Consider the following 57104-nt stretch of genomic DNA (forward strand, 5'->3'; position numbering starts at 1 on the left):
CGCACGGGCTTGGGCCTTTATCGAAGGCCGCGATTATGTAATCCCGGAAGATGTGCAAGCGGTGCTGCCAGCCGTGGCCGGCCATCGCCTGCGTGAACCCGCGGACCCGTTGGGCCTGCCTGGGCCATTGGTGCAAACCTTGCTGCGTGAGGTGCCGGCACTTTGAGGCAACTGCTTAAAGGCGCCTGGCAGCAGTGGTTGCGGCGGCGCATTCCTGCCGCCAGCCAAGTTGAGCTCAACCAGCGACGGATTTTTATCATCCCGAGCCAGGTCGGCCTGATGTTTATGTTGGCCCTGGTGCTGATGTTATTGGCGGCGATCAACTACCAAAACAGTCTGGCCTATGCCCTGACGTTTTTACTGGGCTCAGTGTTTGTGATCTGCATCTTGCATACCTACCGTAATCTGGCGGGCTTGCAGTTACAGGCAGGCCCAGTGGCGCCGGTGTTTGCCGGAGAGCTGGCCAGCTTTGCGCTGCACTTGCGCAGCCACGGGCGGGCTTATCCGGCGCTGAGTTTGGGTTGGCCTGGGCAGCCTTTGCTGAGCGTGGATGTGCCGGCTCAGGGCCGTGTCAGCACGCAGCTGCACCTGAGTGCGGTGCAGCGCGGCTGGTTGCGTCCGGGCCGACTGCGGGTGGAAACCCGTTATCCCTTGGGTTTGTTAGTGGCCTGGAGTTGGGTCGATTTAGCCCAGCGTGCGTTGGTCTATCCACGTCCGCTCGCCGGTGAATTGCCGCTTAACAGCGGCGCGCAACCTGAGTCTGAGCAAGTCGGGCAGCTTAGCCGCAGTCAGGGCGTGGATGACTTCGCAGGGCTTAACCCTTATCAGCCCGGCGCAGGCAATCGGCGTTTGCACTGGAAGGCCTATTCCAAGGGCCAGGGCCTGATGGTCAAGGCATTTTCGGCCAACCAAGGCAGTGAGCATTGTTTGGACTTTGCCGCCTTGGGAGGGGACAGCGAGACGCGTTTGTCGCTGCTGTGTCATTGGGTGTTGCAGTTATCCGCTGAGCAGCAGGCCTTTGCCTTGCGTCTGCCGGAGCTGGAGGTGGCGCTCGGCACTGGCGCGAGTCATCGCGATGCCTGCCTGCAGGCGCTAGCGCTATACGGTGAGCCGAATGCCTAGCAACCCGCTGATCAGTCGCAGCAGCTTGCAGTGGTTGCTGCTGGCACAAGTGTTGGTGGTGGCGCCGCATCTGCTGCATGCGCCGTGGTGGATTGTGCCGCTGTGGCTTGGCTGTGCGGTGTGGCGTTGGCAGGCCAGTCGCCAGCGGCTGGGTTATCCCAATGGTTGGGCGAAAGCCGCGCTGATGCTCGGTACCGCTTTTGGGGTATGGCTCAGCCGTGGCAGCTTGGTCGGTTTGGATGCCGGCGTGGTGCTGTTAATTGCCGCGTTCATCCTCAAAATCTTAGAGGTGCGCCAGCGCCGCGATGCCTTGGTGCTGGTGTTCCTCGGTCTGTTTAGCGTGGTCACGGTGTACCTGTTCGATGACAGCGTGCTGATGGCGCTCTACAGCCTGCTGCCGGTGACCGTACTGCTCGCTGCCTTGATCAGTTTGCAGCAAGCGCCCAGTTCGCCCTGGGCTAATGCGCGGCTGGCTGCCAGCTTGCTGCTGCAGGCACTGCCGCTGATGCTCTTGGTGTTTATCTTGTTTCCTCGGGTTGGCCCTTTGTGGTCGTTGCCGGTGGCCAGTCAAAAAGCCACCAGCGGCCTGGCCGAAAGCATGACCCCGGCGGATATCGCCGAGCTGAGTCGCAGCAGTGGCTTGGCCTTTCGCGTCAGCTTCAGCGGCGCCATGCCGGCGCGCAGCGAGCTGTATTGGCGGGCACTGAGCTTTGATCAGTTTGATGGTCGGCGCTGGTCACAAACGCCACAAGCGCGCTTTACCACCGGGGCACGTTGGCAGGCCAAAGGCGAGCCGCTGAATTACAGCGTGATCATGCAACCCAGTGGGCAACGCTGGTTGTTTGCCTTGGATGTGGCCAGCACCGATTTGCCCGCGACTCAGCAGATGCAGGACTTCCGTTTGCAGCGCCAGCGGCCGGTGCAACAGGCTTTGCTCTATCAAGCGCGCTCTTGGCCGCAGGCCGTGCGTGAGTTGAACCTAAGCGCAGAAACCCGCCGTCTGACCTTACAGCTGCCGGAGCAGGGTGACCCACGCAGCCGGGCCTGGGCTCTGCAACTTAGCCGCGCCCATGCGCAGCCGTCCGAGCTGGTGGCAGCCGTGCTTGAGCATTTTAATCAGCAGCCTTATCACTACACCTTGCGCCCGCAAGTGCTGGGTGAAAACAGCATCGACGAATTCCTCTTCGATACCCGTGCCGGCTTTTGCGCCCATTACGCCGGCGCCATGACCTTTGTCTTGCGCGCGGCGGGCATTCCCGCGCGGGTGGTCGCCGGCTATCAGGGGGGTGAATACAACCCCCAGGGTAACTACCTGCAAGTGCGCCAGTACGATGCCCACGCCTGGGTTGAATATTGGCAGGCCGGGCAGGGGTGGGTCAGCGTCGACCCGACCTTTGCCGTGGCGCCAGAGCGGATCAACCTAGGGTTGGAACAAGCTCTGGGGGATGAGCAAAACCTGCTTGAGCAGTCGCCGTTTTCACCGTTGAGCTATCGCAATTTGGGCTGGCTGAACCAACTGCGTTTGGGCTGGGACAACCTCAATTACGCTTGGCAACGCTGGGTGTTGGGTTATCAGGGCCAGCAGCAGTTGCAGTTTCTGCAGCGCTGGTTGGGGCAGGTGGACGGCCAATCCTTGCTGCTCAGTTTGGTGGGCGGCGCGGCGCTGTTGGTCGGTCTGCTCGCGCTGTGCTTGCTCAAGCCATGGCAGGCCAGAGGCAGCGCTCAGCAGCGCTTGTTGCGTGACTTTGAACGGCTATTGGCGCGTCACGGCGTCGTACGGCAAACGGGCGAGGGCATACGCAGCTATGCCGCGCGGGCAGTGCAGCAGTTGCCACAGCAGGCGCCGCTGATTAACCAATTCGCCCATGCCTATGAGGCCCAGCGCTATGCCGGCCAGCTGTTGGCAGCCGCCGAGCTGCGCCGGCAACTGCGGCAATTACGCCGGTCTCTGCCTTGGCGTTGGCGGGCCTAGGCAGTGTTAAGCTGGCCCAATGCCCGATGCTGCTCAGCCCTCAGCCTGCGCGCTAACTTGTGCCTGAGGTTTGAGCAGTGCCTCTGGCGCCGCTACAGAGGCACCAGTGAGCAGCCGCGGCGCGATAACTGACTGACTAAGGATGGCAATTGATGTCGGCTTTAACCCAACAGGTGCAGCGCCATGTGCTGCGCTTACACATACGTTTACTGGCTTGTCGCGAGCGCCTCGCTGCCGGCACCGATCAGCGGGCGCTGCATGATCTGCGGGTGGCGGTGCGCCAGTTGCGTAATTTGCTGCGTCCGCTGCCCGCTTACAGTGGCGCTGAGGCGCTGACGTCCGCTGCTGCACAACTAGGTCGCACCAGCGGGGGGCTGCGTGATCTGGAAGTGCTCGATGGGTTTCTGCGCCGCCATGGCGACAGTGCCAGCCGCGCCGCGCAAGCGCGCCAAACCCAGCTTGCCCAGGGTTATCAGCAACTGCTGCAGGGCATGGCGTTGGCCGAGTTGTTGCGTGCCCTGGATGCTTGGCCGCAGCAGTGGCGCGCGGCGAATGCCACGGGCGAACTGGCTGGCGTGGCTCGCCGAGTGCGGCGACGTCTGGCAAAGGATGAGCAGCGTTTGCTCCTCGCCTTACATGACCCTGAGCATGATTGGCACGACCTGCGTTTATTGGTCAAACGCTTGCGTTATGGCCTCGATGCATACCCTGAGCAGGGCCGCGTGCTGGTGGTGCAATATCCGCAGCTGAAGCAGGCGCAGACGGCCTTGGGTAAATGGCATGACTGCTGGCAATGGCTGCAGCGCGCCACCAGCGATGAGGATTTACAGCCTTGGGTTAACCAGTGGCAAGGCGCGCTAGGGCGTGGCGAACAGCGGGTCGCTAAGGTCCTGACGCAGTTACGTCAAGCCTGGCCTCATGTCGTCTAAAAAGCTCTAGGGCGTGGTATTTGGCCGAAGTGCCGTATAGGCCAGTTGCTGCAGTGGTTTACCATCCAGGCATTGTTCGCACAGAGGTGGTTATGGATTTATCTGAGTTGCTGCAGGCTGTACGCACGGACCCGCATAACGTGTCGATTCCTGCGCAGTGGGCCCAAGGCCGTGCCAGCTTTGGCGGGTTGGTGGCGGGGCTGCTGCATGAGGCGATGACGGCTAAGGTCGCCCGTGAACGCTTGGTGCGTTCTTTAGCCATTACCTTTGTTGGTCCGGCCGCGCCGGACCTCCCGATTAGCTTTGAGGTGGAAGTCCTGCGCGAAGGCAAAGCAGTCAGTCAGGTGCTGGGCCGCGCGGTGCAGGATGGCCAGGTGGTGACCCTGATGCAAGGCAGCTTCGGTGCGGGGCGCGAGTCGCTGATCGATGTGCCCGCCGAACCGGCGCCGCTGGCCAAGGCTGTTGAGGCCTGCCAAAGCCTGCCCTATATCGCCGGCATGGTGCCGGAATTTACCCGTTATCTGGAGATGCGTTGGGCCTTTGGCGGCTTGCCGTTCACCGGCAACACTTCGCGGGAAATGGGCGGCTGGGTGCGCTTGCGCGAGCAGGCGCAGGTCGAGCCGATTAGCGTCAGCCATTTGCTGGCCTTGGTCGATGCCTGGCCGCCGGCCGTGCTGCCGCACCTGCGCAAAGTCGCGCCGGGCAGCTCACTGACCTGGACCATTGAATTTGTACAGCCGCAGCCGGCATTAAGCACGGCCGACTGGTGCCTGTACCGGGCTTACGTGGAGCATGCCCGCGATGGTTACGGGCATGTCGCCGCCGCGATGTGGAGCGCCACTGGCGAGTTACTGGCCATTAGCCGGCAAACGGTGGCGGTGTTTGGTTGAGGGCCGCCGCCAGCGTAAAGCTGGCGGCTAGTGCTGCAGGGAGTGCTTACAGCTTGAGTTGGCGAATCGCGGTGTTGAGTTCGCCGGCTAAGCTGGCCAGCGCCACGCTGGTGTTGGCCGAGTCTCCGGTTTGCTGCACGGTTTGCTCGGTGACATCGCGGATGCGCATGATCGCCCGATTCATTTCTTCCGCCACTTGGCTTTGTTGCTCAGCTGCCACGGCGATCTGGGTGTTGCTTTCGCGCATCAGCGCCACGGACTCAGTGATCGCGCTAAGGGCCTGACCGGCTTCATCGGCCTGCTTCACGCACTCATCGGCCTTGAACGAGCTGTCCTGCATAAAGTCCACGGCGTCGCGGGTGCCGCTTTGCAGGGTGGTGATCATCTGGGTGATTTCGTTGGTCGAGTCCTGCACGCGCTTGGCCAGGTTGCGCACCTCATCGGCCACCACAGCAAAGCCGCGGCCCATTTCCCCGGCGCGGGCCGCTTCAATGGCGGCGTTCAAGGCGAGCAAGTTGGTTTGTTCGGCAATGCCGTGAATCTCATTGACCACGCCACCAATCTTTTGGCTGTCGGCGGCTAGCTGCTCAATCATCTGCGCAGTTTGCTGCACGCCGCTGGACAGCCCGGAAATGGATTCGCCGACGCGATTGACCACTTGTTGGCCGCTTTTCGCCAGTTGCTCGGCATTCCTCGATTGGTCGCGGGTGTCCGCCGTGTGTTCGGCGATGTGATGCACGGTGGCCGACATCTCATTGATGGCCGTGGCGGCTTGTTCGGTTTCACTTTGCTGCTCCAGCATGCCCTGACGCACGTCACGCATGCTGCTCGCCAAACGCTCGGCGCCGGTGTCCAGTTGCGCGGCAGAGTGGGCGACCACCCCGACCACACGCTGATAGCCAGCTTGCATGGCATTGAAGGCGCTGGCCATTTGGCCCACTTCATCCTGGCTGTTAAGCGGCACCCGGGCTTGCAGGTCACCGGTTTGCTCAACGCGCAGCATGACTTCTTTAAGGGTGTTGAGGTGCGCCAGCAAAAAGCGGATCAGCAACTGCGAGGCGCCCAGCAACAGCAGCATCAGCAGGGCTACCACCAGCGCGTAGCTGGGCGCGCGGTCGATAAACACTTCAGCCAGGCTCGGCGCGCTGGCCGTCACCGCAAGGCGCTGGCCATCGGCGCGCAGCAGCACTTGCGCGCCAATCAAGCCGTCGCTGCCGTTGAGTTCTACCCAGTCGCGACCATTGAGCAGCAATTGGCCTTGGTTATCGGCCAGGCGCGGAGCTTGCTCATGACTCAAGTGCAGCAGGTTTGGCGCGCTGGGCAGCGCCTGCTCCTGCGGCCACTGCTTGAGCACTTGTGCCAGTTGCTGGGCTTGATGTTTGGCGGCGCTGTGCAGCGCCTGCTGTTCGGTATGCAGTGCGTAGACCACCAGAAGCAGGGTGGTGACGAAGGAAACGGCATTCACCGCCCAAAATTTGTAGCGCAGAGAAAGATCGCTGATCCAACGGCCCATAGGGTTTCTTCTTATCTCTAGGTGGGAAATTGTCTGTACACGCGTTCACGCAGAACACCCGGCACCTGGGTGAGGCGCCGTAGTATCCATTGCTATCGGCAAGGCGCCGTTGATCTTTATCAATTATCGTAAGGCCAGTGGCCATCTTTGCGACGCAGCCGGGGCCTAGGCGGGCAGGGTGAAGAATTGCCGGGCCGTGGCGCTGGTGTGGGCCGCGACTTGCTCAGGCGTTTCTTGCCGATGCAGGGCAACCACACGCAGCACCTCAGGCAAGTAGGCCGGTTGGTTAAGACCGTTTTTGGGTTTGGGCTTAAGGCTGCGCGGCAGCAAGTAGGGCGCATCGGATTCGAGCATCAAGCGGCCCTGGGGGATTTCTTTAACCAGTGGGTGCAGGTGGCTGCCACGGCGTTCATCACAAATCCAGCCGGTGATGCCAATGTGCAGGTCGAGGTCGAGGTAGCTATACAGCGCACGTTTTTCCCCGGTAAAACAGTGTACAACTGCCGCAGGAAGCTGATCACGGTAGTGGCGCAGAATCGCTAGAAGCCGCTCGTTGGCGTCACGTTCGTGGATAAATACGGGTTTTTGTACAGCGATGGCCAGCTCCAGCTGCTGTTCAAAGGCAAACTCTTGCTGCGGGCGCGGCGAAAAGTCGCGATTAAAGTCCAGACCGCATTCGCCTACCGCGCGCACTCTGGGGTCGGCCAACAGACTGTGCAGATCAGCGGCGCTCGTGCTGTGCCAAGAACTGGCATCATGGGGGTGGATACCAGCAGTACTGAACAAATGCTCGGCTTTTTGATCCAAGCGTCGGCACAGCTCCAGGGCCTTGTGGCTCTCTTCGAGGTTGGTGCCGGTCAGTACCAGTTGCTCGACCCCTGCGGCATAAGCGCGCTCAAGCACGCTTTGCGGCTCTTGAGCGAAGCTGGGATGGGTCAGATTTACGCCTATATCGATTAGTTGCATGGGTCCCACCTGTACGCAATTGGGGCAGCATAACAGAGCTTTTTAGACGCTCGAAAAGTTAGACAATACAGTTACTTATCACCTAGGTGTGACGCTAGGTGCAGGCACTTTGCTGGTGCCCCCAGTAGCCTGTGCCACCTTTCAGGGTTTAGAGCCTTTGCAGGTGCTGCGAGCGCGCTGGGCTCAATCTATTTAACTCCCCACAGTTGGCCTTGGTTGCCGCCTGGAGCGTCGATGTTGCGAGTGCTGTTCACCTGTTGCCTATTGTTGCTGAGCAGTTCAGCAGCCATGGCGCGCGTGGCCGGTCCGCTGGAAGTCGAGCAGCCTAAGGCCGTACGCGACTTAGCCAACATTCGTAGCAGCGGTGAACTACGGGTGTTAGTCAATCAGAGTCGCAACAGCTCCGGCGAGGTTAAGGGGCAGAGCATCGGCGTTGAATATCATCGTCTGCGCGCATTTGAGCAGTACCTCAACCGTAATGCCCGGAATGGCAAGAACATCAAGCTTAAGGTCATCCCGCGGGCTAAAGACCAGCTGTTGTCCGCCTTGCAGCGTGGCGAGGGGGATCTGGTTGCTCCCGGTGAGCTGCTGCATATTCCCAGTGGCAGCCATATCGCCGCCACCTCACCGGTCAGGCGCGATGTGGCGCTGATCATCGTGGCCCGCCAGGGCAATCGCCGCTATCAAAACCTTGAGCAGCTCTCCGGTCGCAGTCTGGCCTTGCCGGCTGGCAGTGTGGCCGGAGAGGCGATCCAGGAGGTCAATCAGCGGTTGTTGCTCAGTAAGCGCGCGCCCATTCTGATCGAATGGGTTGACCCTAGTTTGGCCGTGGAAGATGTGTTGGAAATGGTCCAGGCCGGAATCTTTTTGCTGACAGCGGTAGAGCAGCCGATTGCCGAGCGTTGGGCCAAGGTGATGCCCAAGCTGCGTCTGGATCGCCATCTGAAGTTAGTCTCAAACGGTTCCATGCGTTGGTATGTGCGCCGCGATACGCCAATGCTGGGCGCCAGCATCGATAGTTTTCTCAAAGACTATCGGGTGCCAGCGGATCAGGATGCGGCGTTTCAGCGGATCTACCGCCGCCAATACAAGATGCACAACCCCATGGGCCGTACTGAGCGTAATCGCTTAGAGAAAGTGCGGCCGGTGCTGCAGCGTTATGCCGAGCAGCATAGTTTTGATTGGTTAGCCCTGGCCGCCTTGGCGTTTAAAGAGTCCACGCTTAATGCGAGCGCCCGGGGGAGTGGCGGCGCCACCGGCTTGATGCAGATCACGCCAGCGGCGGCTAAGAGTGTCGGTGTGGGTAACATCGGGGTGTTGGAAAACAATGTGCAGGCCAGCGCTAAATACCTGGCCATGATTCGCCGCAACTTCTTTAACAGTCCGCAGTTAAATGAGCGCGAGCGTATGGCGTTTATCCTCGCCGGTTACAACTTGGGCCCGCAACGGGTGCAAGGTTTGCGTGCTGAAGCACGACGCCGTGGCTTAAATCCCAATCAGTGGTTCTTTCAAGTGGAACGAGTGGCGTTAGAACAGGTCGGTATGGCTGTTGTGAGCTATGTTAATAGTGTCAATAAGTATTATCTGGCTTTCGACCGCGAGCGTTACCTGTTGGAACGTTAGAAGGAGAAGGGATACCTATCAATTTGATTGATACTCAAAAATGATGGCAATGGATTTTAATATCTAGAAATTGGTTTAATTTAGGCGCCCAACAACTACCCCCCTCGTAAAGGACTGCTAAAAATGACTTCACTGATCAAATCTATTACCGCCACCCATGCGGGTTTGGGCATCACGGTGCTGCGTATTGTCACCGGCATCATCTTTGTGGCTCACGGTTCACAAAAATTGTTTGGCTGGTTTGGTGGTTATGGTTTGCAAGGTGTGGCGCAATGGATGGAAAGCATCGGTTTGACACCCGGCTATGTGATGGCCGTGTTGGCAGGCGGTGCTGAGTTCTTCGGTGGTTTGGCCTTGATTCTCGGTTTGCTGGTACGCCCAGCGTCGGTGGTACTGGGCTTCTCGATGTTGGTAGCGATTTTCTCGGTGCACTTGGCTAACGGTCTGTTTATCACTAACAACGGTTATGAATATGCTCTGACCTTGCTGGTGGTGAGCATCGCCCTGTTGATCGATGGCGCTGGTAAGTTCTCGCTGGATCAACGCATCAGCCGTTGATTGTGAGTTGCTGACAAAGCCCACCTTTGGTGGGCTTTGTGCGTTCTAGGGGCGGCCTAAAGCGGCTGTGTGCAGGGGCAGGTTGCCTTGACAGCATCTAGGGCGCTCACTAGGATGCCCACCTAAGCGCCGATTTAAACAGCTACTTGCGGGGCGCCGAGTGTAGGCCTAAGGCTCACTCTAAGAAGCACTGATGAGCGTTCTCAGGCTTCGAAATACCGCTAAAGCGCTGGTTCGGTGTCGCCTCTCACCGCTGCCCAGCGGATATAACGAGGCGGAGACCTATCGATGTTGGTTGCACAACCCCTAATTCGTTTAGCCCCCATCACTTCGGGCCTGACTCTGCGCAATCCTAAAATTCTTCTCGCCGGCAGCCATCAGCCAACACTGCTGCGCTACTTGGATGGCTGGCCTAAACGCTGGGCCGGGCCGCGTAACTTCCTGATCAACTTCGTTCGCGAGGGTGAGTCGTTGCAGCGCTTTGCCAATAATCAATTTGATATGGCGGTGATTCCTGCGCCTAGCGCCGAGCAACTGAATGAGACGATTAAGCAATTGGTGCGCGTGGCCAAACAGGGTTTAATCACCCGCCGCTAAATCGGCAAAGGCTTAGCCAAAGCCCTGACTGATCCGCTAGTCTCTGCGGATATTGTTCGGGAGTTGGCTATGTTTGAATCCGCCGAAATCGGCCGCAGCATCGATAAAGACACCTTCGAAAAACAATTGCCAGAACTGCGCGAGGCGTTACTTGCCGCGCAATACCAGCTCAAAGAGCAGGGCAAGCTGGCAGTGTTAATCCTGATTAATGGTATTGAGGGCGCCGGCAAAGGCGAAACCATCAAGCTGTTAAATGAATGGATGGATGCGCGGCTGATTCAGGTCGACACGTTCGATCAGCAAACCGATGAAGAGTTATCCCGGCCACCGGCGTGGCGTTATTGGCGGCAACTGCCAGCTAAAGGACGCACAGCGATCTTCTTTGGGAACTGGTATAGCCAGATGTTTCAGGGCCGCGTGCATGGCCTGTTTAAAGATGCCCAGTTAGATCAATACATCGACGACACTTTGTCCTTAGAGCGCATGCTGAGTGATGAAGGGGTGTTGATCTTCAAGTTCTGGTTTCATTTGTCCAAACCGCAAATGAAGGCGCGCCTCAAGTCGCTGCGCGATGACCCGTTGCACAGTTGGCGTCTGAGCCCGCTGGATTGGCAGCAATCAAAAACCTACGACAAGTTCATCAAAGTCGGTGAGCGGGTACTGCGCCGTACCAGTCGCGACTATGCGCCCTGGTATGTGGTGGAGGGCGTAGACCCCAACTACCGCAGCCTGACCGTGGCGCGCACCTTGCTCGATGGCCTGCAGGCGGCCTTGCAACTCAATACCAAACCACAACCCCAGCCCCATGCCGCGCCTTTGATTGCCAACCTTGACCAGCGCAGCTTGCTCGACAGTCTGGATATGAGCCAAGCATTGTCCAAGGATTACTACCAGCAGCAGCTGACGCAGGAACAGGCGCGGTTATCCAGCCTGATGCGCGATAAGCGCATGCGTAAGCATGCTCTGGTCGCGGTATTTGAGGGCAACGATGCGGCGGGTAAGGGCGGGGCGATTCGCCGCGTGATCGGGGCGTTGGACCCACGCCAGTACCGCATCGTGCCAGTGGCCGCACCGACTGATGAAGAGCGCGTGCAGCCCTATTTGTGGCGCTTCTGGCGGCATATTCCGGCGCGCGGCAAATTCACTCTGTTTGACCGCTCTTGGTATGGCCGGGTGTTGGTGGAGCGGGTGGAAGGCTTTTGCAGCCCGGCCGATTGGCTGCGCGCCTATGGCGAGATCAATGACTTCGAAGAGCAGCTGAGCGAATCAGGCATTGTCCTGGTCAAGTTCTGGTTGTCGATTGATCAGAAAACCCAGCTTAAGCGCTTTAAAGAACGGGAGAAGATCCCCTTTAAGCGCTTCAAAATCACCGAAGAAGATTGGCGAAACCGCGAGAAGTGGCCGCAATACCGCGAAGCAGTGGGGGATATGGTCGATCGCACCAGCACGGAAATCGCGCCCTGGACCTTGGTTGAGGCCAATGACAAGCGCTTTGCCCGGATCAAGGTGCTGCGCACCATCAATGATGCCTTGGAGGCCGCATTCGCTAAGGACTAGCGCTCACAGCAAGTGTCCGTCACGTCATGGTGACGCATACAGCTGCTGAATGATCATCGCCTGCTGCAATTGCCATGACTTATTCTCGCCCGCCTAACAACCCATAAGAATGAGGTGTGGCATGCGCGATGTGGTGATCGTTGACAGTGTAAGGACCGGCTTGGCCAAGTCATTTCGTGGCAAGTTCAATCTAACCCGCCCTGACGATATGGCGGCGCACTGCGTCAATGCGCTGCTGGATCGCACGGGCATTGATCCCCTGCTGGTGGATGATTGTGTGGTGGGTGCCGGCTCCAACGAAGGCGCCCAGGGCATGAACATTGGCCGCAACGTGGCGGTGCTGTCGCGCTTGGGCACCCATGTCTCGGGCATGACCCTCAACCGTTATTGCTCCTCGGGCCTGCAGGCTATCGCCATTGCCGCCAACCAGATTGCCAGCGGTTGCAGCGACGTGATCGTCGCCGGTGGTGTCGAGTCGATCACCATGACCCTGAAAAGCGTCAACAGCGATCACCTGTTCAACCCCGTGCTGCAAAGCAATGTGCCGGGTATTTACTACCCCATGGGCCAGACTGCCGAGGTGGTCGCCCGACGTTATCAGGTCAGCCGCGAAGCCCAGGACGCCTACGCTCTGCAGAGCCAACAGCGTACCGCCCGTGCCCAGGCAGAAGGGCTGTTTGCTGATGAAATCGTGCCGATGGCCGTGCGCTATGAAGTGGAAGATAAAGCCAGTGGCGCCAAGAGCATCCATGACGGCATCGTTGATCGGGATGATTGCAACCGTGCCGACACCACCTTGGCCAGTCTGGCTGCGCTGAAACCCGTCTTTGCCCAAGACGGCTCGGTGACTGCCGGTAACGCCTCGCAACTGTCCGATGGCGCTTCGATGACCCTGCTGATGAGCTTGGATAAAGCCATCGAGCTGGGCCTGACTCCGCTGGCGGTGTTCCGTGGCTTTACTGTGGCCGGTTGTGAGCCGGATGAAATGGGCATTGGTCCGGTGTTCTCGGTGCCGAAATTGCTCAAAGCCAAGGGCCTGAAGATCGACGACATTGACCTCTGGGAGCTTAACGAAGCCTTTGCTTCGCAGTGCCTGTACAGCCGTGATCGCTTAGGCATCGACAACGCCAAGTACAACGTCAACGGCGGCTCGATCTCCATCGGCCACCCCTTTGGCATGACTGGCTCGCGTCAGGTTGGCCATTTGCTGCGTGAACTCAAGCGCCAGCAGCTGCGGTACGGCATCGTCACCATGTGCGTGGGTGGCGGCATGGGCGCTACCGGTTTGTTTGAGCGCTACTAAGAGGGCGCGTCTCAGGCTCGTTTGCCCAACGCTTCAGCTCGTTGCAACCAACTTTGCCGCTGGCTTTCGGTGGCACTGCGCAGCGGGCTGAAGTGTTCGAGTTTGCGGGTTTTGATCCCGCAAAAAGCCAAGATGGTATGGCGCATTTGCCGATGCGCAGGAGCGCCATACACCCAGCGAAAGTACCACGCTGGGGTGTCCAGAGTGACCAGTAAATCAGCGCTGCGTCCGCTGAGCAGCTTGTCCCACTGGCGCTGATCGTTGCGGTATTTAAAGGCAAAGCCGGGCTGCAGAATGCGCTCAAAAAAGCCTTTGAAGAGCGCCGGAAGGCCACCCCACCAAACCGGGTAGACCAGCACTAAATGCTCGGCCCAATGGATCAGCCGTTGCGCCTCTAACAGGTCTGGCTCCAAGGCCTGATTGCTTTGGTAGCCCTCGTGCAGCACCGGATCAAAACTTAACGCGTGCAGCTTGATCTCGCGGACCACATGGCCCTGGCTGCGCGCGCCTTGGGCATAGGCGCTGGCTAAGGCATGGCAAAAGCCGCTGGATTTGGGCGTGCCGATAATCAGCAGGATGCGTTTGCCATCGCCTTCCAGCGGCGTGGCGCCGCTCTTGCCCGTGGCCGTCACTGACCGGCCTCAAGCATCAGTTCGGGACGCACCCAGGCATCGAACTGCTCATTGCTCAGATAACCCAGACTCAACGCCGCTTCGCGCAAAGTGCTGCCGTTTTGATAAGCCTGCTTGGCGATCTGTGCGGCTTTGTCGTAGCCAATATGCGGGTTCAGGGCTGTGACCAGCATCAGGCCGCGTTCTAAATGCTCAGCCATGCGTGCGCCGTCGGCTTGCAACCCGGCCACGCAGTGCACCTGGAAGTTATGGCAGCCATCGGCAAGCAAGCGAATCGATTGCAGCAGGTTGTGAATCAGCACCGGCTTAAACACGTTGAGCTGCAAATGGCCTTGGCTGGCGGCGAGGGTGATGGTGCTGTCGTTACCTATCACTTGGCAGGCGAGCATGGACAGCGCCTCGCACTGGGTCGGATTGACCTTGCCGGGCATGATCGAGCTGCCCGGCTCGTTGGCCGGCAGGCGTACCTCGGCAAAACCCGCCCGGGGGCCGGAGCCGAGCAGGCGCAGGTCGTTGGCGATTTTCATCAGGGCGACGGCCAGGGTTTTCAGGGCACCGGACAGCGATACCAGCGGTTCATGACCTGCTAAGGCGGCAAATTTATTTGGCGCACTGACTAGGGGTAAGCCGCTCAACGCGGCCAGCTCAGCGGCAATCGCCTCGGCAAAACCCTGCGGTGAATTAAGCCCGGTGCCTACGGCGGTGCCGCCTTGGGCCAGCTCATAGACGGCGGGCAGGGCCGCGTGGATGGCACGCTCGGCATACCCCAGCTGAGCCACATAGGCGGACAGCTCTTGGCCGAAGGTCATGGGCGTGGCGTCCATCAGGTGGGTGCGCCCGGTTTTTAGCTGTTTGGCATAACGCTCAGACTGCTCTTGCAGACCACTGCGCAGCTCGCGCAGGGCCGGCAGCAGTTGTTGCTGGATGGCCTGGGCCGCAGCGATATGCATGGCGGTGGGGAAGCTGTCGTTGGAGCTTTGCGCGCGGTTGACGTGATCATTGGGGTGCACCGGGGCCTTGCCGCCAATGCCTTTGCCGGCCAGTTCATTGGCGCGGCCGGCGATCACTTCATTGACGTTCATGTTGCTTTGCGTACCGCTACCGGTTTGCCACACCACTAGGGGGAATTGCTCATCATGCTGGCCGCTGAGCACTTCATTGGCGGCTTGTTCGATCAAGCGGGCGATGTCGGCGGGCAGATCACCGATGCGCTGGTTAACCCGTGCGGCGGCTTTTTTGATCAGGGCCAGGGCATGAATCAGCGGCAAGGGCATGCGCTCTTGGCCGATTTCAAAGTTGATCAGGGAACGCTGCGTTTGCGCGCCCCAATAGGCTGTTGCCGGGACTTCGATGGGGCCTAAGCTGTCGCTTTCAATGCGGCTCATGCAACTCTCCTGCTAGCGGGACTTAGATGCCTAGCCGGCGGCGTGAAACGCCGACCACTACAAGGTAAGTCGTCAGGCTAGGGCAGAGGTTCCCTCAGGGGCCCGATCTACCAGCGGGTTTGCGTTTCGGCCAGCCAGCCGCTGGCTTTGCGCACGGGCACGCGCTCGCCTTCAGCGTTGCGCAGCAAGCCGTCGTAGTGACCGAACCACTGCTGCGAGTCGACGTAAAAAATCCCGAAGCGGCGCTTAAGGACATGGTGTTGTAGCGGGGTAAAGTTCAGTTGCACTTGCCCATCGGCGCTGGCGATCTGCCGCGGCAGAAACAGGTTGTGCTGTACCTCAGCGATTTCGATGGGGCTGTCGACGCTGTGCAGGCTGCCGCCAAACCACAGGTTGTTCTCCGAGTGACCGCTTTGTTCCGCCCAGCCGTTGCCAAAGTGTCCGGCGATACCGCCGGGAGCGGCGAATACGGCGCGAGTCCAGCGGCTGTTAAATGGCCACACGCCACGCCCGAAGTCTTGCGAGGCAAAGCTTTTCCCGGGGGTGCAGGGATAAATCTTGTCGCCCAGCTGCACACTGCCAGTGCAGGGCAGGCCTAACTGACGGCTGGCGGCATGGAAATTATGCTGGTCGATTGGCACCACCAGGTTGGCGCCATCCAGATGGGCTGGGCGCTGGAAGTCGAGCACGGCTTGCAGGGGCAGGCCAGTGGCATCGGCAGCATTAATGCTTAAACCGGTGCGGCCAGCTTGTTCGGTAACGCGCAGTTGCAGGTTGGCATGGTTGAACTCATGGCCTTGCTGCGGCTCATCCGGAAGATGGCATTCGCGGGCAAACAGGCGGTATTCGTCGAACATGGCCGTCTGACCGCCAATTAAATCGACGAAATGCACGGAGGCGTAACCGATGTAGTCAAAGTCGGCTTGGCTGGCCGCCATCGACCAATTGGGCGTGGTAATACACCAATGATTCCAGCGCTTGCGGCGTCCGAAATGTCCGGGAATGGCGCAGTTGATCATGGCGCCAGCGGATGATCCGACTGCCTCGGGATTCAACTGGCCGCGGCTGTCGCAGAGGGTTGTAGGGCTAGTAGTGTGGACAGGGCAGGTCATTCATCACGTCCATGTGGCGGCCGCAGGGCTGACGATCAGCGGTGTAAGTAAAAACCGAACAATTTGTTCGATTGTCCTGTCATTTATAATACTCGCCCAGTGGTATTTTGCCATTAGCATTAGGCGAATCCGGGTACTAATACGCAATTGTCATGGCAGTCTGGCTTGAGTCTGGCACTGGCTGGGCACAAAATGCCGGCGTTGCTGTCAGCCTTAACTGAATCTTTCCATTGGAGTTGTCCATGCCACGGTTACCTGCTTTTTGCGCTGCACTACTACTGGCCTGCGCCAGTGCTCAAGTTTTGGCAGATGCCAAGAGCCACGCCGCCGACGCGGAGAAATTCCTCTTAGTGGTGCGCGCCGACAAGCTCACTGTGCCGGTTTACGCCCAAGTGCAGCAGATGTTTGCCCAGCGTTTTGCTGAAACCAAAGCCACTGACAAGGCCGTGCTGGAAACCTATCAGGCCAAGGCGAATACGGCGCTCGACCAGGCGGTGGCCTGGGACAAGCTCAAGCCGGATCTGGTCAAGCTTTACACCACCAGCTTCACCGAGCAGGAAATGCAAGACCTGATCAGTTTCTACGAATCGCCTTTGGGCAAAAAAGTCTTGGAAAAAATGCCCGAACTGACGGGTCGTTCCGCCCAGTTGACCCAGGCGCGTCTGGAAAGCGCAGTGCCTAAGGTCAACCAGCTGCTCAGCGAAATGACCAGCAAGCTGAGCCCGAAAAAGCCTTAAGTGAGTCCAGCATGAGCAAGCTCGATGTACTGCAGGCGGCCTTGGCCGACCTGCAAGCGCAACACCTCGAAGTATTGGATGAAAGCCACCTGCACAGCCGTGGCCTGGAAACCCATTACAAGGCGGTGATCGTCAGTGAGCAGTTTGCCGGTCTCAATCCGGTTAAACGGCACCAGAAAGTCTATGCCGTCTTGGCTGACTTCATGCCCCAGGTGCATGCCCTGGCGCTGCATACCTACACCCCGCAAGAGTGGCAGGAGCAGGGCGTCGCGCCTGCTTCGCCGACCTGTCGTGGTGGCCACTAAGCTGCGGCGCCTAGCGCACGGATCAATGGCCCCTACACCAAAACGCTGAACCCCCGTAAAATGCGCCGCCGGCCTGAGGTGAAACCACCTCGGGCCGCTGCGTTTTATTGCCCAGTCCGCCCTTTACGAGGGTGACTACTGAAGGACATGTCCATGAGTGAAAAAATCGTCGTCGCCGCGCTGTATAAATTCGTCTCCCTGCCGGATTACGAAGCGCTGCGCGAGCCTCTGCTGCAATGCATGCAGGACAATGGCATCAAAGGCACCTTGCTGCTGGCGGAAGAAGGCATCAACGGTACTGTCTCCGGCAGCCGCGCCGGGATTGACGGCTTGTTGGCCTGGTTCGGCGCGGATCTGCGCTTGGCTGATATCGATCACAAAGAATCCTATTGTGACGAGCAGCCGTTCTACCGCACCAAGGTCAAGCTGAAGAAAGAGATCGTGACCTTAGGCGTGCCCACTGTGGACCCTAACCGAGTGGTCGGCACCTATGTCGAGCCCAAGGACTGGAACACCCTGATCAGCGACCCGGAAGTGCTGCTGATCGACACCCGCAACGACTATGAAGTGTCGATTGGCACCTTTGAAGGCGCCATCGATCCTAAAACCAAGTCGTTTCGCGAGTTCCCCGATTACATCAAGGCCCACTTCGACCCAGCCAAGCACAAGAAAGTGGCGATGTTCTGCACCGGTGGCATCCGCTGCGAGAAAGCCTCCAGCTACATGCTTGGCGAAGGCTTTAGCGAGGTGTTCCACCTCAAAGGCGGCATCCTCAAGTACTTGGAAGAAGTGCCGCAAGAGCAGAGCAAGTGGCAGGGCGACTGTTTCGTCTTCGATAACCGTGTGACCGTGCGCCACGACTTGAGCGAAGGTGACTATGATCAATGCCACGCCTGTCGCACCCCGGTGTCGGTAGAGGATCGCCAGTCCGAGTTCTACAGCCCTGGCGTCAGTTGCCCGCACTGCTGGGACTCGCTACCGGAGAAAACCCGCGCGGGTGCCCGTGAGCGGCAGCGTCAAATCGAGCTGGCCAAGGCCCGTCAACAACCCCATCCGCTGGGCTATAACCACCGCCAATCGCGCGAGGCTTAATCATGCAGGCACGCTTGCTGTACGTGATGGACCCGTTGTGTTCGTGGTGCTGGGGCTTTGCCCCGGTGCTTGAGTCCCTCGCCCAGCAAGCAGCGGCTGCCGGCGTAGGCCTGCATGTGGTGGCCGGCGGTTTGCGCCGCGACACCCAGGCAGTTGATGCCGCCGCGCGCGAGCGTTATCTCGGCTACTGGCGTGCGGTGCAGCAGGCCACCGGGCAAAGCTTCAACTACGAGTTGGGTTTGCCTGCGGGCTTTGCCTATGACACTGAGCCGGCGTGTCGCGCGCTGGTCACGGCGCGCAGCCTGGACCTCGAGCTGGTCTGGCCGTTGATCAAGCAGATTCAGCAGGGCTTCTATCAGCAAGGCCTGGATGTCAGCCGCGCCAATGTGCTGGCCGATTTGGCTGAGCAGGCCGGGATTGCCCGTAGTGAATTTGCCGAGGCCTTCGACAGCGCCGCCTTGCGCAGTGCCACTGCGGCGGACTTTAGCTGGGTGCAGGATCTCGGTATCGCCGGTTTCCCCACCTTGCTCGCCGAGCGCGATGGCCAGCTGGCCCTGTTAACCAACGGCTATCAGCCGCTGCAAGCTTTACAGCCACTGCTGGCACGGTGGTTGGAGCGGGTGGCGAATGCCTGATCGGCTGACGTGGGCGGAAATTCGCAGGCTGGCCCTGCGGCATAAAAAGGCCCTGTTCTGGGCCAACTGGGTGGCGGTACTGGCGACCCTGTGCAGTGTGCCGATCCCGTTGCTGCTGCCATTACTGGTCGATGAGGTGTTGCTCAAAGACGGCGACGCAGCGCTGCACGTGATGGATAACTTTTTGCCCAGCCAGTGGCAATCGGCGGTGGGTTACATCGGCCTGATTCTGTTGCTAACCCTGCTGTTACGCGGCGCGGCGTTGATCTTCAACGTGTTGCAAGCACGTCTGTTTGCGCGGCTGTCGAAGGACATCGTGTACCGCATCCGGGTGCGTTTGATTGCCCGGCTTAAGCGCATCTCCCTCAGTGAGTATGAAAGCCTTGGCAGCGGCACGGTGACCACCCATTTGGTCACGGATCTGGACACCATCGACAAATTCGTCGGTGAAACCTTAAGCCGCTTCCTGGTCGCGATGCTGACTCTGGCTGGCACCTCGGCCATTTTGATCTGGATGCATTGGCAACTGGCCATGCTGATTCTGCTGTTCAACCCCTTGGTGATCTACGCCACGGTGCAGTTGGGCAAGCGCGTCAAACACCTGAAAAAACTCGAGAACGACAGCACCTCGCGCTTTACTCAAGCACTGACCGAAACCCTGGAGGCAATCCAGGAAATCCGCGCCGGCAACCGCCAGGGATATTTCCTCGGGCGTTTGGCTGATAGCGCCAAAGAGGTGCGCAACTACGCGGTGGCCTCGCAGTGGAAGAGCGATGCGTCGGGGCGCGCCAGTGGCTTGTTGTTCCAGTTCGGCATTGATGTGTTTCGCGCCGCCGCCATGCTCACTGTGCTGTTCTCCGATCTGTCGATCGGGCAGATGCTCGCGGTGTTCAGTTACCTGTGGTTTATGATCGGCCCGGTCGAGCAACTGCTCAGCCTGCAATATTCCTACTACGCCGCTGGCGGCGCATTGACCCGGATTAACGAGCTGTTGGCGCGCCATGACGAACCGCAGTATATGGGCCAGGTTGATCCGTTTGCCGGCAAAACCACCGTGGGCATTGAGATCAGCGGCCTGACCTTCGCTTATGCAGAAGAGCCGGTGTTGAACGGCCTGAACCTAAGCATTGCCCCAGGTGAGAAGGTGGCGATTGTCGGGGCCAGCGGCGGCGGCAAAAGTACCCTGGTGCAGTTGCTGCTCGGCCTGTACACCGCGCAAGGCGGCACCATTCGCTTTGCCGGGGTAAAACAGAAGCAGATCGGCTTGGACACTATCCGCGAGCACGTGGCCGTGGTGTTGCAGCATCCGGCGTTGTTCAACGACAGCGTGCGCGCCAACCTGTGCCTGGGGCGTGAGCGCACGGATGAAGCCTGCTGGCAGGCGCTGCAGATTGCCCAGTTGGCCGACACCATCAAGGCCTTGCCGCAGGGTTTGGACAGCATTGTCGGCCGTTCGGGCGTGCGTTTATCCGGCGGGCAGCGGCAACGCTTGGCCATCGCCCGGATGATTCTGGCCGAACCTAAGGTGGTGATCCTCGATGAAGCCACTTCGGCTTTGGACGCCGCCACCGAGTACGCCCTGCATAAGGCCCTGAATAAGTTTCTCCAGGGCCGCACCACGCTGATCATCGCCCATCGCCTGTCTGCGGTGAAGCAGGCCGACCGGGTGCTGGTGTTCGATGGCGGGACGGTGGCCGAAGACGGTGATCACCAGCAGCTGATTGCCGAGGGCGGCCTGTACGCCAAGCTGTACGGGCATTTGCAGCAATAAATCGCGCCGCCGGCAGCGCTTTGGGCGGCCGGCAATGGGTTATTGCGCGAGGGCTTGAGTGCGGTCCGTGGTTGAGCATCTGGCAACTAAACAGACCGCGCTGTAACGAATTATTTACGAAATTCACGCCAGTTGTATGGGCTAGCCTGAGTTGTCAGCTAAAGCTGCCAACTACAGGGGCTGAGGGTGGATTTAGCCAGGGCAGGGCTGGTTGTGGTGGCGGCGACGCTGGGCTGAGATGGCCTTAGCCACAACAATAAGCAGGAGGCCCGATGAACGCCGTGCAGCAGTTAAACAACCCGAATCCTATTGGTACCGACGGCTTTGAGTTCGTCGAATACACCGCGCCCACCCCGCAAGGCATCGAGCAGTTGCGTCAGCTGTTTGTCGCCATGGGCTTTACCGAAACGGCCAAGCATCGTTCCAAGCAGGTGTGGCTGTTCCAGCAAAACGATATCAATTTTGTCCTGAACGGCAGCCCCAGCGGCCATGTACGCGAATTTGCCCTCAAGCACGGACCCAGCGCTTGTGCCATGGCTTTTCGGGTGGACAATGCAGCGCAAGCGGCGGCCTATGTACAGCAGCAGGGCGCCACGTTGGTGGGCAGCCACGCTAACTTTGGGGAGTTGAATATTCCCTGCGTGGAAGGTATCGGCGGCTCGCTGCTGTATCTGGTCGACCGCTACGGCGAGCAGAGCATCTATGACGTCGACTTTGAGTTTATCCCCGGGCGCAGCGCCAAGGATCACAGCGTCGGCCTGCTCAGCCTGGATCATCTGACCCACAACGTGCGCCGCGGGCAGATGGATCTGTGGTCGGGCTTTTACGAGCGCATCGCCAACTTCCGCGAGATTCGCTACTTCGACATCGAGGGTAAGCTCACCGGGTTGGTGTCGCGGGCGATGACCGCGCCGTGCGGCAAGATCCGAATCCCGATCAACGAGTCGGCCGACGATCAGTCGCAAATCGAAGAATTTATCCGCGACTATCACGGCGAAGGCATCCAGCACATTGCCTTGAGCACCGAGGATATCTACGCCACCGTGCGCCAGCTGCGGGCCAATGGCGTGGACTTTCTGCCGACCCCAGGCACTTACTACGACAAGCTCGATAGCCGCGTGCCCGGCCATGGCGAGCCCACCGAAGTGCTGCGTGAGCTGAGCATCCTGCTCGACGGCGCGCCAAGTGATGACGGCATCCTGTTGCAGATCTTTACCCAAACCGTGATCGGGCCAATTTTCTTCGAGATTATCCAGCGCAAGGGTAATCAGGGCTTCGGCGAGGGTAATTTCAAGGCCCTGTTCGAGTCCATTGAGGAAGATCAGATCCTCCGTGGCGTGCTCGCGGATAAGCCTTAAGCCGTTGCCCAGGCCTGATCGCCAGCGCGGTGGTGCTCAGGCTATACGGCTCTCTCAGTGGCATCGATAAGCCTGCGTTAGAGCTTCTGCCGGGGCGGTCAGGATTATCCTGGCCATGCTCTGTAGCGCGTGGGTCGGGCGCGAATCGGCAAGGCTGTATATACTGCCCGGCGTTTGCGTGACCTGATGCCGATTGCATCGCTTATTCCCTGGCCTAGCGCCGCTGTTCATTCCGCTGCACCTTGGTGGGGCGGGTTTGTTTTTGTCACGCCAAGTTAAACAGGTGTCCCCATGTCACTTTCCCTCCATCGCCCAGCTCGTTTCGGAGCCTTAGCTGATGTCTGAACCGCTGCATACTGGCGCGCTGAAGCGCGGCTTAAAAAATCGCCATATTCAATTGATTGCCCTCGGTGGGGCGATTGGTACCGGTTTGTTCCTGGGCTCGGCTGGAGTTTTGGAAAGCGCCGGGCCGTCGATGATTTTGGGTTATGCCATCGGCGGCTTCATTGCCTTTTTGATCATGCGCCAGCTCGGCGAGATGATTGTTGAGGAGCCCGTGGCCGGCTCCTTCAGCCACTTTGCCCACCGCTACTGGGGGCCGTTTGCCGGCTTTATGTCGGGCTGGAACTACTGGGTGCTGTACGTTTTGGTCGGCATGGCGGAACTGACGGCAGTCGGTAAATACATCCAGTACTGGGACCCGGAGATCCCGACGTGGGTGACGGCGGTGGTGTTCTTCGTGCTGATCAATGCGATCAACCTGGTTAACGTCAAAGCCTTTGGTGAGGCCGAGTTCTGGTTCGCCATTATCAAGGTGGTGGCGATTATCGGCATGATCGGTCTGGGCTGCTATCTGTTGTTTAGCGGCCATGGCGGCGAGCAGGCTAAGTTCAGCAACCTGTGGGACCACGGTGGCTTCTTCCCCCATGGCATCCAGGGCTTGGTGATGGTCATGGCGATCATCATGTTCAGCTTTGGCGGCCTGGAGTTGGTCGGTATTACTGCTGCCGAAGCGGATCAGCCCAAGGTGGTGATCCCTAAGGCGATCAACCAAGTGGTCTACCGCATCCTGATCTTCTATATCGGCGCCTTGACCGTGCTGCTCTCGCTGTACCCTTGGGACAGCCTGGTACAGACCCTCACCGCCGGTGGTGACTCCTACGGCAGCAGCCCGTTCGTGCAGATCTTCTCGCTGCTCGGTAGCGACACGGCAGCCAATATCCTCAACTTTGTGGTGCTGACTGCCGCGCTGTCGGTTTACAACAGCTGCGTGTACTGCAACAGCCGCATGCTCTTTGGTCTGGCCGAGCAGGGCGATGCGCCCAAAACGCTGCTTAAGGTCAACAAGCGTGGCGTGCCGGTGGTGGCGATTGCGATGTCGGCGTTGGTCACCTTGCTCTGTGTGGTGGTCAACTACCTGGCGCCAGCCTCAGCTCTGGAGCTGTTGATGTCGCTGGTGGTGGCCGCGTTGGTGATCAACTGGGCGATGATCAGCCTGGCCCACATCAAGTTCCGCAAGGCCATGCAGGCCAAGGGTCATGAGAGCCAGTTCAAGGCGCTGTGGTATCCGTTCAGCAACTACCTGACTCTGGCCTTTGTCGCCTTTATCTTGGTGGTGATGCTGATGATCCCGGGCATTCAGCTGTCGGTGTACGCCATCCCGGTATGGCTCGTGCTGCTCTGGGTTTGCCACTACTTCAAGCAAGCGGCCAGCCAGCGCAAAGCGCTGCAGGGCCAAGCTGAGTAGACCTCCAGCAGCCACCCACAACGCCGCGCTATTAAGCGCGGCGTTGTGGTTTCTGGGCGGGTTAAAACGAGCTAAGAATGCGCCCCAGCACGGCCATGGCCTGTTCGCTCTGCGCCGTCCATGGGTGACCGGAGTTGAGCCGCGCGCAGTTGTTAAAACGCCGGGTGGCCGAGAAGATCGGCCCTGGCGCCAGGCTGATCCCTTGCGCTAAGGCGAGCTGGAACAGCTGCAGCGAATCGACCTGCGCGGGGAATTCAAACCACAGAAAGTAACCGCCATGGGGCCGCGTCACCTTGGTGTTGGCCGGGAAGTGGCGGGCGGCCGAGGCGAGCATGGAGGCTTGTTGTGCCTCCAGTTCATGGCGCAGCTTGCGCAGGTGCCGGTCATAGCCACCGTGTTGCAGGTAATCGGCCAGTGCCGCTTGGGCTGGCACCGAGGGCGAGATGGTGGTCATCAGCTTGAGGCGGGTGATCTTCTCGCTGTAGCGTCCGGCCGCCACCCAGCCCACCCGATAGCCCGGTGCCAAGCACTTGGAGAACGAGCCGCAGTGCATCACTAAGCCGTCTGCATCAAAGCTTTTCACTGGTTTGGGTGGTTGGTTGCCGTAATACAGCTCGGCGTACACGTCGTCTTCAATCAATGGCAGTTGATGCTGTTTGAGCAACTGGTACAGCGCCTGTTTTTTCGCCTCGCTCATGCTGGCGCCAATAGGGTTTTGCAGGCTGCTCATAAACCAGCAGGCCTTGATCGGCAGACGTTTGAGGCTGTCGGCCAGGCTGTCCAGGTCGATGCCTTCGCGCGGGTGGACGGGGATCTCCACGGCCTTGAGCTTGAGCCGCTCGAGCACCTGCAAGCAGGCGTAAAACGCCGGCGCCTCGATGGCGACCAGGTCGCCCGGCTCGGTCACGCATTGCAGGCACAGATTGAGCGCTTCCATCGCGCCATTGGTAATCACCAACTCTTCCATGGGCAGCATCACGCCGCTGACCATATAGCGCAGGGCAATTTGCCGGCGCAGGGTCGGGTTGCCCTCGGTCATGTCGGCGATCACCGCCTGTGGCGCCATGTCGCGCACGCTTTGCGCCATGGAGCGGGCCAGGCGCGGCAGGGGGAACAGCTCCGGGCTGGGGAAGGCCGAACCAAAGGGCACGGTGTTGGGATCTTTCAACGAGCTTAGGACGGAGAACACCAGCTCGCTGACGTCGACATCGCTGGTGCGCGCCTGCTGGCCACTGATGCTGGGTTCCGGCAGCGGCTGTTGCGCATGCTCGCGGACAAAATAGCCGGAGCGCGCCCGGGCCACGATCAGGCCACGGCTTTCCAGCAGGTAATAAGCCTGGAACACCGTCGACGGGCTGACCCCGTAAGTACGGCTGGCATGGCGTACCGAAGGCACGCGCTCACCGGCGGCCAGTACGCCGGTGCGGATCAGTTCGGCGATTTCATCGGCAAACTTTTCATAGCGTTTCATCTTGTCCTGGTTGACCACCGTGCTTGCAGAAGCCGGGTACTGTACTGACTGTTGCGTCGGCATGCGACCGTACTCAGCGGTTAACCGGGGCGACAAAGGTGCTCGCGGCGCTAACCTGGATGCTTGGATCGCTTTGCTCGACCAACTCAAAGCTCAGCGGCTGTGAAGTGCGGTTGCTGTGGCCGCTGAGCAGGGCGACGCTGACCGGCACTTCGAGCATCTCGCCCGGGGCCAAGTGCAGCTGCTGTTGGCCTTGCAGACGCAGGTCGGCTTCGCTGCGCAGCGACAGGTGATAGCTGTGGGGCTGCATGGTCTTGTTGATCACCTTGAGCACGTAGATGTTTTCCACCTGACCTTGGTTGTTTTCGCGGAACAGGCTGCGGTCTTTGTGCACATCCAGCGACACCAGCGAGCGTTCCTCTAAGGCCCACACCAGCGCACCGATCATCACCAGCAGCATGGCGGCATAGCCCACCAGTTGCGGGCGCAGCCAGCGCGTTGGGGTGCCGGCCATGGCGCGCTCGGAGCTGTAGCGCACCAGACCGCGGGCGTAGCCCATCTTGTCCATCACGCTGTCGCAGGCGTCGATGCAGGCGCCGCAGCTGATGCAGTCCAGTTGCAGACCATCTCGTATGTCTATACCGGTGGGGCATACCTGCACACACAGGGTGCAGTCGATGCAGTCGCCCAAGCCTTCGGCGCGGTAATCGCTGTCTTTCTTACGTGAGCCACGGCCTTCGCCGCGTTGACTGTCGTAACTGACCAGCAAGGTGCTGTCATCAAACATCACGCTTTGAAAGCGCGAGTAAGGGCACATATGCAGGCACACCTTCTCGCGCACAAAGCCGCCATTGATATAGGTGGCAGCGCTAAACAGAAAGATCCAGAAGCTGGTGGTGGCGCCGGCTTGCCAGTGCAGTAAGTCTGGCACCAGCTGTTTGATTGGGGTGAAGTAGCCGACAAAGGTCAGCGCGGTGGCCAGGCTCACGGCCAGCCAGATGGCGTGTTTAGCGCTGCGGCGCAGCAGCTTATTGGCCGACCAGGGCGCGGCATCCAGCTTGATCCGTTGGTTGCGGTCGCCTTCGGTGACTTTCTCGGCCCACATAAAAATCCACGTCCACAGGCTGTGCGGGCAGCTGTAGCCGCACCAGACGCGACCGGCGAACTTGGTGATAAAGAACAGACCAAAGGCGCAGATGATCAGTAGCGCCGAGAGCAGGATGAAATCTTGCGGCCAGAAGGTGGCGCCAAAGATGTGGAACTGGCTTTGGCCAAAATCCCACAGCACCGCTTGGCGCTCGCCCCAGTTGAGCCATACCGTGCCGAAAAACAGCACAAACAAACTGCCGGCGCCATACAGGCGCAAGTTGCGGAACAGCCCGGTAAAGCTGCGGGTGTGAATCGGCCCGCCGGCCTGCGCTGGGGTCAGGCGAATGGGTTTTTGCGGGTCGATGGTTTCTACCAGCGTGGCGGGGATGCGTTCGGTCATGAGGTTTGACCCCTTTGGCTAATTCAGGCGGGGCGCATGATCGACCTAGCAGTGTGATGAAAACAGGCTCAGGTTTTTAAATAAAAACCGTATCAGATGCTTTTCAAACTGCTCTGTTTATTCAGGTAAACATAATTAAAACAATTGCTTAGTGATTTTAATGGGCTGCCCTTGGCGCGCTTCAAGCAGCGCCTGCGCGGCTATGTCGCAGGCGCTGCAGGGTTCGCCAGAGCGGCGTGGCAGCGGTTATGCTGAAGCGCTGTGATAAACGACGAGCCAGCATGCTACTGATTAGCCAAACCGTGCAGATTGCCGATGATGAACTGGAGTTGACCGCCATCCGTGCCCAGGGCGCGGGTGGGCAGAACGTCAATAAGGTCAGCAGTGCCGTGCACCTGCGTTTTGACAGCCAGGCGTCGTCGCTGCCGGATTTCTACAAGGAGCGCCTGCTCCTGCTGCGCGACAGCCGTATCACCGCTCAGGGGGTGGTGATTATCAAAGCCCAGCAATACCGCACCCAGGAGCAGAACCGCGCCGATGCCCTGGAACGTTTGGTCGAGCTGTTGCGCAGTGCGGTGAAAACCGAAAAAGCCCGGCGCCCGACCAAGCCCACCCTCGGCTCGAAAAAACGCCGCCTGGAAGGCAAGGCCAAGCGCAGCGGAATCAAGGCCGGGCGCGGCAAGGTGGAGTTCTAGCCGCTATTACTTGGGCTGTTTTAGCCCTTCAGCTTGGGCCGCCAGTTGATCGGTGCGCGCGGCCATAATCAGGTCATTGCGGTGCAGGCCACGCAGCTCGTGACTCCACCAGGTGACGGTGACTTTGCCCCATTCGGTGAGCAGCGCCGGGTGATGATTGACCTCTTCGGCAATGGCGCCCACGGCATTGGTAAAGGCCAGGGCATAGCGGAAGTTTTTAAAGGCAAACACCCGCTCCAGCTCCATATGGTCGCCGCGCACCTCGATATTCCAGTTGGGGATTTGCTGCATCAGCTCGGCCAGTTCGGCCTCAGAAATTTTCGGGGCATCGGCGCGGCAGGCTTCGCAGCGGTCTTGGGCAAGGCTCATAAAGGTGTCCTGTAGGTGATTGAGAGGGTGCTTAAGCCGCTTTGGGTGGAAATTTAGGGGCGTGCAGGCCCAGTTGCATGGCTTGCTCGACTAAGGCCAGTAAGTCTTGCTGGGCCAGCTCAAACAAGGTTTTCAGATTGGGCAGGACAAGGTACAGCGGCTGCAAGATGTCGATGCGGTAGGGCGTGCGCATCGCCTCTAAGGCATCGAAGGCCTGGAGCTGGGGCTCAGGCGACAGGCTGTAGAGCGTCTCCTTAGGCGAGGAGAGGATGCCGCCGCCGTAAATCCGCGTACCGGCATTGGTTTCAACCAGGCCGAACTCAATCGTCAGCCAGTACAGCCGCGCCAGCACCACCCGTTGCTGCGGGCTGGCTTTAAGGCCGAGCTTGCCATAGGTGTGGGTGAATTCAGCGAACCACGGGTTGGTCAGCAGCGGGCAGTGGCCAAAAACCTCGTGGAAGATATCCGGCTCTTGCAGGTAGTCCAGCTCTTCAGGGCGGCGGATAAAGGTGGCGACGGGGAACTGTTGGTTGGCCAGCAACTGGAAGAACGTCTCGAAGGGAATCAGCGCTGGCACCTGCGCCACGCTCCAGCCGGTGCTGGCGCGCAGCACGCGGTTGATCTCGGCCAACTGCGGGATGTGCGCGCTGGGTAGCTTGAGCTTGGCCAGGCCGTCTAAGTACTCATCACAGGCGCGGCCTTCGAGCAACTTAAGTTGCCGGCTGACCAGTTGTTGCCAGATCGCGTGTTCGGCCTCGGGGTAATGGATCACCCCATTGCTATCGGCTTGCCGCGCTTGGTAAGGGCTGTGGGCCATGACTGGCTCCTGCTTATTGTTATGGGCTCGACCTAAGGATTAACCCAAGGCAGGGCCCTTGCTAGCGCTGAGGGGCGGACAATAAGCACTGCGCAAGCCGCATTTTTGTAAATAAAACTTTACGAGTTGATCGGCGGTGCAGGGGGCTGCGGCTTTGTTCGGCTAATCTGGCAGGGAAATTTTACGAATAAATGGCCGCACTGCAGCGACCTGAGCCTCAATGCAAGGAGCGCCCCCATGCGCATCAAAGTCTTGTGCCAAAACCGTGTCGGCATCCTGCGCGACATCCTCAACCTGCTGGTGGACTACGGCGTCAACGTGGCCAGGGGCGAAGTCGGCGGCGAGCAGGGCAATGCCATCTATCTGCACTGCCCGAATCTGGTCAATTTGCAGCTGCAAGCGCTACAGCCCAAGTTTGCCGCCATCGCCGGGGTGTTTGCCCTGAAACGGGTGGGCCTGATGCCCAGCGAGCGCAAGCATTTGGAGCTGAACGCCTTGCTCAGCGGTCTGGACTTTCCGGTGCTGTCCATCGATATGGCCGGCAGCATTGTCGCCGCCAACCGCAGCGCTGCGCAGTTACTTGGGGTGCGCGTGGATGAGGTGCCGGGCATGGCGCTCAGTCGCTACGCCGAAGACTTCGATGTGCCGCAATTGCTGCGCGCGCACAAGGCGCGGATCAACGGGGTGCGGGTGAGCATCAAGGGTGAGGTGTTTCTGGCCGATATTGCGCCGCTACAAACCGCCCATGACGACAGCGATGCCTTGGCCGGGGCGGTGCTCAGCCTGCACAGCGTGGATCGTATCGGTGAGCGTATTTATCACGTGCGCAAACAAGAACTGCGCGGCTTCGACAGCATCTTCCAAAGCTCCCAGGGCATGGCCGCGGTGGTCAGCGAGGCGCGGCGCATGGCACCGCTGGATGCGCCGCTGCTGATCGAGGGTGAAACCGGCACCGGCAAGGAGCTGCTGGCCCGCGCCTGCCACCTGGCCAGCCCACGGGGGCAGTTGCCGTTTATGGCGCTTAATTGCGCCGGGCTGCCGGACTCTATGGCCGAGACCGAGCTGTTTGGCTACGGCAGCGGTGCCTTTGAAGGCGCCCGGCCAGAGGGCAAGCTCGGCCTGCTGGAACTGACTGCCGGGGGCACGCTGTTTCTCGATGGCGTCGAGGAAATGAGCCTGCGCCTGCAAGGCAAGCTGCTGCGCTTTTTGCAGGACGGCTGCTTTCGCCGTATCGGCAGTGATGAGGAGGTCTATCTGGATGTGCGGGTGATCTGCGCCACTCAGCTGGATCTGTCTGAGCAGTGTAACAAGGGCGAGTTCCGCCGCGATCTGTATCACCGTCTTAACGTGCTGAGCCTGCATATTCCGCCGCTGCGCGAATGTCTCGACGGCCTGGCGCCGCTGGTGCAGCACTTTGTCGACCAGGCCAGCCGGCAGATCGGCTGCGCACTGCCTAAGTTGCAACCACAGGTGCTGGACAAGCTCAGCCACTACCACTGGCCGGGCAATATTCGGCAACTGGAAAACGTGCTGTTTCAGGCGGTGTCGCTGTGCAGCGATGAGCTGATCAAGCTGCAGCAGATTCGCCTGCCCGATTACGGCGCCGCGCAGCCTTTGGGGGAATTTGGCTTGGAGGGCGACTTGGAAGCGATAGTCGGGCGCTTCGAGAAAGCGGTGTTGCAGCGCTTGCTGGAACAGCACCCGAGCAGTCGCCTGCTGGGCAAGCGGCTTGGCGTATCGCACACCACCATTGCCAATAAGTTGCGCCAACACGGGCTGAGCAAATCCTAGGCGCACTAGGAAGGCGCACTGGCGCACAAAATTGACGGCATAAACTTGGCACTTTGCCAGCCAAGTGCCGGGTGCTACTTAAGTTTTAAGTCTTGGAGCGATTATTGCTGAGCAGTGCCTATCGACCACGGGGGTGAACGATGGGCAGACTGCACAGCGACGAGATGTCTCTTTCCTCAGCGGAAAGGAGTTGGTTGCCGGTATTTGGACGCACCGGCAAATGGCGCATGGGCCTGGCCTGTGCGCTCAATCGCGGGCAGTACGGCGAGCTGGAGCAGGTGTTCGAGAGCATCGCGCAAACCCGCCTAAAACTGCTGCGCAGTTGGGCTAACGCGCATTGGGAGCATCTGCATGACCTGGCCGAGCAAATCGTCAGCCATTGGCCCCATGTAGACAGCCAACTGCTCAGCGACAAGCGCCGCCAGTGGGGCGATCCCAGTGAGCTGCTGGTGGTGGGCGGCGATGGTGCCTTGCTTGGCAGCAGTTGGCTGGTCGCGAGTTCGCGGCATATTGAGCCCAGAGCCTTAGCCTGCGGGCTGCAAGCGCCGTTTCTGCATGGTCCGTATAGCGATCCGCATACCTTGACGTTAGGGCCGACTCGCTCGGCCTTCCACGACGCCGTGACGCTGATGTTCTATCAGCCGCTGGTGCTTAACGGCAAGGCCGTGGGCTGCCTGTGTGCGCGGGTGCCGAATGATGTGCTGGGGGATTTGATTCAGCGCGAGGCCGGGCACATCTACCCGGAGTCCGGCGACAATTACCTGTTTATGGTCGAGTCGCGCTTTGAGCCGCGCATCCGCGAGGGCACGGCGCTGTCGCGCTCACGCTTTGAAGACGCCACCTTTAGCCATGGCGAAAACCTCAAGCAAGGGGTGAATACCGCCTATGGCACCGTGCAGGTCAGCCAGCACACTGAGTTGGAGCTGCGCTTTACCGATCCGGCCACCGGCCAGCTGCACCCCGGCGTGCGCGAGACCATTCGTAAGGGCCAGAACCTGTTTGTCACCTATCCCGGCTATTCGGATTACCGGCATATCCCGGTGATTGGCAAGGGCCTGACCTTCCAGCTGCCTGGCTCGCCGGACCGCTGGGGGATGATGTGCGAGGCGGACTTAGAGGAGGTTTATCGCTTTCGCTCGTTGGGCTTCAACCTGATGCGCAATTACAGCCTGAGCCTGCTGGCGCTGTTCGCCAGCCTCACGGCGCTGCGCAACCTCAGCGATTGGTCGGGCAGTACCCTGGATGCGTTGGCGCTGCTGGTGATGTTTGCCACGGCTTGGTGGTTTGGCCGCAGCGCCGTGCAGCCTTTGTCGCGGCAAATGGCGAGCATGACCCAGATGATCCGCACCTTGGCCGAAGGCGAGGGCAACCTGCGGCAGCGCCTCGATACTCAGCAAGCGAGGCCCGATGAAACCGGCGATATGAGTCGCTGGATCAACAGTTTTATCGACAACCTCGACGGGGTGGTCGGTGAGGTGATTCAGGTGGCCAAGACCGTGCGGCATAGCAACGACGGCATGCTCAGTAGCGCCAGCCAGGCCGGCGAGCGTTCCGGCCATGTGGTGGCGGCGATCCACGAGATGCTTGAGCTGGTGCGCGTGCAGCTGGAGCAGATCCAGCAAGCCTCGCAGGTCGGCGAGCAAATGAAGCGCAGCCTCGATCAGGTGATTGCCCAAGCCCGTCAGCAGTTTGAGGCGGCGCAGGTCGGCACGCGGGAAATTCGCGATGTGGTGGCCACTTCCGCAGGCCATGTGGAGGCGCTGGATGAACGCATGAACGCGATCAACCAGATCGTGGTGATGATCAGCGAGATCACCGGACAGACCAATCTGCTCGCGCTTAACGCGGCGATTGAGGCGGCCCGCGCCGGTGAGCATGGCCGCGGCTTTGCGGTGGTCGCTGATGAGGTGCGCACCCTGGCCCAGCGCACGGCCAGGGCGGCAGGGGAGATCCAGCAGATGGTTGAGGGCGTACAGGGCAAAACCCGTGAAGCCGTCGCCTATATGCAAGGCGGTGTGCGCAATGTCGATGCCACTCTGCGCCGCACCGAAGCAGGGGATAACGGTAATCAGCAACTGTACGCGGCGGTGGAGCAGATGTTCAGCATCATCCAGCACCTCGATCAGCGCAGTCAGAGCTACGGCAGCAATGTGCGCGAAGTGGCGGCGGCAGTTGGTGCCATGGGCGCCACTTTGGGCGATCTTGAAGCCCGCGCCCAAGGCGTGCGGCACACCTCGGCCAAGCTCGACCGCTTGGTTGGCCAGTTCCGCGTCAGCGCCGTACAAACCGCCTAAGGCCGGCATAGGGGCGGCGCCGGCCAGAGCGGGCTGGCGCTGTTATGTGATTAGGCCGTGGTTGTCAGGCAACGCCTCTACCCAGGCCCAAGCCTTCTCGTTAGAGTTGATCGGGTTTATTGCCTCGATTAACTGCACTAAGGAAGGTTATGCCCACACTTAATCGAACGGACGCCCAGCGCCGTGCCGACGAAATCAGCATCTTTAATCGCGAGTTGGCGCGCCTGGAAGAAGCTCGAGTGTTGCAGCTCAGTACAGAGCAGCGCGGTAGCATCCACCAGTACCAGCAGCAACTGCTCGACGGTTTTCTCAGCGCCTTTGATATCGACTACAACCGCCAGACACAGCAGCTTTCCATCGGCATGCGCGTGGCCTCGTTGATTGGCGCGTTGGCGATGGCGGCCAGTTTGTTTTTCCTCTTCTATCAGTTTTGGGATCAGCTCAGCACCACGCTGCAGGTGACCGTGCTGGCCGGCTCTAGTCTGGCCACCTGCGCGCTGACCTTCTTTTTACAGCGCCGGGATCGCAGCGGTTACTTCAGCAAGCTGGCGGCTTTGGTGGCCTTTACCAGTTTGCTGCTGAACGTGCTGTTGCTGGCCGATATGTTCAATCTCCAGCCTTCGGGCAAGGCTTTTGCCCCTTGGTCGCTGTATGGCTTGCTGCTGGCCTATGCCTGTAACTCGCGTTTGCTGTTGGTCTTGGGCCTGGGGTGTGGCGCAGTGTTTGTGGCTTCGTGGCTGGGCAGTCTGGGCGGCGCGAGCTGGGACGCCTTTGTGGAGCGCCCGGAAACCTTCCTGCTGCCCTGTGTGGTGATTTTCTTGTTGTCGCTGCGCAACCGTCAGCTGCGCTTTGATGGTTTTAACCAGATCTATCGCTTAGTCGGCACGGTGGGGGTGTTGCTCTGTCTGCTGGGCTTAGGCTATTGGGGCGAGGCAAGTTACCTGAGCTTTAGCACCAGCCGCATCGAGGGCTTCTACCAATTGCTCGGCTTTGTTGTCGCCAGCGGCCTGCTGGTGCTGGGCACGCGTTGTAATTGGCCAGAGGTGCTCAACAGCACCTTAGCGTTTTTTATCCTGTTTATGGGCTTGAAGATGTTTGACTGGTTCTGGGAGGTGCTGCCGGACTACCTGTTCTTCTTGCTCCTGGGCTTGCTGGCCATCGCGGCCTTGCTGCTGCTGCGGCGCATGCGCCGCGTGCAAGCCTGGCGGCAAGGTGAGGTACGGCCATGAGTGGGCGGCGCCGTTATCTATTACTGAGTATTAGCCTGATTGTCGCGCTCAATGCCTGGTTGTTGGGTTCGGTGTGGTGGAATCGGCAAGAGCCGGTTGATAGCCAATTGCAGCTGTCGCAACGCGAGTTGCCCCAATACCGCTCCAGCTATAGCGCGGGTTTGCGTCTCAAGCGCGAGCTGCATATCAGCTATCGCTGGCCGGATCAGCAAGCAGAGAATCTGAGCGTTGAGCAAATGAGCCAGCTCGGTTTTGACCTGCAGCGCTGCGAGCGCCAGCGTTACAGTTGGCAGCCGTCCCGCGAGGCGTTCATGGTGCTGGAGCTCAATGGCCCGGCCTATCAGCAAGAGTTGGCCAGGGCCAAGCAGCGGCTGGAGAATGCCCGGGCGGCGCTGCGTCGACAACCGGCGCGCAAGGCCCGGCAGCAAGTGCTGCAGTCGGCCGAGAAGGATTACCAGCGAACGGAGCAGGTGCTTAGCCGCTTGCTGGTGGTGGCGGTGGGTGTGGATGCGCAGCAATTACGCCAGCAGTATGGGCAGCGCACGATGTACGCGATCGTTCCGGCTGTCGTTGAAGCGCGTCTGGACTATTCCGCCGCGGACCATCAAGCGCAGTGCACAGGTTACGCGCGCATGGCCAATACCCAGCTCAGCGTGCCTTTAGCGCTGCGCCAACCTGGGTTGGCCAGCGCGACGGCGCAGGACTTGAACTTTACCGCCCAAGTGGCTTTTGGCCGCACGCTAGAGCCCTGGCTGCAGACCGTGCAGGTTCAGCCCTAGGCGTTAAGGCGAAGGCAGTTAGTGCTTAGGTCGTAAGACCATTGTGCAATGGAGATGGCACGCTTGTTCGAGGACACTGAACACGTTTAAGTCCTGCGTTATGTAGTTTCGAGCGTTCTCCATTCCTACCCCGGAATGATTTGTTGGCGGCCTTGGTGGCCGCCTTTTTTTTGCCTGCGTGAGGCGCTAAGACCATGGTTGTAACGTGCTAAGACCATGGTCGAATGGTCGACGGGTAGGGCGGTAGCGGCAGAATGGGGCATAAAACAACAACTACCCACCGAGGTATATTTGATGAGTGCTGCGTCCTTGTATCCCGTGCGCCCAGAGGTGGCCGCCCAGTCCCTGACTGATGAAGCCACCTACAAAGCCATGTACCAGCAGTCGGTGATCAATCCAGACGGTTTTTGGCGTGAGCAGGCCAAGCGCATCGACTGGATCAAACCCTTCACTAAGGTCAAACAGACCTCGTTCGACGATCACCACGTGGATATCAAGTGGTTCGCCGATGGCACCTTGAACGTTTCCTACAACTGCCTTGACCGCCACTTGGCTGAGCGTGGCGATCAGGTGGCGATTATCTGGGAAGGTGACGATCCTTCCGAGCACAAAGAAATCACCTACCGCGAACTGCACGAACAGGTCTGCAAGTTCGCCAACGCCCTGCGCGGTCAAGACGTACACCGTGGCGATGTAGTGACCATCTATATGCCGATGATCCCCGAAGCCGTGGTGGCCATGTTGGCCTGTACCCGCATCGGCGCGATCCACTCCGTGGTGTTTGGCGGCTTCTCGCCTGAAGCCCTGGCCGGGCGCATCATCGATTGCAAATCCAAGGTGGTGATCACCGCTGACGAAGGCCTGCGCGGCGGCAAGAAAACCCCGCTCAAAGCCAACGTCGACGATGCCCTGACCAACCCGGAAACCAGCAGCATTCAGAAAGTCATCGTGTGCAAGCGCACCGGCAGCCCGATCAAGTGGAATCAGCACCGCGACATCTGGTTTGAAGACTTAATGGCCGTGGCTTCCAGCCACTGCGCACCGAAAGAAATGGGCGCTGAAGAAGCCCTGTTTATCCTTTACACCTCCGGCTCCACCGGCAAACCTAAAGGCGTGCAGCACACCACTGGCGGCTATCTGGTGTACGCCGCGCTGACCCACGAGCGGGTGTTTGATTACCGTCCCGGCGATGTGTACTGGTGCACCGCCGACGTTGGCTGGGTGACCGGCCACAGCTATATCGTCTATGGCCCGCTGGCCAATGGCGCCACGACTTTGCTGTTTGAAGGCGTGCCGAACTATCCGGACATCACCCGCGTGTCGAAGATTATCGACAAGCACAAAGTGAATATCCTCTACACCGCCCCCACTGCCATTCGCGCCATGATGGCCGAAGGCACCGCAGCAGTGGCTGGCGCCGATGGTTCGAGCCTGCGTCTGTTGGGTTCGGTGGGTGAACCAATCAACCCTGAGGCTTGGAGCTGGTATCACAAAACAGTCGGCAAAGAGCGTTGCCCGATTGTCGATACTTGGTGGCAAACCGAGACTGGCGGCATCCTCATTAGCCCGCTGCCAGGCGCCACGGCACTTAAACCAGGCTCGGCCACTCGACCTTTCTTCGGCGTGCAGCCTGCACTGGTGGACAACCTGGGCAATATTCTCGACGGCGCAACCGAAGGCAACCTGGTGATTGTTGACTCCTGGCCGGGGCAGGCGCGCACCCTGTACGGCGATCACGACCGTTATGTCGATACCTACTTCAAGACCTTCCGCGGCATGTACTTCACTGGCGATGGCGCCCGTCGTGACGAGGACGGCTATTACTGGATCACCGGCCGCGTCGATGACGTGCTGAACGTCTCTGGGCACCGCATGGGCACTGCCGAGATCGAAAGCGCCATGGTTGCCCACCCGAAAGTCGCTGAAGCAGCCGTGGTCGGTATGCCGCACGACATCAAGGGCCAGGGCATTTATGTGTATGTCACCTTGAATGGCGGCATCGAGCCCAGTGAGCAGTTGCGTCAGGAGCTGAAAAACTGGGTGCGTAAAGAGATCGGCCCGATTGCCTCGCCGGATGTAATCCAGTGGGCGCCGGGCTTGCCGAAGACCCGTTCGGGCAAGATCATGCGCCGCATCCTGCGCAAGATCGCTACGGCTGAGTACGACACCTTGGGCGATATCTCCACCCTGGCCGATCCGGGTGTGGTGCAGCAATTGATCGATACCCATCAGCAAATGCAGGTCGCTTAACCGGCGCCAGCCAACGCCCTGTCCGCTCATTAGGCGGGCAGGGCGTTGGCATATGTAATGAGCCTTGCTGACGCTTTATCAGCCGCTGGCGCAGACAGTCTTTGCGCCAGCGGCTCCCACGTTTTTTAATCTCTGTCAATATTCCTGCCTGGGCAATCAGGTTCTTATGTAATTTGTTGTCGCATTGGAGAAATATCGACTGGCCTGCTGTCGATAGAATGCCGCACTTTCGGCTAGCGCCTGCGCAGCATGGCGGCGCCTTACTACACTTACTGCAAAGCGTCTGCCCCAGAGCAGGCTTGCAGCAGTGGCCAGCCTACCTATTACAAGGACTTGCACATGAACAAGATTGCCCTGCTCGGCGCACTAGCGCTGTCTCTGCTGGCGCCAGTGGTCTCGGCGGACGAGGCCAAGCCCCTGCGCATTGGTATTGAAGCGGCCTACCCACCGTTTGCCTTCAAAACCCCTAGCGGTGAGATCAGTGGTTTCGACTACGACATCGGCACCGCTCTGTGCGAAGAGATGCAGGTTAAGTGCAAGTGGATCGAACAGGAGTTCGACGGCCTGATCCCCGCGCTTAAAGTGCGCAAGTTCGATGCAGTGCTGTCGTCCATGTCGATCACTGAAGATCGTAAGCGCTCGGTGGACTTCACCGGCAAGTACTACGCCACTCCCGCCAAGCTGGCGATGAAGCAGGGCGCAGTAATCAACGACGTGAAAACCGACCTCAAAGGCAAAAAGATCGGCGTACAACGCTCCTCGGTCTACGACCGCTATGCCACCGAAGTGCTGGCTAAAGATGGCGCCGAGATCGTCCGTTACACCTCGCAGAACGAAGTCTTCCTCGACCTGACCGCTGGTCGCCTGGATGCCACCCTGGCCGACTCGGTCAACATCGACGATGGCTTCCTGAAAACCGACGCGGGCAAGGGCTACGCCTTTGTCGGGCCGAACTTCACCGACGTGAAGTATTTCGGTGAAGGCCAAGGCATTGCCGTGCGTAAGGGCGACAAGGCGTTGGCTGACAAGATCAGCGCAGCTATCCTCGCTATTCGCGCCAATGGCAAGTACAAAGCCATCCAGGACAAGTACTTCCAGTTCGACGTATACGGCAACTAAGCCCGTATAGCCGAGCGCACCCTTTCCTAGTGGCGTAAACCTGCGTGAGTGGGTTTACGCCCTATTTTATTTGGCTTCCCAATGCGGCTTGGCGCGGGGATGAGGACAGCAAGACATGCTTGACGGCTACGGCTCGACGATTATCGAGGGCGCCTGGCTTACCCTGACACTGGCGCTGACCAGTATGGCCGTGGCCACCGTGCTCGGCTTGCTCGGTGCGGCGGCGCGGCTGTCGCCTGTGCGGCCAGTGGCGCTGCTGGGGGAGGTGTATTCCACGGTGGTGCGCGGTATCCCTGATTTGGTGTTGATTCTGCTGATCTTTTACGGCGGTCAGGATCTAGTTAACCGCGTCGCTCCGTTGCTTGGCTATGAGGACTACATCGACCTCAATCCTTTCGTTGCTGGCGTCTTCACCATGGGCTTTATCTTTGGTGCCTACCTGTGTGAAACCTTCCGTGGCGCCTTTATGGCCATCCCGGCAGGGCAAGCTGAGGCGGGCGCTGCTTACGGCATGAGTCGTGGCCAGGTGCTGCGGCGTATTCTGCTGCCACAGATGATTCGCTTCGCCATCCCCGGGTTTACCAATAACTGGCTGGTATTGGCCAAGGCCACGGCCCTGATCTCGGTCGTGGGCCTGCAAGACATGATGTTCAAGGCGAAGAGCGCCGCCGATGCGACCCATCAGCCGTTCACCTTTTATTTGGCGGTGGCGGCGTTGTACCTGCTGATCACCAGTATTTCGCTGTTGCTACTGCGCTTTCTCGAACAGCGCTACTCAGTCGGCACCAAAGCCGTTGAGCTGTAAGGGGAGGCGGGGATGATTTTCGATTACAACGTGGTCTGGGAAAACCTACCGCTGTACTTAGGCGGGGTGCTCGTGACCCTGAAGCTGCTGCTGATTTCCCTGGCTTGCGGCTTAGCGGTGGCGATTCCGCTAGGCCTGATGCGGGTCTCGAAAACGCGCTGGATCAACGGCCTGGCTTGGTTGTACACCTACGTGATTCGCGGCACGCCGATGCTGGTGCAGCTGTTTTTGATCTATTACGGTCTAGCCCAGTTCGCCTGGGTGCGTGACAGCTTTATGTGGCCGTATTTCTCCAGCGCTACCTTCTGCGCCTGTCTGGCCTTTGCCATCAACACCAGTGCCTACAGTGCCGAAATCCTTGCCGGCAGCTTAAAAGCCACGCCCCATGGCGAAATCGAGGCGGCCAAGGCCATGGGCATGTCACGCCTGCAGCTGTATCGACGCATCCTGCTGCCTTCGGCGCTGCGCCGGGCGCTGCCGCAGTACAGCAACGAAGTGATCATGATGCTGCATACCACGAGCCTGGCGTCGATCGTGACCCTGATCGACATCACTGGCGCGGCGCGCACGGTCAATTCCCAGTATTACTTGCCGTTTGAGGCCTATATCACCGCAGGGCTGTTCTATCTGGCGCTGACCTTTATTCTGGTGCGCCTGTTTAAGCTCGCCGAACACCGCTGGTTGGCCTACATGGCCCCGCGTAAAGGTTAAGGCGCCTGCATCTGCACCAGGCCGAACTGATTAAAGATTGAAGATTAAAGAGAGCCCCTCCATGTACAAGCTTGAAGTGCGCGATCTGCATAAGCGTTATGGCAGCCATGAAGTGCTTAAAGGCGTATCACTTGAGGCCAAAGCGGGCGACGTGATTAGCATCATCGGCTCCAGCGGCTCGGGTAAAAGCACCTTTTTGCGTTGCATCAACCTGCTTGAGCAGCCCCACGCCGGCAAAATTTTGCTGAACAACGAAGAGTTAAAGCTGGTTGCCGGCAAAGATGGCGCCTTGCACGCCGCTGATGCCAAGCAATTGCAGCGTATGCGCTCGCGTCTGTGCATGGTGTTCCAGCACTTCAACCTGTGGTCGCATATGACGGTGCTGGAAAACGTCATGGAAGCGCCGGTACAGGTGCTGGGCAAAAGTAAGCGGGAGGCCCAAGAGCGCGCCGAGGATTACCTGAACAAAGTCGGTGTGGCCCACCGCAAAGATGCGTACCCGGCGCATATGAGCGGTGGTGAGCAGCAGCGTGTGGCCATTGCCCGTGCTTTGGCCATGGAGCCTGAGGTGATGTTGTTCGACGAACCTACCTCGGCGCTGGACCCAGAGCTGGTCGGCGAAGTCCTGAAGGTCATGCAGGACTTGGCCCATGAAGGCCGCACCATGGTGGTGGTGACCCATGAGATGGGCTTCGCCCGGGAAGTCTCCAACCAGTTGGTGTTTCTGCATAAAGGCGTGGTTGAGGAGCGTGGCTGCCCGCGCGAGGTTTTGGCCAATCCGCAATGCGACCGGCTCAAGCAGTTCCTCGCTGGTAGTCTTAAATAACTGCCTTTGCGACTATGCCGCACCTGCTTGAGAGCCTAAACTGCCCGCCATGACTGCCCACCGAATTGGCTTTTTGCTTTGGTCGAGTACCAAACCACTGACTTTGGCCCTGGCCGAAGAAGCCTTGCGTGTCGCCGAGCGCGTGCATCCTGAAGTGACTTACGACTTGCTCTTTCTGCAAGCTGAAGCCCCTGCGCCCGGCGCCTGGCAACTGCCGGGGGAAAACTGGGTAGGCCAGCTGGAGGGCTGCGATAAGCTGTTTTTGCTCGCCGATGAGCCACCAGGGCCACTGCCAGCGGCGCTTTCAACTGCGCTGAAACAGTTGGCGCGCAGCGGTTGCATGGTTGGCGGCGTTGCGGCTGGGGTCTATCCGCTGGCGCAGCTGGGCTTGCTCGATGGCTACCGGGCCTCGGTGCATTGGCGTTGGCAGGATGATTTCAGTGAGCGTTTCCCCAAGGTCATCGCCACCAACCATCTGTTTGATTGGGATCGCGAGCGCTTTAGCGCCTGCGGCGGCATGGCGGTACTGGATCTGCTGCTAGCCTTGCTGGCCCGTGATCACGGCGCTGAGCTGGCTGGTGCGGTATCGGAAGAGCTGGTGGTGGAGCGTATCCGCGAGGGCTGCGAACGCCAGCGCATCCCCCTGCAAAACCGCTTGGGTTCCAGCCATCCCAAGCTGACCCAAGCGGTGTTGCTGATGGAAGCCAATATCGAAGAGCCACTGACCACCGATGAAATCGCCCAACATGTGTGCGTATCGCGACGACAGTTAGAGCGCATCTTCAAGCAGTATCTCAACCGTGTACCCAGTCAGTATTACCTAGAGCTGCGTCTGAACAAGGCGCGCCAGCTGTTGATGCAGACCAGTAAGTCGATCATCCAGATTGGTCTGTCCTGCGGCTTCTCTTCCGGCCCGCATTTCTCCAGTGCCTACCGCAACTTCTTTGGCGCCACGCCACGGGAAGACCGCAATCAGCGGCGTAGCAACAATCCCTTCGAACTCACCCCCACTGTGGCCGAACGCGCTTAAGCCGAATCTTTTCGCGCAAACAAGGCACTGCCGCAACGCGAGCAAAAGGCTGCGGCCTGCTCATGTTTGTTTTTTGCGCAGCTCGGGCAGGCATGTTGCTGTTGCTCAGCACCGCGCATGGCGTTGGACAGCTCGGCGGTGAAGATGCCAGTGGGCACGGCAATAATCGAATAACCCGTGATCATCACCAAGGTTGACAGGGCCTGGCCTAAGGCGGTGCGCGGCACTATATCGCCGAAGCCGACGGTGGTTAGGGTCACCACCGCCCAGTAAATCCCGGTGGGGATGCTGGTAAAGCCATGTTCGGGCCCTTCAATCACGTACATCAAGGTGCCAAACACCGTCACCAAGGTGGCGATGCAGGCGAAGAACACCACGATCTTCTGCTTGCTGGTGCGCAGCGCCGTGAGCAGAAAGTTGGCCTGGCTCAGGTAGGGGCGCAGCTTGAGGATACGGAACACCCGCAACATGCGGATCACCCGGATAATCAGCAGGTACTGCGCGTCGGCATAAAACAAGGCGATGATGCCCGGCAGGATCGCCAATAAGTCGATCAGGCCAAAAAAACTAAAGGCATAGCGCAGTGGCTTGGGCGAGCAGTACAGGCGCAGCAGGTACTCGATGGCGAAGATCGCGGTAAAGAGCCATTCCAGCGCCGTCAGCAGGCCGACGTAGCGTTGATGGATGCTGTCGATACTGTCGAGGATCACCACCGCCAAGCTGGCCATGATGGTCAGCAGCAAATAGCGGTCGAAGCGGGCACCGGCCGGCGTGTCGGTCTGAAAGATAATGACGTACAGGCGTTGGCGTAGTGACTGCGGTGTATCCATAGTGCATAGGGTTCCTTGTGCTTGGCTCAGGACAGCCTAGTTGCCTGGCGGCGTGGTGTCGGCATCGGCAAGGATCAAGATCGCGCGCAGGTCGTTGACGTTGGTGCGCGTCGGCCCGCTGACGATGAGCTGCTGCAGTGCGGCGAAATAACCGTAACCATCGTTGTTATCCAGATAAACACGGCTATTCAGCCCCAGGGCTTGGGCGCGGCTGTAGCTGTCGGGCGTCATCAGCGCGCCTGCGTTATCTTCACTGCCGTCGATACCGTCGGTATCCACTGCCAGGGCATACACGCCAGGCAGACCCTTGAGGCTGTCCGTCAGGCTCAACAGAAACTCGGCATTACGCCCGCCACGACCCGTGCCGCGTACGGTCACGGTGGTTTCCCCGCCGGAGAGAATCACGCAGGGCGCTGCCATGGGTTGGCCGTAACGGCGAATCTGCTTGACGATCGCGGCATGCACCTTGGCGACCTCCCGCGACTCGCCTTCCACGTCGCCCAGGATCAAGGTGTTAAAGCCGCCGGCGCGAGCCGCAGCGGCCGCAGCCTCCAGAGCATCCTGCGGGGTGGCAATCAGCTGATAGTGACTGCGGCTAAGCTGTGGGTCACCAGGCTTGGGCGTTTCTGCCTCAGGACTATTGAGCCAGTCCGTTACGGCGGCGGGTACTGAGATGGCGTAGCGCTTGAGAATATCCAGTGCCTCTTGGCATGTGCTGGGATCAGCCACGCTGGGGCCGGAAGCAATCACGGCTGGATCATCGCCGGGCACATCAGAGATCGCGTAAGTCGTCAGGCTCGCGGGCCAGCAGGCCTTAGCCAGGCGTCCGCCTTTGATCGCCGACAAGTGTTTGCGCACGCAGTTGATCTCGGCAATGCTGGCGCCGCTTCTGAGCAAGGCTTTATTGATGGCTTGTTTATCCGCCAGGCCGATCCCTGCTGCGGGTAACGACAGCAGGGCAGAGCCGCCACCAGAGAGCAGCAACATCACCTGATCGCCTTCTTGCAAGTTGCTGACCAGTTGTAGCACCTGCTTGGCCACGCGCTGCCCTGCGTCATCGGGGATCGGGTGCGCCGCTTCCACCACGCTAATCTTCTGGCAGTTGGCACCATGGCCATAGCGGGTTACCACCACGCCAGTCAGTGGCCCTTGCCAGTGTTGCTCGACCACTTCGGCCATGGCCGCAGCGGCTTTACCGGCGCCGATCACAATCAAGCGCGAGCTGCGCTCTTGGGGCAGATAGGCTGGCAGCACATGGCGTGGATGGGTGGCCCGCAGGGCGCTGGCGAATAGCTCATCTAACAGTTGCTTCGGATCAAACGACATAGAGTCTCCGCGGTCATAGAGGTGCAGCTTGGTGACTAGCCCAGTGCTGGCAGGGTAAACCGCGCCTAAGCCTTGGGGCAATTAACCGGCATTGGGCCAGCAATCATGACTGGCGCTGCTAATTACTATTGTTGAGAGTGGCTGGCGGCACGGCGCGGATATTTGCGCCAATGCCCCAGTGTTTAACCGGCGCAGAGGTGTGCAGCCATGCTAGCCTGCTAAGGCCAGTTGCGCTGTTGTAAAGTGCGGGCCAGTTGGTTGCTGTGTACCTGGTTCGGCTGATCAGCCTTATGCGTTACCGCTTGACCTTGGGCTTCAGGAGATAAGCCGTGAGTGAGCAGTTAATCGACCCCTTTGGGCGGCGTATCACCTACCTACGTTTATCGGTCACTGATCGATGTGATTTCCGTTGTACCTACTGCATGAGTGAAGACATGCAGTTCGCCCCACGCTCGCAAATCCTCAGTTTGGAAGAGTTGTACAACGTGGCGGACGCTTTTATCGGCTTGGGCGTTAAGCGTATTCGCATCACCGGCGGTGAACCGCTGGTGCGTAAGAACCTGCTCAGCCTGCTCAATCGTTTGGGCGCACGTAGCGAGCTGGAAGACTTAGCCATCACCACCAATGGCTCGCAACTGCACAATCAGGCTCAGCTCCTGCGTGAGGCAGGGGTGAAACGGCTGAATATCAGTCTCGACTCCCTGCAACGTGAGCGCTTCGCCGCCTTTACCCGGCGCGATCAGTTGACGCAGGTCTTAGCCGGTATTGAAGCCGCGCGCAGTGCCGGCTTTAGCAAAATTAAGCTTAACAGCGTGGTGCAAAAGGGCCGTAACGACGATGAGGTGATCGAACTCCTGGAGTTCGCCATGGCCCGTGGAATGGACATCAGCTTTATCGAGGAAATGCCTTTAGGCAGTATCTCCAGTCACCAGCGCGAGCAGACCTTCTGCTCCAGCGATGATGTGCGCCAGTTGATTGAGCAGCGCTACGACTTGGTCCGCAGCAGTAAGCTCACTGGCGGTCCGTCGCGCTATTGGCAGGTAGTGGGCAGTGCTACCCAGGTCGGTTTTATTTCCCCCCATAGCCATAATTTTTGTGGCGACTGCAACCGGGTGCGGGTCACCGCTGAAGGCAAATTGGTGCTGTGCTTAGGCCATGAGAATGCCCTGGATCTGAAGGGCTTAATGCGCCGCTATCCAGGTGACACTGAGCGTTTGCGTAGCGCCATCGCTGAATCGCTACGGCTGAAGCCTGAACGTCACCACTTTGCCGTGGAGGAACAGGTTCAAGTGCTGCGCTTTATGAGCGTGACCGGCGGTTAAACGAAATAAAAAAGGAGCCCATGGTGGCTCCTTTTTTCTTCGGCAATGAACTGCCCTTAGAAGTGGTACTTGACCAAGGCTTGCACAGCGGTTTGGTTAAAGCTGCCGCCAGAGCCGTCTACCGGCTTGAGGCCGTATTTATTGCGCCACATGTTCAGCTCGGTGCCGACGTAGAGTTTGCGCTCTTGATTGAACAGCGCCTTGCCTGCGTCCCATTTGATTTGAATCGACGAGCCGATGTTGCTTTGCGTGTTGGCATCGCGCGATGGACTGCGCCAGTCGATGTAACCGTCGATCAGGAAGCTTTGCTCACCAATGGCGAAGGGGAACGCACCGACCACGGTAAGCTGGGTGGCGTAGCCGTTGCCGACGCTACTGGCTTGGTAGTCGTGATCGAAGTAGATGTGGTTGTTGATTTTGACCCGGTACAGGTTGGTCTGCAGGTAGTTGAAGCCTGGAACAGCCCAGTCCAAGCCCAGGCCGTACAGGTAGTTTTCGGTGGTTGGGCCGCCATTGCCTTTCTCATAGGTAAAGGCGGCTTTCACATCCTTGATCGGACCGAAGGACAGGTCTTGACCGGTCAGCCAACTGAGGCTGACGCGTGGAGAAAACTCCATGTAGTAGAAGTGGCTCTTTTCCTTCACCGACAAGTTGCCGTAGTTGCTGCCACGGGCCTGTAAGTTGTCGCCGATCACGTAGTCGAAGAAGAAAAACGTATCGCCCCATACCCAGCCGCTGGCGTTTTCCAGGGTGAAGGTGGTTTGCGAGGCGTGTTCTTCAGCATTGTTGTTCATGCGCTGAAAGTTGTCGCCGTACAGGTAGGTCAGGCTGGTGTCCTGCCACAGCAGATAGTCGTCGGCGAAACTGGCCTCGGCACTGACAAAGCCACCGCAAATGGCCAAGGAGTGGGCGAGGTAACGCGGGAGTGGCAAGCGGGTCATTACGGGTCCTTAGTGCAGCTCCATTGCTGAACGCCACGCCCGTTGTGAGGCGCGGTCACAGTGGTGTAGAGGCGGCTGTGTGGCCGCTCAGAATGGAGTGTTGCGGTGCTGGTGGTTGGCAGTTAAAAGGGAACAGCCATACGCCCTAGGTATGGCGCTGCGTACCGGGTTGGCCTGATGCTTACCCCCATACGAAGCCAAGCTGAGCCTGCTGGCAGGCCGAGCCGTGGTCAATTTTGCGGCGCAAGCTTAAAGGGCTAAGTCCCTGGGGGGAATAGCCAAGAGCAATTACAGGCCCAATGGCACTATTGGCTCTGTCTAAGCGATAGCTGCCTTGCTGCTTGTTTTAACTTTGCCTGAGTCGGCGCTGGCCGGCGCTGTGCGGGTTGCCACTGCACTGGCTGCCACACTGTCCCAGCTCAGCATGATCTGGCTGATGGCTGTTTCCAGTACATCGATGGCGACGCCATCGCGGGTCTGAATCGACAGGCCCATCAAGAACGAGACAAAGAGCGACGCAAAGGCGCTGACATTGATGCTGCTGGGTAAATCGCCCAGATCTACCGCCCGTTGTACGCAGTGCTCAAAGGCTTGGCGGGTGAGGGCGCGTTGTTCAGCGAGCAACTGCTGGATCTGGGCATGCTCAGGCGAGCAGGCGCTGGCAGAAATCACCATCAAGCAGCCGGCAGGATGATCGCATTCTGTCTGCATCTGCGCGGAGCGGCGCAGCGCCGTCTCCATCGCCTGGCGCGGTGCTAGCTGGTCATCCCACAGGCTGTCGGCGACATGCCCATGGCTTTTGATGTAGTGCTGCACCACTTCGCGAAACAGCTCTTCTTTGGAGCCAAACGCCGCATAAAAACTGGGTGCGCTAATGCCACCACCGATATTGGCCTTGAGCATGGCCAGTGAGGTGGAGTCATAGCCGTGCTCCCAAAACAGGTGCATAGCCTGTTGCAGCGCGGCTTCACGATCAAAAGTGCGGGGGCGCCCCATCTTCGCCATGGCAAATTCCTCCGATTTAGATACCGATCAGTACATAAGTGGTTGACGGCCTCATGCGGCTCTGACTAGATATATACCAAGCAGTATATTTATCAACGGTAGGCATCATAGCAGGAGTTACAGATATGGGTTCTCTAACTGGAAAAGTCGCATTGGTCACTGGTGGTAGTCGCGGTATTGGTGCGGCAATCGCCAAGGCTCTAGCAGCCGAAGGTGCGGATGTGGCCATCACCTATGCGCAATCTGCGGACAAGGCTGAGGCCGTAGTGGCCAGCATTCGCCAGCAGGGCCGGCAAGCGCAGGCAATTCAGGCGCAAGCCAGCGATGCCCGGCAGGTTATTGCTGCCGTTGACCAAGTGGTGGAAGAGTTTGGCCGCCTGGATATTTTGGTCAATAACGCCGGTAATCTGTTGCGCGGCACCATCGACACTCTGGAGTTGGAAGACTTCGACCGTACCTTCTTGGTCAACGTCAAAGCCGTCTACGCCGCAATTTTGCAGGCTGCCAAGTACCTGCCGGAAGGTGGACGCATCATCAGCATCGGGAGCTGCATCGGCACCCGGACCACCCGCGCAGGCTCCAGCCTTTATGCAGCGAGCAAATCGGCCTTGGTGGGGCTGACCAAAGGCGTAGCGCGCGACTTAGGCGGGAACGGGGTGACGGTTAACTTGATCCAGCCTGGGCCCATCAATACCGACATGAATCCGGCCGATGGTCCCTCCAGCAGTGTGTTGTTAGCCAAGTTGGCGGTACCCACATACGGCAGCGCCGAGCAAGTGGCCGCGACCGTCGTGCATCTGGCCAGCCCAAGCTCCGGCTATATCACCGGTTCGGTAATTGATGTGGATGGCGGTTTTAACGCCTAAGTAATGGGTTGCATCGCCTCGGCTGCTTAGTCGCGCTGATGGACTAAGCGGCCAGCGGCAAAGGTCTGCTGGATCACGCGATCATCGCCGAGCATGATCAGGGCGAACAGTTTTTCGGCCAGGCTGCTGGCCTGTTGCAAGCGGTACTTGAGTAAGGGGGTGGCGTGGTAATCCAGTACGACGAAGTCGGCCTCTTTGCCGCGGGTGAAGTTGCCGATCTTATCGTCGAGGTACAGTGCTTTCGCGCCGCCCAGAGTCGCTAGGTACAGAGACTTGAACGGATCAAGCTTTTGCCCTTGTAACTGCATGACCTTATAGGCTTCGTTAAGCGACTGCAGTTGGTTGAAGCTGGTACCAGCGCCCACATCGGTACCCAACCCGACGCGCACGCCCTGTTGTTCCATCTTGTGCAGATCAAACAAGCCACTGCCCAGAAACAAGTTCGAAGTAGGGCAGAAGGCCACCGCTGAGCCTGTCTCGGCCAGGCGCTGACATTCTTCATCACTCAGATGCACGGCGTGGGCAAACACCGCGCGTTGGCCGATCAGCTGATAGTGGTCGTAGACATCCAAATAGCCTTTGCGCTCAGGGAACAAGGACTTCACCCAGGCTATTTCATCGCGGTTTTCCGAGAGGTGGGTGTGCATGTACAGGTCGTTGTACTCATTGAACAGCTGGCCGGCTAAACGCAACTGTTCGGGGCTGCTGGTCGGGGCAAAGCGTGGGGTTACGGCGTAGTGCAGACGGCCCTTGCCGTGCCAGCGCTCGATCAGCTCTTTGCTCTGCGTATAGCCACTTTCAGGTGTGTCGGTCAGGTAGTCCGGAGCATTGCGATCCATCAACACCTTGCCGGCGATCATGCGCAGATCCCATTTCGCGGCTTCGGCAAAGAAGGCGTCTACTGACTGCTTGTGCACGCTGGCGAAGACCAGTGCTGTGGTGGTGCCGTTACGCAGCAGTTCCTTGATGAAGAACTCTGCGACGGCTTGCGCATGCTGTGGGTCAGCGAACTGGCGTTCAGTGGGGAAGGTGTAGGTATTGAGCCAATCCAACAGCTGCTCACCGTAGGAGGCGATCATCCCGGTTTGCGGATAATGGATATGGGTGTCGATAAAGCCTGGGGTTATCAAGGCGTTGGGGAATTCAACCAGTGGCACATCACCCAGGCTAGGCAGCAGTTCGGCAGCTGCGCCGACCTTAACCACACGTCCCGCCTCAACCAGCAGCACACCATCAGCAAAATACTCATAGGATTGCTCAACGCCGACTACGTTCGGGTCGTCAAGGCTGTGCAGGATCGCGGCGCGATAGGCTTGGGTCGGGTGATTCATGCTCTACTCAATCAGTCACAAAAGGGTTTACAGCGCCCAGCCTAAACCATCAGGCAAGAGTTTGCAGAAGCGCGAGCCTGCTCACACAAGCAGAGTTGTCCAACTCGTAAAGGCTGCTTCGTTCAAGAACCATGTATGAGGCAAGCCTTTATCAATATTCGTTACATGAACTGCGCCAAATATGTCGAACAATCTATTTGTTTAATTGACCGATGAGACTATTCTCAACATAGATATATAAGTTCTGGTGTTGGGATTTGAGCTAAATGAGAGTTGTCTTTTTGGGCTAGTACTTATGTGGCGTTATGTATTTACACCATTTGGGTGATTGTCTGGCATGTTAACTAATCGGACAATCTTACTTTCACTGAAAAAGATTGTGGGTTTGCTTGATGCTCATAAGATTTTTTTTCAGAAAAACCCTCTAGCTTCGGGGTTTCAGGCCGATTTGTAAGTTCGGGATTTCTAGCCGGTCCGGGTATTAATTTCGTGTTAATACGTGAGCTAGTTACTTGAAATGCCTAATGCTTTAGTTACAAATCGTTGCTTAAATTAAGGGTTTAAGGGTGCTCAGGGGCTGTAATGCCCTGTGTTACACTTTCTTCTTCGCTGAACCGCCAGATCCAGCCTGGTGCAGGCTCAAGTCGAACCCGCATTTAAATCCTCACTCGAACACACAAACCGAAGGATCCAACAGATGTTCAAGGCACCGGATAGCCTCGCCGAGCAAATTGCTCATCACCTAGCGGAACGTATTATCAGCGGCGAAATGAAGGCCCGTGAAAGGGTTCAAGAACAAAAAGTTACTCAAGCACTTAATGTCAGTCGTGGCTCAGTGCGAGAGGCTCTGTTGATATTAGAGCGCCGTCATTTAGTGGTCATTCCTCCGCGCCGTGGTGCCCACGTGGCTGAGTTGACCCCCCATAATGTCAAAAGCCTCTACAGTCTGATGGCTGAGTTGTACATCATGCTGCTCAATGCCGTGGCGGATAACTGGCAAAACGAAGCAGAGCTGGCGCCATTCAAAACCATTAATGAGCGTTTGCTCGTCAGCCAGCAACAGGAAGAGCTGTCTAACTTTGTCGATGCTACGTTCTCAATCGTTCGTTCAACCTACAGCTTTGCCAACAACCCATACTTGCAAAGTACCGTGGAAGACCTGATGCCGGCGATTCGCCGTACTTATCACCTGTCTTTGTCCAAGGCCGGCAGCGAGATGGGCAAATTCCTGCAGACCTACGCAGGTTTGATCCAGGGGATTGTCGAACGGAATCATCAGCAGATCCGCGAAGTATTGCTAGAATATGCCGAGCATAATTGCCAGCTTGTGCTGGCGGCATTGGCAGAGGCCTAAGGATGGCAGTACATGCGGCTCAAGTGCATCAAGCTGGCCGGTTTTAAATCCTTCGTAGATCCAACCACTGTCACCTTCCCCAGTAACATGGCGGCGGTGGTGGGCCCCAACGGCTGCGGTAAGTCAAACATCATTGACGCCGTGCGTTGGGTTATGGGCGAAAGCTCGGCGAAGAACCTGCGTGGCGAGTCGATGACCGATGTCATCTTCAATGGCTCGAATACACGCAAACCGGTAACCCAAGCTTCGATTGAGCTGGTTTTCGATAACTCGGATGCGACCCTGACCGGGGAGTACGCCGGTTACAACGAAATTTCCATCCGCCGCAAAGTGACTCGCGACAGCCAAAACACTTATTTCCTTAACGGAACTAAGTGTCGGCGTCGCGACATCACCGACATCTTTCTTGGCACAGGTCTGGGCCCGCGCAGCTACTCGATCATCGAGCAAGGGATGATCTCCAAGCTGATTGAGGCCAAGCCCGAAGACCTGCGCAATTTTATCGAAGAAGCCGCCGGCATCTCCAAATACAAGGAGCGCCGCCGCGAGACCGAGAACCGCATTCGCCGCACCCACGAAAACTTGGCGCGTCTGACTGACCTGCGCGAAGAGCTGGAGCGGCAACTGGAACGCCTGCACCGCCAGGCCCAGTCGGCGCAGAAATATCAGGAATACAAAGCCGAAGAGCGTCAGCTCAAGGCGCAGCTGACGGCTTTGCGCTGGCAAGCCTTAAATGATCTGGTCGGCCAGCGCGAGGCGGTGATCAGTAACCAAGAGGTCAGCTTTGAGGCCTTAGTGGCCGAGCAGCGTAATGCTGATGCCAGCATCGAGCGCCTGCGCGACAGCCATCATGAGCTCAGCGAAAGTTTTAACTTGGTGCAAGGCCGTTTTTATTCGGTGGGTGGCGATATCGCCCGGGTCGAGCAAAGCATCCAGCATGGTCAGCAGCGTTTGCGCCAATTGCAGGATGACTTGCGTGAGGCCGAACGCTCCCGTCAAGAAACCGAGTCGCATTTGGGCCATGACCGCACCTTGTTAGCCACGTTGGCTGAAGAGTTGGCCATGCTGGCGCCGGAGCAGGAACTCAGCGCAGCAGCGGCTGAAGAGTCAGCGGCGGCGTTGGAAGAGTCCGACAGCGCCATGCAGTTGTGGCAAGAGCAGTGGGACAGCTTCAACCAGCGCAGTGCCGAGCCCAGACGGCAGGCCGAAGTGGCGCAATCGCGTATCGCGCAGTTAGAGCAGAGCCTAGAGCGAGTGGCCGAGCGTCAACGGCGTTTGAACGATGAGCTGCAGCAGCTGGCGGCCGATCCAGAAGACGCTGCCATCATCGAATTGGGCGAGCAAATAGCCGCCGGTGAAATCACCCTGCAAGAAGTGCAGTTTGCTGAAGAACAGCAAGCCGTGCAGCTCCTGCAACTGCGCCGTGATATCGAACACAGCGCTCAGACGCAGCAGCAAGCACAGGGTGAACTGCAGCGCTTAAATGGCCGTTTGGCCTCGCTGGAAGCCTTACAGCAAGCTGCTCTGGATCCTGGCAAGGGCGCCAGCGAGTGGCTCAGTCAACAGCAACTCAGTGCACGGCCACGTTTGGCTGAAGGCCTGCGGGTCGAGCCAGGGTGGGAGCTGGCGGTGGAAACCGTGTTGGGCGCCGATCTGCAGGCCGTGTTGGTGGATGATCTGCGCGGGTTGGACTTCAGCAGCCTGAGCCAAGGCGATGTGCGCTTGGTTAATGGCGGTCAAACCGCTTCGCGCGTGGCTGGCAGCCTGCTCGATAAGGTCGAGGCCAATGTCGATCTGGCGCCTTGGCTGGCAAAGGTGAAACCGGTCGAGAGTCTCGATCAGGCGTTGGCCGCGCGCAGTCAGTTAGGCGCCGACGAGAGCCTGATCAGCCGTGATGGTTATTGGTTGGGGCGCAACTTCTTGCGCGTGCGCCGCGCCAGCGAAACCCAAAGCGGTGTGCTGGCCCGTGGCCAAGAGATTGAACAGTTAGGCCTGGAGCGTGAAGAGCGCGAGGCGGCTTTGGCTGTGCTGGATGAGCGCTTGCAGCAACTTAAAGACAGCCAGCGCGTTCAGGAAGAACAACGTGAGCAGTTGCGCCGCCAAGGCCAGGAGCAGGCGCGGCGTTTAGCCGAACTCAAAGCGCAACTGTCGGCCGGGCAAGCCAAGGTCGAGCAACTGTTGCTGCGTCGTGAGCGCTTGCAGCATGAGCTCGATGAGGCTGCCGAACAGCGTGCGGTTGAGCATGAGCAACTGGGTGAAACCCGTCTGCAATTGCAAGATGCCCTGGACTGCATGGCCAATGACACCGAGGAGCGTGAGCGGCTGATGCTCGCTCGCGATAGTTTGCGCGAACAGCTGGACCGGGTGCGTCAAGAAGCGCGTCAGCACAAAGACCAGACTCATCAGCTGGCCGTGCGCTTAGGCTCCCTGCAAGCCCAGCATGATTCCACGCAGCAGGCGCTAGAGCGTTTACATCTGCAAGCCGAACGCCTGCATGAGCGCCGTGAGCAACTGAGCCTGAACTTGGAAGAGGGCGCTGCGCCGCTGGAAGAGCTGCGCATGAAGCTGGAAGAACTGCTGGAAAAACGCATGGCCGTCGACGACGAGCTGAAACTGGCGCGTTTAGCGCTGGAAGATGCCGATCGCGAATTGCGTGACGCCGAGCGCCGCCGTACCCAAGCCGAGCAGCAGGCGCAGTTGTTGCGCGGCCAGTTGGAACAGCAGCGGATGGACTGGCAGTCCCTCAGCGTGCGGCGCAAAACCTTGCAAGATCAATTACTGGAAGACAATTACGACCTGCATGGCGTGCTAGAAACGTTGCCGGCCGAGGCCACCGAGGCGGCTTGGGAAGAAGAGTTGGAGCGTATGGCTGGGCGGATTCAGCGCTTGGGCCCGATCAACTTGGCGGCAATTGATGAATACGAACAGCAGTCTGAGCGTAAACGCTACCTCGACGCGCAAAACGCCGATCTTGTGGAAGCGCTGGATACTTTAGAAAACGTCATTCGCAAAATCGACAAAGAAACCCGCAATCGCTTTAAAGAAACCTTCGATCAAATTAACGGCGGTTTACAGGCGTTGTTCCCCAAGGTTTTTGGTGGCGGCAACGCTTATTTGGAACTTACCGGAGAAGACTTGCTCGATACCGGGGTAACCATCATGGCGCGGCCACCGGGTAAGAAGAACAGTACCATCCACTTGCTGTCTGGTGGCGAGAAGGCGTTGACGGCACTGGCTTTGGTATTTGCCATCTTTAAACTCAATCCCGCGCCGTTCTGTATGCTCGATGAGGTGGACGCGCCGCTGGATGATGCCAACGTGGGTCGTTACGCCAAGTTGGTTAAGGAAATGTCTGAAACCGTGCAGTTTATCTATATCACCCACAATAAAATCGCCATGGAGATGGCGGATCAGTTGATGGGCGTGACGATGCACGAGCCCGGTTGCTCGCGTTTGGTTGCGGTGGATGTGGAGGAGGCTCTGGCGCTGGTTGAGGCCTGATCGGCAGGTTCAGTGCACAGGCGGTGTAAAGTTGTCTTTTGTCGTGCTAGTTTAATGCGCACTATTATTAGATGTGACGTCTCAATTTGTGAAAGGCCAGTCAGAACATAGGCTTGGCGTCACGTAAAAGAATTAGCAAAATGAGCCGCAGAGGCCTTTTTTCAGCATATTTATTAGGGGTTAGGGTATTACATGGAATTCGGTCTGCGCGAGTGGCTAATTGTCATTGGCATTATTGTTATCGCAGTCATTCTGGTTGATGGCTGGCGCCGTATGCGTGGCGGTAAAGGGAAGCTGAAATTTAAGCTTGATCGCAGTTTTGCCAACGTCCCCGATGAAGAAACCGATCCGGGCTTAATCAGCTCGCCGCGAGTGGTCGACCGCAACAATGAACCGTCGTTGGATGAAGAAGACCTGCCGTCGTTGAGCGCCCGTGAGCTTAATCGTCGTCGCAACAGCAACCCGAACGAGCCGCAACAAGGCGACCTCAACCTGGGTTTGGATGAGCCTGTGCCCACGCTGCTCAACCCAGTAGATGAAGAAAAGCCAAGCAAGGCGGCTAAGTCGGGGGCTGGCAAAAAAGATAAAGAGCCAAGTCACGACTTGGGCAAAGAGTTGCCCCCGGTTGAAGAAGTGCTGGTGATTAACGTTATCGCCCGTGACGAGGCGGGTTTTAAAGGCCCGGCGTTGCTGCAAAATATTCTGGAAAGCGGTCTGCGTTTTGGCGAGATGGATATCTTCCACCGCCACGAAAGCATGGCCGGTAATGGCGAAGTGCTGTTCTCCATGGCTAACGCGCTGAAGCCCGGTACTTTTGATTTGGATGACATTGAAGGGTTCAGCACTCGAGCGGTGAGTTTCTTCCTCGGTATGCCCGGCCCGCGTCACCCGAAACAGGCGTTTGATGTGATGGTCGCCGCGGCGCGCAAGTTAGCCCATGAGCTCAATGGCGAACTGAAAGACGACCAACGTAGCGTGTTGACCGCACAAACCATCGAACATTACCGTCAGCGCATCGTCGAATACGAACGCAAGCAGCTAACCAATAAACGCTGAGTTATCCGCTAAAAATAAAGAGCAGCTCCGGCTGCTCTTTTTGTTTGAGAAAGATTGGTATGACCGACACCTTGCCTGCCCAAGCGCGTATCGAAGAGCTACGCCGCGAAATTAATCAGCACAACCACAACTACCATGTGCTGGATGCTCCGAGCATTCCGGATGCCGAATACGACCGTTTGTTTCGTGAGCTACAAGCCTTAGAGGCGGCTCACCCCGAGTGGGTTAGCGCCGACTCACCGACCCAGCGGGTCGGTGCACAAGCCCTCAGCGCTTTTGGCGAAGTGCAGCATGAAGTACCCATGCTGAGCCTTGGCAACGGATTCAGCGATGAGGATTTAAGCGACTTTGATCGCCGCGTTAGCGAAGGTTTGAACTTGCCCGCCGGAGACCTGTTTAGCAGCGCTACCGTGCAGTACAGCTGTGAGCCTAAGTTGGATGGCCTGGCCGTCAGTTTGCTGTATCAAGATGGGGTCTTGGTGCGTGGGGCTACCCGTGGCGATGGCAGCACCGGTGAGGACATCACCAGCAATGTGCGCACGGTGCGCAATATCCCCCTCAAGCTCAGTGGCAGCGGCTGGCCCAGCGTGCTGGAGGTGCGGGGTGAGGTGTACATGCCCAAGGCCGGCTTTGATGCGCTCAACGAGCGGCAGCTGGAGCAGGGCGGCAAGACCTTCGCTAACCCGCGCAACGCCGCAGCTGGCAGCCTGCGCCAGCTGGACCCGAAAATCACCGCGCAGCGCCCGTTGGAGTTCTGTTGCTACGGCTTAGGCCTGGTCCAGGGCGGCGAATTAGCCGCCACCCACGTGGCAGTGCTGGAGCAGCTTAAAGGCTGGGGCATGCCGATCAGTCGCGAACTCAAGCTGGCCAATGGCATCAGCGAGTGCATGGCTTATTACCGTGATATCGGCGCGCGGCGTATGCAGTTGGCCTATGACATCGACGGCGTGGTGTTTAAGGTCAATAACCTCGAAGACCAGCAGCAATTAGGCTTTCGCGCCCGCACCCCGCACTGGGCTCTGGCGCAGAAGTTTCCGGCCCAGGAAGAGCTCACCGAGCTGCTCGATGTGGAGTTCCAAGTCGGTCGTACCGGCGCGGTCACGCCGGTGGCGCGGTTGAAGCCGGTGCAGGTGGCCGGGGTCACGGTGTCCAACGCTACGTTGCACAATATGGATGAAGTGGCACGGCTGGGCCTGATGATTGGCGATACAGTGATTATTCGTCGCGCTGGCGATGTGATCCCACAGGTCATGCAGGTGCTGCTGGAGCGCCGGCCAGCTGATGCGCGGGCCGTGCATATTCCCGAGCAGTGCCCGGTGTGCGGCTCGGCGGTAGAGCGCACCCAGTTGATCAAACGCAGCAAGGGCAAGGCCACCACCAGCGAAGGCTCGGTTTACCGCTGTGTGGGCCGCCTCAGCTGTCAGGCGCAGCTTAAGCAGGCCATCATCCATTACGCGTCACGCCGGGCCTTGGATATCGAAGGTTTGGGCGACAAGATCGTCGAGCAGCTGGTCGATGAAGGCTTGGTCCGGTCGCCTGCCGATCTGTATAGCCTGCAATACGATCAGGTCGTGGGCCTGGAAGGCTTTGCCGATCTGTCCACACGCAACCTGCTGGCCGCCATCGCGGCAAGCAAGCAACCGGCTCTGGCACGCTTTATCTACGCCCTGGGTATCCCAGATGTGGGTGAGGAGACAGCCAAGCTGCTGGCCCGCGCTTTAGGCTCGCTGTCGCGTATCCAACAGGCGCTGCCTGAAGTGCTGACCTGGCTGCCGGATGTGGGCAGCGAAGTGGCCCATGAAATCAGCCACTTCTTTGCCGACGCGCATAACCAGGAAGTGATTAAGGCTCTGCTTGAGCGTGGTGTGCAGTTGCAGGAAGAGGGCGAGCTGCATGCTGAGTTTGCCGCCTGCGCCAGTTTCGCTGAGTTTATTGACCGCTTAGGTATCGCCCATATCGCCGCCACCGGTGCGCAAAAGCTGGTCGATAAATACCCAAGCCTGGAGGCTGTGCTGGAGCTGGCCCAAGATTGGCTGTCGCTCTCGGTGTTTAAGGGGCTAAACGAAAAGGCCAAGCAATCGCTGCGCGAGTTC

The 57104-nt window shown here is 58.9% G+C and carries 48 protein-coding genes (2 of these 48 only partly in view); 34 read left to right on the forward strand and 14 right to left on the reverse strand.

The features are described from left to right. The 5 genes from NTD81_RS07485 to NTD81_RS07505 form a co-directional block, all read left to right on the forward strand. Positions 1 to 166, forward strand: the final stretch of a protein-coding gene (locus NTD81_RS07485; RefSeq protein WP_262181102.1) for an AAA family ATPase. Its footprint begins 749 nt before the window's first position; the window shows 166 of its 915 coding nt (coding positions 750–915); its start codon lies beyond the left edge, outside the window; the stop codon is at positions 164 to 166. Beyond that, complete coding sequence (locus NTD81_RS07490; protein WP_262181105.1) at positions 163 to 1122, forward strand: DUF58 domain-containing protein; 960 nt, start codon at positions 163 to 165, stop codon at positions 1120 to 1122. Before NTD81_RS07485 ends, NTD81_RS07490 begins: the two co-directional genes overlap by 4 nt. Then, positions 1115 to 3094: a DUF3488 and DUF4129 domain-containing transglutaminase family protein gene (locus NTD81_RS07495; RefSeq protein ID WP_262181108.1), complete on the forward strand. Its 1980-nt coding sequence runs from the start codon at positions 1115 to 1117 to the stop codon at positions 3092 to 3094. The genes NTD81_RS07490 and NTD81_RS07495 overlap by 8 nt, the downstream gene beginning before the upstream one ends. A 152-nt stretch (positions 3095 to 3246) precedes the next feature. After that, positions 3247 to 4023 carry a CHAD domain-containing protein gene (locus NTD81_RS07500; RefSeq protein WP_262181110.1) on the forward strand — a complete coding sequence of 259 codons (777 nt, stop codon included), beginning with the start codon at positions 3247 to 3249 and terminating at the stop codon, positions 4021 to 4023. A gap of 92 nt (positions 4024 to 4115) precedes the next feature. After that, on the forward strand, positions 4116 to 4913 hold the full coding sequence (locus NTD81_RS07505; RefSeq protein ID WP_262181113.1) for an acyl-CoA thioesterase: 798 nt from the start codon (positions 4116 to 4118) through the stop codon (positions 4911 to 4913). 46 nt (positions 4914 to 4959) lie between these two features. Here the strand turns inward: NTD81_RS07505 and NTD81_RS07510 are convergent, their stop codons facing one another. After that, positions 4960 to 6426, reverse strand: a complete 1467-nt coding sequence (locus NTD81_RS07510; protein ID WP_262181117.1) for a methyl-accepting chemotaxis protein — start codon at positions 6424 to 6426, stop codon at positions 4960 to 4962. A gap of 165 nt (positions 6427 to 6591) precedes the next feature. Further along, positions 6592 to 7392 (reverse strand): TatD family hydrolase, encoded by an 801-nt coding sequence (locus NTD81_RS07515; RefSeq protein WP_262181118.1) that lies wholly within the window; start codon positions 7390 to 7392, stop codon positions 6592 to 6594. Between the two features lie 234 nt (positions 7393 to 7626). On the opposite strand from NTD81_RS07515, the gene NTD81_RS07520 reads away from it, so the two are divergent. The 5 genes from NTD81_RS07520 to NTD81_RS07540 all read left to right on the forward strand — a co-directional run bounded on the left by NTD81_RS07520 (position 7627) and on the right by NTD81_RS07540 (position 13030). After that, positions 7627 to 9015 carry a transglycosylase SLT domain-containing protein gene (locus tag NTD81_RS07520; protein WP_262181120.1) on the forward strand — a complete coding sequence of 463 codons (1389 nt, stop codon included), beginning with the start codon at positions 7627 to 7629 and terminating at the stop codon, positions 9013 to 9015. Between the two features lie 123 nt (positions 9016 to 9138). After that, a complete protein-coding gene (locus NTD81_RS07525; protein WP_262181124.1) occupies positions 9139 to 9573 on the forward strand; it encodes a DoxX family protein in 435 nt (144 codons plus the stop codon). A gap of 288 nt (positions 9574 to 9861) precedes the next feature. Further along, on the forward strand, positions 9862 to 10170 hold the full coding sequence (locus tag NTD81_RS07530; protein ID WP_262181126.1) for a class I SAM-dependent methyltransferase: 309 nt from the start codon (positions 9862 to 9864) through the stop codon (positions 10168 to 10170). 69 nt (positions 10171 to 10239) lie between these two features. After that, positions 10240 to 11727 carry a polyphosphate:AMP phosphotransferase gene (gene pap, locus NTD81_RS07535; RefSeq protein WP_262181129.1) on the forward strand — a complete coding sequence of 496 codons (1488 nt, stop codon included), beginning with the start codon at positions 10240 to 10242 and terminating at the stop codon, positions 11725 to 11727. Positions 11728 to 11848: 121 nt separating this feature from the next. Then, the gene (locus tag NTD81_RS07540) at positions 11849 to 13030 is read left to right on the forward strand and encodes a thiolase family protein (RefSeq protein WP_262181131.1); all 1182 of its coding nucleotides are present in this window, start codon (positions 11849 to 11851) and stop codon (positions 13028 to 13030) included. An 11-nt stretch (positions 13031 to 13041) separates the two neighbouring features. Here the strand turns inward: NTD81_RS07540 and NTD81_RS07545 are convergent, their stop codons facing one another. The 3 genes from NTD81_RS07545 to NTD81_RS07555 form a co-directional block, all read right to left on the reverse strand. After that, positions 13042 to 13662: an NAD(P)H-dependent oxidoreductase gene (locus NTD81_RS07545; protein ID WP_262181134.1), complete on the reverse strand. Its 621-nt coding sequence runs from the start codon at positions 13660 to 13662 to the stop codon at positions 13042 to 13044. Further along, a complete protein-coding gene (locus NTD81_RS07550) occupies positions 13659 to 15047 on the reverse strand; it encodes a class II fumarate hydratase (protein WP_262181136.1) in 1389 nt (462 codons plus the stop codon). Before NTD81_RS07550 ends, NTD81_RS07545 begins: the two co-directional genes overlap by 4 nt. Positions 15048 to 15154: 107 nt before the next feature. Continuing rightward, a complete protein-coding gene (locus NTD81_RS07555) occupies positions 15155 to 16159 on the reverse strand; it encodes a DUF2804 domain-containing protein (protein ID WP_262181138.1) in 1005 nt (334 codons plus the stop codon). Between the two features lie 242 nt (positions 16160 to 16401). Between NTD81_RS07555 and NTD81_RS07560 the strand changes: the two genes are divergently transcribed. From NTD81_RS07560 to NTD81_RS07590, 7 genes are all read left to right on the forward strand, one after another. Then, positions 16402 to 16896: a DUF2059 domain-containing protein gene (locus NTD81_RS07560; protein WP_262181141.1), complete on the forward strand. Its 495-nt coding sequence runs from the start codon at positions 16402 to 16404 to the stop codon at positions 16894 to 16896. Positions 16897 to 16907: 11 nt separating this feature from the next. Further along, positions 16908 to 17201 (forward strand): BolA family protein, encoded by a 294-nt coding sequence (locus tag NTD81_RS07565; RefSeq protein ID WP_262181144.1) that lies wholly within the window; start codon positions 16908 to 16910, stop codon positions 17199 to 17201. 153 nt (positions 17202 to 17354) lie between these two features. After that, positions 17355 to 18293 carry a rhodanese-related sulfurtransferase gene (locus NTD81_RS07570; RefSeq protein ID WP_262181145.1) on the forward strand — a complete coding sequence of 313 codons (939 nt, stop codon included), beginning with the start codon at positions 17355 to 17357 and terminating at the stop codon, positions 18291 to 18293. Between the two features lie 2 nt (positions 18294 to 18295). Then, entirely contained in the window at positions 18296 to 18928 is a 633-nt protein-coding gene (locus tag NTD81_RS07575) for a DsbA family protein (RefSeq protein WP_262181147.1), read from the forward strand. Then, positions 18921 to 20699 (forward strand): ABC transporter ATP-binding protein, encoded by a 1779-nt coding sequence (locus tag NTD81_RS07580; protein WP_262181148.1) that lies wholly within the window; start codon positions 18921 to 18923, stop codon positions 20697 to 20699. Before NTD81_RS07575 ends, NTD81_RS07580 begins: the two co-directional genes overlap by 8 nt. A gap of 272 nt (positions 20700 to 20971) precedes the next feature. Beyond that, positions 20972 to 22057, forward strand: coding sequence for a 4-hydroxyphenylpyruvate dioxygenase (gene hppD / locus NTD81_RS07585; RefSeq protein ID WP_262181151.1), 1086 nt, complete (start codon positions 20972 to 20974; stop codon positions 22055 to 22057). A gap of 337 nt (positions 22058 to 22394) precedes the next feature. Then, the gene (locus tag NTD81_RS07590; protein WP_410017122.1) at positions 22395 to 23804 is read left to right on the forward strand and encodes an amino acid permease; all 1410 of its coding nucleotides are present in this window, start codon (positions 22395 to 22397) and stop codon (positions 23802 to 23804) included. A gap of 61 nt (positions 23805 to 23865) precedes the next feature. On the opposite strand, the gene mapR is transcribed toward NTD81_RS07590, so the two are convergent. Both mapR and ccoG read right to left on the reverse strand, forming a co-directional pair. Further along, complete coding sequence (gene mapR / locus NTD81_RS07595) at positions 23866 to 25275, reverse strand: GntR family transcriptional regulator MpaR (RefSeq protein WP_262181155.1); 1410 nt, start codon at positions 25273 to 25275, stop codon at positions 23866 to 23868. A gap of 73 nt (positions 25276 to 25348) precedes the next feature. Then, entirely contained in the window at positions 25349 to 26764 is a 1416-nt protein-coding gene (ccoG, locus tag NTD81_RS07600; protein ID WP_262181157.1) for a cytochrome c oxidase accessory protein CcoG, read from the reverse strand. A 281-nt stretch (positions 26765 to 27045) separates the two neighbouring features. Here ccoG and arfB point away from each other — a divergent pair, with 281 nt between their 5' ends. Further along, a complete protein-coding gene (gene arfB, locus NTD81_RS07605; RefSeq protein WP_262181160.1) occupies positions 27046 to 27459 on the forward strand; it encodes an alternative ribosome rescue aminoacyl-tRNA hydrolase ArfB in 414 nt (137 codons plus the stop codon). A gap of 6 nt (positions 27460 to 27465) precedes the next feature. On the opposite strand, the gene NTD81_RS07610 is transcribed toward arfB, so the two are convergent. Then, positions 27466 to 27828 carry a 4a-hydroxytetrahydrobiopterin dehydratase gene (locus NTD81_RS07610; protein ID WP_262181161.1) on the reverse strand — a complete coding sequence of 121 codons (363 nt, stop codon included), beginning with the start codon at positions 27826 to 27828 and terminating at the stop codon, positions 27466 to 27468. A gap of 31 nt (positions 27829 to 27859) precedes the next feature. Next, positions 27860 to 28645, reverse strand: coding sequence for a phenylalanine 4-monooxygenase (gene phhA / locus NTD81_RS07615; RefSeq protein ID WP_262181164.1), 786 nt, complete (start codon positions 28643 to 28645; stop codon positions 27860 to 27862). Between the two features lie 237 nt (positions 28646 to 28882). On the opposite strand from phhA, the gene NTD81_RS07620 reads away from it, so the two are divergent. From NTD81_RS07620 to argR, 10 genes are all read left to right on the forward strand, one after another. Then, positions 28883 to 30436: a sigma-54-dependent transcriptional regulator gene (locus NTD81_RS07620; RefSeq protein WP_262181167.1), complete on the forward strand. Its 1554-nt coding sequence runs from the start codon at positions 28883 to 28885 to the stop codon at positions 30434 to 30436. Positions 30437 to 30576: 140 nt separating this feature from the next. Continuing rightward, positions 30577 to 32730, forward strand: coding sequence for a methyl-accepting chemotaxis protein (locus NTD81_RS07625; RefSeq protein ID WP_262181169.1), 2154 nt, complete (start codon positions 30577 to 30579; stop codon positions 32728 to 32730). Positions 32731 to 32879: 149 nt separating this feature from the next. Then, positions 32880 to 33959, forward strand: a complete 1080-nt coding sequence (locus NTD81_RS07630; RefSeq protein ID WP_262181172.1) for a DUF2157 domain-containing protein — start codon at positions 32880 to 32882, stop codon at positions 33957 to 33959. Further along, entirely contained in the window at positions 33956 to 34738 is a 783-nt protein-coding gene (locus NTD81_RS07635) for a DUF4824 family protein (RefSeq protein WP_262181174.1), read from the forward strand. The genes NTD81_RS07630 and NTD81_RS07635 overlap by 4 nt, the downstream gene beginning before the upstream one ends. Before the next feature lie 294 nt (positions 34739 to 35032). Beyond that, complete coding sequence (gene acs, locus NTD81_RS07640) at positions 35033 to 36988, forward strand: acetate--CoA ligase (protein WP_262181177.1); 1956 nt, start codon at positions 35033 to 35035, stop codon at positions 36986 to 36988. A gap of 339 nt (positions 36989 to 37327) precedes the next feature. Continuing rightward, positions 37328 to 38107, forward strand: coding sequence for an ABC transporter substrate-binding protein (locus NTD81_RS07645; RefSeq protein WP_262181180.1), 780 nt, complete (start codon positions 37328 to 37330; stop codon positions 38105 to 38107). Between the two features lie 115 nt (positions 38108 to 38222). Further along, entirely contained in the window at positions 38223 to 38912 is a 690-nt protein-coding gene (locus NTD81_RS07650) for an ABC transporter permease (RefSeq protein WP_262181183.1), read from the forward strand. 12 nt (positions 38913 to 38924) lie between these two features. After that, positions 38925 to 39623, forward strand: a complete 699-nt coding sequence (locus NTD81_RS07655) for an ABC transporter permease (protein WP_262181185.1) — start codon at positions 38925 to 38927, stop codon at positions 39621 to 39623. Positions 39624 to 39684: 61 nt separating this feature from the next. Further along, positions 39685 to 40449, forward strand: coding sequence for an ABC transporter ATP-binding protein (locus NTD81_RS07660; RefSeq protein ID WP_262181188.1), 765 nt, complete (start codon positions 39685 to 39687; stop codon positions 40447 to 40449). 49 nt (positions 40450 to 40498) lie between these two features. Further along, on the forward strand, positions 40499 to 41479 hold the full coding sequence (argR, locus tag NTD81_RS07665; protein WP_262181191.1) for a transcriptional regulator ArgR: 981 nt from the start codon (positions 40499 to 40501) through the stop codon (positions 41477 to 41479). Here the strand turns inward: argR and NTD81_RS07670 are convergent. After that, entirely contained in the window at positions 41476 to 42309 is an 834-nt protein-coding gene (locus tag NTD81_RS07670; protein WP_262181194.1) for an ion transporter, read from the reverse strand. The two genes, argR and NTD81_RS07670, sit on opposite strands and share 4 nt — an antisense overlap. Positions 42310 to 42345: 36 nt before the next feature. After that, positions 42346 to 43635: a glycerate kinase gene (locus NTD81_RS07675; protein WP_262181196.1), complete on the reverse strand. Its 1290-nt coding sequence runs from the start codon at positions 43633 to 43635 to the stop codon at positions 42346 to 42348. A 329-nt stretch (positions 43636 to 43964) separates the two neighbouring features. Between NTD81_RS07675 and moaA the strand changes: the two genes are divergently transcribed. Next, positions 43965 to 44957, forward strand: coding sequence for a GTP 3',8-cyclase MoaA (gene moaA, locus NTD81_RS07680; protein WP_262181198.1), 993 nt, complete (start codon positions 43965 to 43967; stop codon positions 44955 to 44957). A 56-nt stretch (positions 44958 to 45013) separates the two neighbouring features. On the opposite strand, the gene NTD81_RS07685 is transcribed toward moaA, so the two are convergent. Continuing rightward, a complete protein-coding gene (locus NTD81_RS07685; RefSeq protein WP_262181200.1) occupies positions 45014 to 45898 on the reverse strand; it encodes an outer membrane protein OmpK in 885 nt (294 codons plus the stop codon). Positions 45899 to 46216: 318 nt separating this feature from the next. After that, positions 46217 to 46903, reverse strand: a complete 687-nt coding sequence (locus NTD81_RS07690) for a TetR/AcrR family transcriptional regulator (protein WP_262181203.1) — start codon at positions 46901 to 46903, stop codon at positions 46217 to 46219. A gap of 125 nt (positions 46904 to 47028) precedes the next feature. Here NTD81_RS07690 and NTD81_RS07695 point away from each other — a divergent pair, with 125 nt between their 5' ends. Beyond that, positions 47029 to 47769 (forward strand): SDR family NAD(P)-dependent oxidoreductase, encoded by a 741-nt coding sequence (locus NTD81_RS07695; protein WP_262181204.1) that lies wholly within the window; start codon positions 47029 to 47031, stop codon positions 47767 to 47769. 26 nt (positions 47770 to 47795) lie between these two features. Here NTD81_RS07695 and guaD read toward each other — a convergent pair whose 3' ends face one another. Next, positions 47796 to 49100, reverse strand: coding sequence for a guanine deaminase (gene guaD, locus NTD81_RS07700; protein ID WP_262181207.1), 1305 nt, complete (start codon positions 49098 to 49100; stop codon positions 47796 to 47798). Positions 49101 to 49797: 697 nt separating this feature from the next. Here guaD and NTD81_RS07705 point away from each other — a divergent pair. From NTD81_RS07705 to ligA, 4 genes are all read left to right on the forward strand, one after another. Beyond that, entirely contained in the window at positions 49798 to 50454 is a 657-nt protein-coding gene (locus tag NTD81_RS07705; protein WP_262181210.1) for a GntR family transcriptional regulator, read from the forward strand. 12 nt (positions 50455 to 50466) lie between these two features. Further along, positions 50467 to 53955: a chromosome segregation protein SMC gene (gene smc / locus NTD81_RS07710; RefSeq protein ID WP_262181214.1), complete on the forward strand. Its 3489-nt coding sequence runs from the start codon at positions 50467 to 50469 to the stop codon at positions 53953 to 53955. 192 nt (positions 53956 to 54147) lie between these two features. After that, the gene (gene zipA / locus NTD81_RS07715) at positions 54148 to 55011 is read left to right on the forward strand and encodes a cell division protein ZipA (protein ID WP_262181217.1); all 864 of its coding nucleotides are present in this window, start codon (positions 54148 to 54150) and stop codon (positions 55009 to 55011) included. 59 nt (positions 55012 to 55070) lie between these two features. After that, a protein-coding gene (gene ligA / locus NTD81_RS07720) for an NAD-dependent DNA ligase LigA (protein ID WP_262181220.1) crosses the window boundary here: on the forward strand, positions 55071 to 57104 show its 5' portion. It continues 342 nt past the right edge of the window; the window shows 2034 of its 2376 coding nt (coding positions 1–2034); it begins with the start codon at positions 55071 to 55073; its stop codon lies off the right edge, out of view.

The organism is Pseudomonas sp. 5P_3.1_Bac2 (assembly GCF_025465995.1).
In the GTDB taxonomy this organism is placed as follows: domain Bacteria; phylum Pseudomonadota; class Gammaproteobacteria; order Pseudomonadales; family Pseudomonadaceae; genus Aquipseudomonas.

What these genes read in the sequence shown, in the direction of transcription:
- argR (WP_262181191.1), top strand. Translation starts at nt 40,499, where the DNA reads ATGACTGCCCACCGAATTGGCTTTTTGCTTTGGTCGAGTACCAAACCA.
- NTD81_RS07685 (WP_262181200.1), bottom strand. Translation starts at nt 45,898, where the DNA reads ATGACCCGCTTGCCACTCCCGCGTTACCTCGCCCACTCCTTGGCCATT.
- NTD81_RS07570 (WP_262181145.1), top strand. Translation starts at nt 17,355, where the DNA reads ATGAGTGAAAAAATCGTCGTCGCCGCGCTGTATAAATTCGTCTCCCTG.
- NTD81_RS07505 (WP_262181113.1), top strand. Translation starts at nt 4,116, where the DNA reads ATGGATTTATCTGAGTTGCTGCAGGCTGTACGCACGGACCCGCATAAC.
- zipA (WP_262181217.1), top strand. Translation starts at nt 54,148, where the DNA reads ATGGAATTCGGTCTGCGCGAGTGGCTAATTGTCATTGGCATTATTGTT.
- ccoG (WP_262181157.1), bottom strand. Translation starts at nt 26,764, where the DNA reads ATGACCGAACGCATCCCCGCCACGCTGGTAGAAACCATCGACCCGCAA.
- NTD81_RS07575 (WP_262181147.1), top strand. Translation starts at nt 18,296, where the DNA reads ATGCAGGCACGCTTGCTGTACGTGATGGACCCGTTGTGTTCGTGGTGC.
- NTD81_RS07645 (WP_262181180.1), top strand. Translation starts at nt 37,328, where the DNA reads ATGAACAAGATTGCCCTGCTCGGCGCACTAGCGCTGTCTCTGCTGGCG.
- NTD81_RS07655 (WP_262181185.1), top strand. Translation starts at nt 38,925, where the DNA reads ATGATTTTCGATTACAACGTGGTCTGGGAAAACCTACCGCTGTACTTA.
- NTD81_RS07530 (WP_262181126.1), top strand. Translation starts at nt 9,862, where the DNA reads ATGTTGGTTGCACAACCCCTAATTCGTTTAGCCCCCATCACTTCGGGC.
- NTD81_RS07510 (WP_262181117.1), bottom strand. Translation starts at nt 6,426, where the DNA reads ATGGGCCGTTGGATCAGCGATCTTTCTCTGCGCTACAAATTTTGGGCG.
- NTD81_RS07525 (WP_262181124.1), top strand. Translation starts at nt 9,139, where the DNA reads ATGACTTCACTGATCAAATCTATTACCGCCACCCATGCGGGTTTGGGC.
- NTD81_RS07625 (WP_262181169.1), top strand. Translation starts at nt 30,577, where the DNA reads ATGGGCAGACTGCACAGCGACGAGATGTCTCTTTCCTCAGCGGAAAGG.
- NTD81_RS07560 (WP_262181141.1), top strand. Translation starts at nt 16,402, where the DNA reads ATGCCACGGTTACCTGCTTTTTGCGCTGCACTACTACTGGCCTGCGCC.
- NTD81_RS07515 (WP_262181118.1), bottom strand. Translation starts at nt 7,392, where the DNA reads ATGCAACTAATCGATATAGGCGTAAATCTGACCCATCCCAGCTTCGCT.
- NTD81_RS07540 (WP_262181131.1), top strand. Translation starts at nt 11,849, where the DNA reads ATGCGCGATGTGGTGATCGTTGACAGTGTAAGGACCGGCTTGGCCAAG.
- arfB (WP_262181160.1), top strand. Translation starts at nt 27,046, where the DNA reads ATGCTACTGATTAGCCAAACCGTGCAGATTGCCGATGATGAACTGGAG.
- NTD81_RS07650 (WP_262181183.1), top strand. Translation starts at nt 38,223, where the DNA reads ATGCTTGACGGCTACGGCTCGACGATTATCGAGGGCGCCTGGCTTACC.
- phhA (WP_262181164.1), bottom strand. Translation starts at nt 28,645, where the DNA reads ATGGCCCACAGCCCTTACCAAGCGCGGCAAGCCGATAGCAATGGGGTG.
- NTD81_RS07660 (WP_262181188.1), top strand. Translation starts at nt 39,685, where the DNA reads ATGTACAAGCTTGAAGTGCGCGATCTGCATAAGCGTTATGGCAGCCAT.
- NTD81_RS07705 (WP_262181210.1), top strand. Translation starts at nt 49,798, where the DNA reads ATGTTCAAGGCACCGGATAGCCTCGCCGAGCAAATTGCTCATCACCTA.
- NTD81_RS07580 (WP_262181148.1), top strand. Translation starts at nt 18,921, where the DNA reads ATGCCTGATCGGCTGACGTGGGCGGAAATTCGCAGGCTGGCCCTGCGG.
- NTD81_RS07520 (WP_262181120.1), top strand. Translation starts at nt 7,627, where the DNA reads ATGTTGCGAGTGCTGTTCACCTGTTGCCTATTGTTGCTGAGCAGTTCA.
- NTD81_RS07590 (WP_410017122.1), top strand. Translation starts at nt 22,395, where the DNA reads ATGTCTGAACCGCTGCATACTGGCGCGCTGAAGCGCGGCTTAAAAAAT.
- NTD81_RS07620 (WP_262181167.1), top strand. Translation starts at nt 28,883, where the DNA reads ATGCGCATCAAAGTCTTGTGCCAAAACCGTGTCGGCATCCTGCGCGAC.
- NTD81_RS07675 (WP_262181196.1), bottom strand. Translation starts at nt 43,635, where the DNA reads ATGTCGTTTGATCCGAAGCAACTGTTAGATGAGCTATTCGCCAGCGCC.
- NTD81_RS07690 (WP_262181203.1), bottom strand. Translation starts at nt 46,903, where the DNA reads ATGGCGAAGATGGGGCGCCCCCGCACTTTTGATCGTGAAGCCGCGCTG.
- NTD81_RS07610 (WP_262181161.1), bottom strand. Translation starts at nt 27,828, where the DNA reads ATGAGCCTTGCCCAAGACCGCTGCGAAGCCTGCCGCGCCGATGCCCCG.
- hppD (WP_262181151.1), top strand. Translation starts at nt 20,972, where the DNA reads ATGAACGCCGTGCAGCAGTTAAACAACCCGAATCCTATTGGTACCGAC.
- NTD81_RS07495 (WP_262181108.1), top strand. Translation starts at nt 1,115, where the DNA reads ATGCCTAGCAACCCGCTGATCAGTCGCAGCAGCTTGCAGTGGTTGCTG.
- NTD81_RS07630 (WP_262181172.1), top strand. Translation starts at nt 32,880, where the DNA reads ATGCCCACACTTAATCGAACGGACGCCCAGCGCCGTGCCGACGAAATC.
- NTD81_RS07500 (WP_262181110.1), top strand. Translation starts at nt 3,247, where the DNA reads ATGTCGGCTTTAACCCAACAGGTGCAGCGCCATGTGCTGCGCTTACAC.
- NTD81_RS07550 (WP_262181136.1), bottom strand. Translation starts at nt 15,047, where the DNA reads ATGAGCCGCATTGAAAGCGACAGCTTAGGCCCCATCGAAGTCCCGGCA.
- NTD81_RS07555 (WP_262181138.1), bottom strand. Translation starts at nt 16,159, where the DNA reads ATGACCTGCCCTGTCCACACTACTAGCCCTACAACCCTCTGCGACAGC.
- NTD81_RS07565 (WP_262181144.1), top strand. Translation starts at nt 16,908, where the DNA reads ATGAGCAAGCTCGATGTACTGCAGGCGGCCTTGGCCGACCTGCAAGCG.
- NTD81_RS07670 (WP_262181194.1), bottom strand. Translation starts at nt 42,309, where the DNA reads ATGGATACACCGCAGTCACTACGCCAACGCCTGTACGTCATTATCTTT.
- NTD81_RS07695 (WP_262181204.1), top strand. Translation starts at nt 47,029, where the DNA reads ATGGGTTCTCTAACTGGAAAAGTCGCATTGGTCACTGGTGGTAGTCGC.
- smc (WP_262181214.1), top strand. Translation starts at nt 50,467, where the DNA reads ATGCGGCTCAAGTGCATCAAGCTGGCCGGTTTTAAATCCTTCGTAGAT.
- pap (WP_262181129.1), top strand. Translation starts at nt 10,240, where the DNA reads ATGTTTGAATCCGCCGAAATCGGCCGCAGCATCGATAAAGACACCTTC.
- mapR (WP_262181155.1), bottom strand. Translation starts at nt 25,275, where the DNA reads ATGAAACGCTATGAAAAGTTTGCCGATGAAATCGCCGAACTGATCCGC.
- guaD (WP_262181207.1), bottom strand. Translation starts at nt 49,100, where the DNA reads ATGAATCACCCGACCCAAGCCTATCGCGCCGCGATCCTGCACAGCCTT.
- NTD81_RS07635 (WP_262181174.1), top strand. Translation starts at nt 33,956, where the DNA reads ATGAGTGGGCGGCGCCGTTATCTATTACTGAGTATTAGCCTGATTGTC.
- acs (WP_262181177.1), top strand. Translation starts at nt 35,033, where the DNA reads ATGAGTGCTGCGTCCTTGTATCCCGTGCGCCCAGAGGTGGCCGCCCAG.